The organism is Terrimonas rubra, from assembly GCF_042686025.1.
Taxonomy (GTDB): domain Bacteria; phylum Bacteroidota; class Bacteroidia; order Chitinophagales; family Chitinophagaceae; genus Terrimonas; species Terrimonas rubra.
Genome location: NZ_JBHUOZ010000003.1, coordinates 1,960,160 through 2,017,830, shown reverse-complemented (window position 1 = coordinate 2,017,830; position 57,671 = coordinate 1,960,160). Strand labels below are relative to the sequence as shown.

General features: G+C 40.9%; 45 protein-coding genes, 1 tRNA gene and 1 CRISPR repeat array (2 of these 47 running past the window's edge). Of the genes, 29 read left to right on the top strand and 17 right to left on the bottom strand.

The features are described 5' to 3' along the window. Both ACFS6H_RS17770 and ACFS6H_RS17765 read left to right on the top strand, forming a co-directional pair. On the top strand, nt 1–281 hold the 3' end of the coding sequence (locus tag ACFS6H_RS17770) for a sensor histidine kinase (RefSeq protein ID WP_386102147.1). Its footprint begins 1,027 nt before the window's first position; the window shows 281 of its 1,308 coding nt (coding positions 1,028–1,308); its start codon lies off the left edge, out of view; it ends in the stop codon at nt 279–281. Nucleotides 282–347: 66 nt separating this feature from the next. Then, nucleotides 348–722: a VOC family protein gene (locus tag ACFS6H_RS17765; protein ID WP_386102144.1), complete on the top strand. Its 375-nt coding sequence runs from the start codon at nt 348–350 to the stop codon at nt 720–722. A gap of 12 nt (nt 723–734) precedes the next feature. Here the strand turns inward: ACFS6H_RS17765 and ACFS6H_RS17760 are convergent, their stop codons facing one another. Further along, nucleotides 735–2,429 (bottom strand): S41 family peptidase, encoded by a 1,695-nt coding sequence (locus ACFS6H_RS17760; protein ID WP_386102141.1) that lies wholly within the window; start codon nt 2,427–2,429, stop codon nt 735–737. 381 nt (nt 2,430–2,810) lie between these two features. Here ACFS6H_RS17760 and ACFS6H_RS17755 point away from each other — a divergent pair, with 381 nt between their 5' ends. Beyond that, nucleotides 2,811–3,743 carry a sugar phosphate isomerase/epimerase family protein gene (locus ACFS6H_RS17755; protein WP_386102139.1) on the top strand — a complete coding sequence of 311 codons (933 nt, stop codon included), beginning with the start codon at nt 2,811–2,813 and terminating at the stop codon, nt 3,741–3,743. A gap of 101 nt (nt 3,744–3,844) precedes the next feature. Here ACFS6H_RS17755 and ACFS6H_RS17750 read toward each other — a convergent pair whose 3' ends face one another. Beyond that, entirely contained in the window at nt 3,845–4,924 is a 1,080-nt protein-coding gene (locus tag ACFS6H_RS17750; RefSeq protein WP_386102136.1) for an alpha/beta hydrolase-fold protein, read from the bottom strand. Between the two features lie 69 nt (nt 4,925–4,993). Beyond that, on the bottom strand, nt 4,994–5,809 hold the full coding sequence (locus tag ACFS6H_RS17745; protein ID WP_386102133.1) for an AraC family transcriptional regulator: 816 nt from the start codon (nt 5,807–5,809) through the stop codon (nt 4,994–4,996). A 310-nt stretch (nt 5,810–6,119) separates the two neighbouring features. Between ACFS6H_RS17745 and ACFS6H_RS17740 the strand changes: the two genes are divergently transcribed. The 5 genes from ACFS6H_RS17740 to ACFS6H_RS17720 all read left to right on the top strand — a co-directional run bounded on the left by ACFS6H_RS17740 (nt 6,120) and on the right by ACFS6H_RS17720 (nt 12,419). Further along, nucleotides 6,120–6,800 (top strand): TetR/AcrR family transcriptional regulator, encoded by a 681-nt coding sequence (locus ACFS6H_RS17740; protein ID WP_386102130.1) that lies wholly within the window; start codon nt 6,120–6,122, stop codon nt 6,798–6,800. Between the two features lie 2 nt (nt 6,801–6,802). Beyond that, a complete protein-coding gene (locus ACFS6H_RS17735; RefSeq protein ID WP_386102127.1) occupies nt 6,803–8,479 on the top strand; it encodes a peptidase domain-containing ABC transporter in 1,677 nt (558 codons plus the stop codon). 37 nt (nt 8,480–8,516) lie between these two features. Beyond that, a complete protein-coding gene (locus ACFS6H_RS17730) occupies nt 8,517–9,821 on the top strand; it encodes an HlyD family secretion protein (protein WP_386102124.1) in 1,305 nt (434 codons plus the stop codon). A gap of 32 nt (nt 9,822–9,853) precedes the next feature. Continuing rightward, nucleotides 9,854–11,233: a TolC family protein gene (locus ACFS6H_RS17725; RefSeq protein WP_386102121.1), complete on the top strand. Its 1,380-nt coding sequence runs from the start codon at nt 9,854–9,856 to the stop codon at nt 11,231–11,233. A 127-nt stretch (nt 11,234–11,360) separates the two neighbouring features. Next, nucleotides 11,361–12,419 (top strand): ankyrin repeat domain-containing protein, encoded by a 1,059-nt coding sequence (locus tag ACFS6H_RS17720; protein WP_386102118.1) that lies wholly within the window; start codon nt 11,361–11,363, stop codon nt 12,417–12,419. A 24-nt stretch (nt 12,420–12,443) separates the two neighbouring features. Here the strand turns inward: ACFS6H_RS17720 and ACFS6H_RS17715 are convergent, their stop codons facing one another. Further along, nucleotides 12,444–12,836, bottom strand: coding sequence for a winged helix-turn-helix transcriptional regulator (locus ACFS6H_RS17715; RefSeq protein WP_386102115.1), 393 nt, complete (start codon nt 12,834–12,836; stop codon nt 12,444–12,446). 125 nt (nt 12,837–12,961) lie between these two features. Here ACFS6H_RS17715 and ACFS6H_RS17710 point away from each other — a divergent pair, with 125 nt between their 5' ends. From ACFS6H_RS17710 to ACFS6H_RS17695, 4 genes are all read left to right on the top strand, one after another. Then, entirely contained in the window at nt 12,962–13,756 is a 795-nt protein-coding gene (locus ACFS6H_RS17710) for an SDR family oxidoreductase (protein WP_386102112.1), read from the top strand. A 22-nt stretch (nt 13,757–13,778) separates the two neighbouring features. Then, the gene (locus ACFS6H_RS17705; RefSeq protein ID WP_386102109.1) at nt 13,779–14,093 is read left to right on the top strand and encodes a nuclear transport factor 2 family protein; all 315 of its coding nucleotides are present in this window, start codon (nt 13,779–13,781) and stop codon (nt 14,091–14,093) included. Nucleotides 14,094–14,390: 297 nt separating this feature from the next. Continuing rightward, nucleotides 14,391–15,386: an SDR family NAD(P)-dependent oxidoreductase gene (locus ACFS6H_RS17700; protein WP_386102106.1), complete on the top strand. Its 996-nt coding sequence runs from the start codon at nt 14,391–14,393 to the stop codon at nt 15,384–15,386. A 31-nt stretch (nt 15,387–15,417) separates the two neighbouring features. Next, nucleotides 15,418–16,230, top strand: a complete 813-nt coding sequence (locus ACFS6H_RS17695) for a helix-turn-helix domain-containing protein (RefSeq protein WP_386102103.1) — start codon at nt 15,418–15,420, stop codon at nt 16,228–16,230. 168 nt (nt 16,231–16,398) lie between these two features. On the opposite strand, the gene ACFS6H_RS17690 is transcribed toward ACFS6H_RS17695, so the two are convergent. Further along, nucleotides 16,399–16,794 carry a winged helix-turn-helix transcriptional regulator gene (locus tag ACFS6H_RS17690; protein WP_386102100.1) on the bottom strand — a complete coding sequence of 132 codons (396 nt, stop codon included), beginning with the start codon at nt 16,792–16,794 and terminating at the stop codon, nt 16,399–16,401. 23 nt (nt 16,795–16,817) lie between these two features. Between ACFS6H_RS17690 and ACFS6H_RS17685 the strand changes: the two genes are divergently transcribed. The 4 genes from ACFS6H_RS17685 (at nt 16,818) to cas2 (ending at nt 24,401) form a co-directional block, all read left to right on the top strand. Beyond that, entirely contained in the window at nt 16,818–17,555 is a 738-nt protein-coding gene (locus ACFS6H_RS17685; RefSeq protein WP_386102097.1) for an SDR family NAD(P)-dependent oxidoreductase, read from the top strand. A gap of 898 nt (nt 17,556–18,453) precedes the next feature. Beyond that, nucleotides 18,454–22,782, top strand: coding sequence for a type II CRISPR RNA-guided endonuclease Cas9 (gene cas9, locus ACFS6H_RS17680; protein WP_386102094.1), 4,329 nt, complete (start codon nt 18,454–18,456; stop codon nt 22,780–22,782). A gap of 370 nt (nt 22,783–23,152) precedes the next feature. After that, the gene (cas1, locus tag ACFS6H_RS17675; protein ID WP_386102091.1) at nt 23,153–24,061 is read left to right on the top strand and encodes a type II CRISPR-associated endonuclease Cas1; all 909 of its coding nucleotides are present in this window, start codon (nt 23,153–23,155) and stop codon (nt 24,059–24,061) included. Between the two features lies 1 nt (nt 24,062). Beyond that, entirely contained in the window at nt 24,063–24,401 is a 339-nt protein-coding gene (gene cas2 / locus ACFS6H_RS17670; RefSeq protein ID WP_386102088.1) for a CRISPR-associated endonuclease Cas2, read from the top strand. Between the two features lie 113 nt (nt 24,402–24,514). Beyond that, a CRISPR array of direct repeats spans nt 24,515–30,466; the repeat unit is 47 nt; unit sequence GTTGTCAAAGACCAAGGTAAATCAAAATGATGAAAGCAATTCACAAC. 159 nt (nt 30,467–30,625) lie between these two features. On the opposite strand, the gene ACFS6H_RS17665 is transcribed toward cas2, so the two are convergent. From ACFS6H_RS17665 to ACFS6H_RS17655, 3 genes are all read right to left on the bottom strand, one after another. Further along, a complete protein-coding gene (locus ACFS6H_RS17665) occupies nt 30,626–30,865 on the bottom strand; it encodes an Arm DNA-binding domain-containing protein (protein WP_386102085.1) in 240 nt (79 codons plus the stop codon). A gap of 254 nt (nt 30,866–31,119) precedes the next feature. Continuing rightward, nucleotides 31,120–31,389, bottom strand: coding sequence for a GIY-YIG nuclease family protein (locus tag ACFS6H_RS17660; protein ID WP_386102082.1), 270 nt, complete (start codon nt 31,387–31,389; stop codon nt 31,120–31,122). Nucleotides 31,390–31,424: 35 nt separating this feature from the next. Further along, nucleotides 31,425–31,498, bottom strand: a tRNA-Asp gene (locus ACFS6H_RS17655). A 179-nt stretch (nt 31,499–31,677) separates the two neighbouring features. Here ACFS6H_RS17655 and ACFS6H_RS17650 point away from each other — a divergent pair. Both ACFS6H_RS17650 and porG read left to right on the top strand, forming a co-directional pair. Further along, nucleotides 31,678–32,655, top strand: a complete 978-nt coding sequence (locus ACFS6H_RS17650; protein WP_386102079.1) for an acetyl-CoA carboxylase carboxyltransferase subunit alpha — start codon at nt 31,678–31,680, stop codon at nt 32,653–32,655. Nucleotides 32,656–32,781: 126 nt separating this feature from the next. Continuing rightward, nucleotides 32,782–33,627 (top strand): type IX secretion system protein PorG, encoded by an 846-nt coding sequence (gene porG, locus ACFS6H_RS17645; RefSeq protein ID WP_386102076.1) that lies wholly within the window; start codon nt 32,782–32,784, stop codon nt 33,625–33,627. 56 nt (nt 33,628–33,683) lie between these two features. On the opposite strand, the gene ACFS6H_RS17640 is transcribed toward porG, so the two are convergent. The 4 genes from ACFS6H_RS17640 to ACFS6H_RS17625 form a co-directional block, all read right to left on the bottom strand. Further along, nucleotides 33,684–34,556, bottom strand: coding sequence for a helix-turn-helix domain-containing protein (locus ACFS6H_RS17640; RefSeq protein ID WP_386102073.1), 873 nt, complete (start codon nt 34,554–34,556; stop codon nt 33,684–33,686). A gap of 99 nt (nt 34,557–34,655) precedes the next feature. Beyond that, nucleotides 34,656–35,822: an ABC transporter permease gene (locus tag ACFS6H_RS17635; RefSeq protein ID WP_386102070.1), complete on the bottom strand. Its 1,167-nt coding sequence runs from the start codon at nt 35,820–35,822 to the stop codon at nt 34,656–34,658. Nucleotides 35,823–35,860: 38 nt separating this feature from the next. Then, nucleotides 35,861–36,826: an HlyD family secretion protein gene (locus tag ACFS6H_RS17630; protein WP_386102067.1), complete on the bottom strand. Its 966-nt coding sequence runs from the start codon at nt 36,824–36,826 to the stop codon at nt 35,861–35,863. A gap of 48 nt (nt 36,827–36,874) precedes the next feature. Then, a complete protein-coding gene (locus tag ACFS6H_RS17625) occupies nt 36,875–38,236 on the bottom strand; it encodes a TolC family protein (protein ID WP_386102064.1) in 1,362 nt (453 codons plus the stop codon). A gap of 175 nt (nt 38,237–38,411) precedes the next feature. On the opposite strand from ACFS6H_RS17625, the gene ACFS6H_RS17620 reads away from it, so the two are divergent. Then, nucleotides 38,412–39,434, top strand: coding sequence for a GSCFA domain-containing protein (locus ACFS6H_RS17620; RefSeq protein WP_386102061.1), 1,023 nt, complete (start codon nt 38,412–38,414; stop codon nt 39,432–39,434). A gap of 268 nt (nt 39,435–39,702) precedes the next feature. Here ACFS6H_RS17620 and ACFS6H_RS17615 read toward each other — a convergent pair whose 3' ends face one another. Together ACFS6H_RS17615 and ACFS6H_RS17610 are read right to left on the bottom strand one after the other, a co-directional pair. After that, nucleotides 39,703–41,340, bottom strand: a complete 1,638-nt coding sequence (locus ACFS6H_RS17615) for an OstA-like protein (RefSeq protein WP_386102058.1) — start codon at nt 41,338–41,340, stop codon at nt 39,703–39,705. 8 nt (nt 41,341–41,348) lie between these two features. After that, a complete protein-coding gene (locus ACFS6H_RS17610) occupies nt 41,349–42,338 on the bottom strand; it encodes an MlaD family protein (protein WP_386102055.1) in 990 nt (329 codons plus the stop codon). A gap of 359 nt (nt 42,339–42,697) precedes the next feature. On the opposite strand from ACFS6H_RS17610, the gene ACFS6H_RS17605 reads away from it, so the two are divergent. From ACFS6H_RS17605 to ACFS6H_RS17565, 9 genes are all read left to right on the top strand, one after another. Beyond that, entirely contained in the window at nt 42,698–44,212 is a 1,515-nt protein-coding gene (locus ACFS6H_RS17605; RefSeq protein ID WP_386102052.1) for an MFS transporter, read from the top strand. A gap of 7 nt (nt 44,213–44,219) precedes the next feature. Then, nucleotides 44,220–46,112, top strand: a complete 1,893-nt coding sequence (locus ACFS6H_RS17600) for an alpha-amylase family glycosyl hydrolase (RefSeq protein ID WP_386102049.1) — start codon at nt 44,220–44,222, stop codon at nt 46,110–46,112. Between the two features lie 274 nt (nt 46,113–46,386). Further along, nucleotides 46,387–47,526 carry a DegT/DnrJ/EryC1/StrS family aminotransferase gene (locus ACFS6H_RS17595; RefSeq protein ID WP_386102046.1) on the top strand — a complete coding sequence of 380 codons (1,140 nt, stop codon included), beginning with the start codon at nt 46,387–46,389 and terminating at the stop codon, nt 47,524–47,526. A gap of 1 nt (nt 47,527) precedes the next feature. Continuing rightward, the gene (locus ACFS6H_RS17590) at nt 47,528–48,838 is read left to right on the top strand and encodes a UDP-glucose dehydrogenase family protein (protein ID WP_386102043.1); all 1,311 of its coding nucleotides are present in this window, start codon (nt 47,528–47,530) and stop codon (nt 48,836–48,838) included. Nucleotides 48,839–48,844: 6 nt separating this feature from the next. Continuing rightward, nucleotides 48,845–49,822: a UDP-glucuronic acid decarboxylase family protein gene (locus tag ACFS6H_RS17585; protein ID WP_386102040.1), complete on the top strand. Its 978-nt coding sequence runs from the start codon at nt 48,845–48,847 to the stop codon at nt 49,820–49,822. 22 nt (nt 49,823–49,844) lie between these two features. Then, the gene (locus tag ACFS6H_RS17580) at nt 49,845–51,134 is read left to right on the top strand and encodes a nucleotide sugar dehydrogenase (RefSeq protein WP_386102037.1); all 1,290 of its coding nucleotides are present in this window, start codon (nt 49,845–49,847) and stop codon (nt 51,132–51,134) included. 1 nt (nt 51,135) lies between these two features. Continuing rightward, nucleotides 51,136–51,690: a dTDP-4-dehydrorhamnose 3,5-epimerase gene (rfbC, locus tag ACFS6H_RS17575; protein ID WP_386102034.1), complete on the top strand. Its 555-nt coding sequence runs from the start codon at nt 51,136–51,138 to the stop codon at nt 51,688–51,690. A 1-nt stretch (nt 51,691) separates the two neighbouring features. Next, a complete protein-coding gene (gene rfbD, locus ACFS6H_RS17570; protein ID WP_386102031.1) occupies nt 51,692–52,567 on the top strand; it encodes a dTDP-4-dehydrorhamnose reductase in 876 nt (291 codons plus the stop codon). A 164-nt stretch (nt 52,568–52,731) separates the two neighbouring features. Beyond that, entirely contained in the window at nt 52,732–53,421 is a 690-nt protein-coding gene (locus ACFS6H_RS17565; RefSeq protein WP_386102028.1) for a cell division ATP-binding protein FtsE, read from the top strand. Here ACFS6H_RS17565 and ACFS6H_RS17560 read toward each other — a convergent pair. The 3 genes from ACFS6H_RS17560 to ACFS6H_RS17550 are packed head-to-tail and all read right to left on the bottom strand — an operon-like array spanning nt 53,402 to nt 56,662. Beyond that, the gene (locus ACFS6H_RS17560; RefSeq protein ID WP_386102025.1) at nt 53,402–54,535 is read right to left on the bottom strand and encodes a glycosyltransferase; all 1,134 of its coding nucleotides are present in this window, start codon (nt 54,533–54,535) and stop codon (nt 53,402–53,404) included. The genes ACFS6H_RS17565 and ACFS6H_RS17560 overlap by 20 nt on opposite strands. After that, nucleotides 54,532–55,638 carry a glycosyltransferase gene (locus tag ACFS6H_RS17555; protein WP_386102022.1) on the bottom strand — a complete coding sequence of 369 codons (1,107 nt, stop codon included), beginning with the start codon at nt 55,636–55,638 and terminating at the stop codon, nt 54,532–54,534. The genes ACFS6H_RS17560 and ACFS6H_RS17555 overlap by 4 nt, the downstream gene beginning before the upstream one ends. Before the next feature lie 10 nt (nt 55,639–55,648). After that, nucleotides 55,649–56,662 (bottom strand): Gfo/Idh/MocA family protein, encoded by a 1,014-nt coding sequence (locus ACFS6H_RS17550; protein WP_386102019.1) that lies wholly within the window; start codon nt 56,660–56,662, stop codon nt 55,649–55,651. 149 nt (nt 56,663–56,811) lie between these two features. On the opposite strand from ACFS6H_RS17550, the gene dapA reads away from it, so the two are divergent. After that, a protein-coding gene (gene dapA / locus ACFS6H_RS17545; protein WP_386102016.1) for a 4-hydroxy-tetrahydrodipicolinate synthase crosses the window boundary here: on the top strand, nt 56,812–57,671 show its 5' portion. Its footprint extends 28 nt past the window's final position; only the first 860 of its 888 coding nucleotides appear in the window; its start codon is at nt 56,812–56,814; its stop codon lies beyond the right edge, outside the window.

Sequence of the window (57,671 nt, the reverse complement as noted above, 5' to 3'; positions counted from 1 at the left end):
CCATCCGTTATAACCGGCATGCAGGCAAGATAAGTATAACCGGCACTGTTACAAATGATAAATACGCCGTACGGATTGCCGATACCGGGCAGGGCATTGCACCTGCGGCCATTCCGACTTTATTTGACCGTTTTCAGCGGGCGGGGCAGACTACCGGCGAGGGTTATGGCCTGGGCCTTTCTATTGTAAAAGCTATTGCCCATTATCATGATATGGGCCTGGCTGTTGAGGCCGTGGAAGGGAAAGGCGCTACTTTTACCATTCTGTTTAATATTCAGTAAATTTGGTTAGTCCTTAATTGGAACATACTTTATTACTATTTATTTCATTCCGGTAAATCAATAACCATGCAGTTTACAGCCATACGCCCTATGATTTCTACAGACCAGTTTGAGGATACTATCCTTTTTTATACCGAGCTACTTGGTTTTGTATTGCGGGCTAAGAATGAGGAGTGGGGCTGGGCCTCTTTATCCAGAGATCATGTAGCCATCATGCTGGCAAAACCCAATGCTCACCGTCCTTTTACCGGTCCTGTTTTTACTGGTAGTTTTTACTTTAATATTGATGCAGTAGATGAGTTATGGGAAAAGCTAAAGGATAAAGTGAAAATATGTTACGAAATAGAAAATTTTCCATGGGAGATGCGAGAGTTTGCTATTTATGATAACAATGGTTATATCCTGCAATTTGGCCAGGATATATCAATCCATGACAAGTGAGTATGGTACTGATCAATTTTTGTTCAGGAGAGAAAGAGCTTTTAGTAACACTTCATCTTTGCCTTCATAAATGGCTTTTATTGTTAGGGGTACGTTTATGTCGGGCATGATACCTATGCCTACAAATTCCTTTCCATTGGGAGAAAGGTCTTTTTTCATACATACTCTTGCAGAACCTCCACCCGGCAGGTCAAAATGCAATGGTTGTCCTGTACTGCCGCCTGTACTTTCGCCAACCAGCTGGCCGCGTTTTATATCTTCAAACACAATGGCAAAATCTTCGGCAGCCGAAAATGTCCGTGGCCCGATTAAAAGGACAATGGGTTTATCGTAAAAACGTTTTCTGTCCGGTGTAATACTTCCCTGGGGTTGTTCTATCCATTTTGTGCCGGGTACAGGATATCCTTCGTAAACTGTTGTTTTAGCCAAAGATGTTTTAAATGCTTTATCAGTTAACGTTCTTAAAATATGGTAGCCATAACTTCCTTCCCCGCCTCCATTGTACCGGATATCTATAACCAGGTTTTTGGTTTTTGCTATTTCAGGGAACAGGGAATCGTATTTTGCCGTCAGGCTATCATCACTAAAGCTGTTTAAAACAAGATAACCAGTATTACCTATTGTAGTAAAGGAAATGGAAGGTAGTTTTTTTACATCCGTGTAACCACTCCGGTTGACCCTAACAGCCCGTGTTTTGCCATTTCGGTCTTTTAGTTCAAGCGTTACTGGGTTTGAAGCTTCTCCTCTTAATAAGTTATAGGAGAACTCCCGTACAATCATATCCTGATCGGTGGAACTGCTTAAATATGGCCTGACATTTTTCCCGGCATAAGTTAATACCGGAACACCATCAATTTTTAAAATTTCCAGCCCGGGTACTATTCCTGTTTTTTCCAAAGCAGGGCTACTTACATTCGTAATAAATACACGTCCTTCTATAAGCTCTGTTCTCACCGGTGGCCGGGAATAAAAATCTTTGGCCAATTCATCAGGAGGAAAAACATTGGTGTGACCATCCTGCAATTGGGCATAAAACTGCATCAGTACCCGGTAATATTCTTTGGTGTCTTTTGTTGCTTTTACTAAGGGAATATAATCCAGGTATATTTTATTCCAATCAGTTGTCAACTTATCAATAAAAACAAAATTATACTTGGCCTGCGCCCACAGCAGGGATAAACCGGCAATTTTTTCATCTTCGGAAATAGCAGGGTTAAAAGGCGTTTTAAAACTCCCGTTATTCCATAGTTTCGTTCTTGCTTTATAACGTTCCAATAAGGTAATGCATTCGGGCAAGCCGATCAGGTCCTTATACAGCGAATCCTTTTCTATTCCTGAACGATCCCATTTGGCCGTTTCATAGGCTTTTGAAAATGCGGCGATAGCTTTATCATATTGTTTTGCCAGGGTATATAAGTTAGTCAAACTTTGATACACATCGGATCTCCGGTAAAATAAATACGAATTTCCCAGCGCCTGGGTTTTTACCTCGGGTTGGTCCAGGTAAGTAATAGCTCCAAGTAATAGATTGATACTTTTTTCCAGTTCGGCTGGGGTAGGATGTTCTTTGTCTTTCCAGGATGCATTCGCAGTTGTCCTGATAACCTGTACGCTATCTGCATACATGTCGCCGATACTTCTTTGCGCTGACATATTGGTAGCTGTCAAAATAAATACAATACATAGATATATACTGATATTTTTCATAAAGGAAAACGGTTTGTGTTTATAGATAACATACAAAATTTCCGGTTGATCTGGTTGAAACCTCAATAATACTTGCTCAAAAATATGCCAAATATAAAATGATTGATTACCAGAAATATATGTATTTAAGCAATATAGAACTGTTTGTTTTTGATACACTTACTGTATGTTAAAGAACGTCTGGTTCGTTAATGTTCCCGGCGTTCCGGTAATTGCAAATTTTTATTAAAAGCTACATGAGCGGATCCCGATGAAATAAATAGTATTACGTTTTGTTATCCATGATTTACGCGGTAAAAGATTGCCGGTAACGAAAGTATTACTACAGGGATAAATCAATCAATTAAAAACTGTAAATTGCTGAAATTAAAATAAGATTGCATGCCTACTGATCGTCGGATTTTTCTGAAACAACTGGGAATTATTACAGCCGGTGCCGGCTCCCTCAGCTCCCTGCCTTTTGTAGCGGAAGCTTCACCAGTAAAAAAATCATTCTTTGAGATATCGCTGGCGCAGTGGTCGCTGCACAAAACTTTATTCAGCAACAAGATCACTAACCTTGACTTTCCTCTTATTGCCAAAAAAGAATTTGGTATCAGCGTGGTGGAGTATGTGAACCAGTTTTTCAAGGATAAGGCAAAGGATAACACTTATTTGAATGAGCTGTTGAAACGATGTAAAGATAACGGTGTAAAAAACCATCTCATCATGATAGATGGGGAAGGCGGCCTGGCTAACCTGGATGAAGCTAAAAGAAAACAGGCGGTAGAAAACCATTACAAATGGGTGGACGCGGCAAAATATTTAGGGTGCAGCACTATCCGGGTAAACAGTTATGGCGAAGGCAGTGCGGAGGACGTGCAGCAAGCTGCCATCGATGGCTTAGGCAGCCTCGGGGAATATGGCGAAAAAGCCGGTATCAATATTATTGTTGAAAACCACGGTGGTTACTCCTCCAATGGTAAATGGCTGGCCGCAGTAATGAAAGGGGTGAATAAAAAAAACGTAGGCACTTTACCCGACTTTGGTAATTTTTGTATAAAACGCGATGCCAATGGTTGTGCAGAAGAATATGACCGGTATACAGGAGTAGCAGAATTAATGCCCTATGCCAAAGGAGCCAGTGCTAAAACATACGATTTTGATGAAGCGGGTAACTGCATTGAAACTGATTATAAGCGGATCATGAAAACCGTGAAAGCATCGGGCTTTAAAGGTTATGTGGGCATTGAATACGAGGGTAGTAAGCTGGATGAATATACCGGTATTAAAAAGACCAAAGAACTGCTGGAAAGAATAGCTAAAACTATTTAATAAACAGCCTTCTTAAGAGCGAATATGCTTTTCTGATGAATGACCTTTTAGTATTGGAACACTCTCCGGAAAAGGATTGATTAATATAAACAAAGTATTGTTTATGACTTCTTCTGTCTGCAGCTTTTAATTTTATGCTTTAATCTTTTGGTTATTATTTTTTTCTCCTGTGCAGGTAAATTATTGTCTGCCGATACATTTTTTAATGCTTCTTTAAAAAAGACCTTTGCTTCAGAAACTCTTTGTAAATGAAACAAGGCATCTGCTTTTATTTCGGTATGTCCCCAAAAATCAGGGAAGGATCTCAGGTTTCTTTCCTGTTCAATCAGGATTTTTTGCCATTCCCATTCGTCATAAATAAAACTGAGGCCGGCACCAAAACCAACTGTTGGTGTAGCATTATGGCTAAAGCCTTTTAAGTCAGTAAAGTTGAAAAAAATATTGCTTTTATTTTTTACTATATTTTGTGCTTTGAAGACATATTTTCTCAAAGAAATATCATCCCATCTTTTATCACCAATGGTTAAATAAAAATTGCCATGAATAGTATTTACGTTTTGATGTAACAGATCAAGAACATCACTTTTATTAGGCCAGTAGGCCGGACTAATGGCAATACAGGAATTAAATAAAACATTTTCTTTAATAAACGCATAGGTCGCAAAATATCCGCCAAAGGAATGCCCGGCTATCGTAAGTTGATTGGCAATACTGAATTTGTCATTCAGTAAAGGAATTACTTCTTCCATAAGGAACTTTAATAGTTTATCTTTTTCTAATAGCTCGGTATTCCTGTTTTCATGAATAATTCCAACCAGGTAGCTTTGCGGTATTTCATCATATGCCATTAAATTATTTGCTGATTGCAGGAATATCCCGTTGATATTACTATCGTCTGCATCCATATAGATAATGCAGTTATTTTGAAGATCATTCTTTATCTTCAATGACTTTGTAATAATTACTTTTCTTTCTGTTTGGAATACTTTTGAACGGATAGTTATTGTGTCGGAAGTACTCAACTGGGAATAAGGCTGGGCAAAACAAAAACTACAACAGAGCAGTTGAATGATCAACAAAAGAAAAATGGTCTTTTGTGAATGTGTTTTATTTATATCAATATTGGAGAATGTCCTCGTCTTTCCCGCTAAGCCACAAAAAAAAGTTAGGGAATGCCTCATAGATCAGAATTTAGGCAACAAAACTAAAACCAATAAATGGCAAAAACTTGTAAAAATGGAACATGCAACTTAAGGTTTCAGGTGCCAGAATGTGTCTTCCTTTCCCAGTACGATCCCTTTTGTAAAAAAAGATTTTGGTGAATTTGCTGTCAGGTTTTTATAGGTCTTATTGAAATGAGATTGGTCGCTGAAATTGAAATCGTAGGCAATTTTTGTAAAACTTCTTCCGGGGTTTTCAAACAACTTCTTATTAAGGCTTTGTCTGAAAAGAACTATTTCATGAAATTTCTTTACTGAAATACCTAAATGCGATTGAAAAACCCGGTTGAGGTGTTGCCTGCTTACTCCAATATTGCAGGAGATTGCTGTGACTGAAAAGTTTTCGTGATGATTAAAAATGTATTGAATGGATTTTTCAAGGATCATATTCTCAAATCTCTCGAATCTCTTTTCCAGTGAGCTATCCAGTAAACCGGTCAGCATAGTGGTCTCTGTGGTCGAAAAAAAATCTTTCAATTCCTGCGGAGAAAAAAACGCGTAATCTGTAATGTAATCAGAAAAATTTACGTTCTTATAAAACTGCTGGACCCCCAGGGGATGAAACACAATGACAATTCTGAAAACTTTTCCCGATTGTTTTACGGTTAGTACTTTATCCCGGATGGGCGTAAAAATTTGAAAAGGTCTTGCAGGTCCTGCTACAAATTTCATTGCTCCATTTTCTAACCGGATATGAGATTGGTAAAGCGAAATGGTATTATTGAAATGCGGAAAACATTGAAATTCGGTGTTGGTATTAGTGGGTTTGATGTCTATATAATAATAATCAACAAATTTTTTGACAACCGGATTTTGGGGTTTGAATGTTTCAAATATTTCCTTCATTGTCTAAATCTCTCTCCCTTTTTTGCTATAAAAATACAAATTAAATTTTTTGTATTCCCCGGCTTTGATTGCTCAAAGCAGGAACTGCTGCTTGTATACTGTACAAAGAGGAGGGAGGCATATATTCCTAAAAGTTTATTTAAACGAGCGCCCTTCTAAAAATATATGAAATTGATAATCAATAGATAAGGAGGGAGGTAGGTTTATTTTATGATAGTAATACTATTATTAATGATTGCTTAACTTTAAATTTTGGTAGTTTTACATAATTTTGTAATAGTCTGGTTAAATAGTCTAATAATTACAGGTTATGGATTTCTTACTGAAGTTTAAGCTGAACGAGCGTCTTTATCTCCGCGATCCTGAGTCAAGTGACCTGGGAAAAACTATTGTGAATAATGCCATTCATCTTATTCACGAAGTAGGGTTTGAACAATTTACTTTTAAAAAGCTGGCCCAGAAAATAGATTCCACCGAGGCTACGATCTACCGTTATTTCTCTTCCAAGTACAAACTGCTCACTTATATCCTTAACTGGTATTGGTGTTACCTTGAATTTGTGGCAAAAATGCGTTTACAGCATATTGCTGATCCGGAAGAAAAGTTACGGCTTATGCTGCGTATTATTATGCACGATGATGCGGTGGTTTCGAAGGTGCAGGACTATAACCTGGAAAAACTACACGCTATTGTGATTGCCGAAAGCAGTAAGGCTTACCTGGTAAAGGAAGTAGATGCCATTAATGAGGAAAAAGTTTTCAGTCCGCTTAAAAGCCTTTGCCACTTTATTCATGAGATCATTCTTCAGCTGGCCCCGGGTTTTAAATACCCGAAATCTTTGGCCAGTACTGTACTGGAAACAGCCCATGGGCAGCAGTTTTTCAGTGAACACCTTCCGTCGCTTACGGATAACAAATCAAGAAAAGAACACCGGAAATACGTATTTGATTACCTGAACCAATTAGTATTCTCTGCGCTTAAATCACATTAAACATGGCATTAAATCCTGATATTCAGATCAAGAGTAGAAAGTTATTCCAATACATAACAAAAGAAAAAAAGGATGTTGGCAGTATTTATATCTATGCCATATTGAGTGGCCTGGTACAGCTTAGCATCCCCCTGGGTATACAGGCTATTGTAAGCTTTGTACTGGGAGCAACAATGGTTACTTCATTGTACCTGCTCATCGCTTTTGTGGTGTTGGGGACATTCCTGGCGGGTTTTTTTCGTATCAGGGTAATGCAGATCATTGAAAAGATACAGCAAAAGATCTTTGTGGAATATGCCCTGGCTTTTGCGGAAAAGCTTCCCAGGATCAATCTTACGGCCAACAAAAAATATTACCTGCCCGAGCTGGTGAACCGCTTTTTTGATGCACCCAACCTGCAGAAAGGTATTTCCAAAATATTGCTGGAGATACCCACGGCTTTGATCCAGATTGTTTTTGGCATCCTGCTGCTTTCCTTTTATCACCCCTGGTTCCTTTTATTTGGTGCCATGGTGGTTGCTATTGTCATACTGATATTCCGGTTCTCCATGAACTCCGGTATTAAATCCAGTGTGGATGAGAGTGACCGGAAGTATGAAGTAGCTTCTTGGCTGGAGGATATTGCCGGTTCAGTAAAAACATTCAAGCTTAATTCAAGGGCCAATACCCACCTGACGGGCACCGATGAAAGGGTTGTGAATTACCTGGAAGCACGTACCTCACATTTCAAAGTACTGTTGTTTCAATACTGGGTAATAGTGGGGTTTAAAGTGGTGATCACCCTGCTGATGCTGGGTATCGGCGTATACCTGCTCATCAACCAGGAACTGAACATCGGCGCCTTTGTGGCCGCAGAGATTGTGGTGCTGACCATTTTAATGGCCGTAGAGAAGCTGATCAAAAGCCTGGAAAGTTATTATGACGTGATCACTTCCCTGCAGAAACTGGAAAAAGTAACGGGACTGGAGGAAGAGTTGTCGGCCGAGATCGAAATGCCACCTTCCGATGCAGGGATGAACATTATTTTTAAAGATGTGATGTTCCGTTTCAGTGACCAGAAACCCATTCTCACTAACCTTAACTTTCAGATACCGGGTAATGGCATTACGGTAATACGCGGACCGCTGGGAGTGGGCAAGTCATTATTGCTGAACATGATGGCGGGGTTTTATGAGCCGGTGAACGGCAATATACTTTTTGATAAAGTACCCCTGAAAAATCTTGATAAATCTTCCTTCAGGGAGGTTACCGGTGTATACCTCGAAGACATGACGGTGATCAAAGGCTCTTTGCTGGATAATATCATCCTGGGCCGTGATCACCTGGGAGCGCAGGAAGTACTTGAGCTGGCAGAGAAATGGGGCATGAACGATTTTTCAGGCCGGTTCACAGAAGGATTTTTAACCATACTCAGTGAAACGGATACCGAACTTTCTTTCAGCGCAAGGAAGAAAATACTATTGCTGCGGGCCATGCTGGGCCATAAAAGGCTGTTACTGCTGGAAGACCCGATAGATGGTATGAATGAAGAATTTGCACGGAACATGATCAGTTACCTTAATAACTTAAAACAGAAAAGCACGATTGTTATTGTCTCGGAAAATGAAGCCCTGCTGCGTATTGCAGACAATGTTTTGACATTAAAAGACGGCACTGTTATCAGTGAGCATAAAGATTGAAACAATAATTGACAGTGCTGTATTAAATAAATTACCAATGAAACTGAGATCGCTTGAAAACATTTATCACGTTCACCGGAATTCGCGGGTGAAGCGCTGGTTCTACTTCTTTGTGGCGGCGGTTATTATTATTTTGTTCCTGCCATGGACACAAAATATAAAAGCGAAAGGTACGGTTACCACCCTGTACCAGGAACAAAGGCCGCAACAACTCAATTCTCCCATTCCCGGCCGTATTACAAAATGGTATGTAAAGAACGGGGACTTTGTGCAAAAGGGCGATACCATTTTGCAGCTTACGGAAGTGAAGGACGGTTATATGGACCCCAGCCTGATAGATCGTACACAGGAACAGGTGGATGCCAAAAAGGGAGTGAGGCAATACTATGAAGCCAAAGTTGGTACAACAGAAGCCCAGCTTACCGCATTGAACAGTTCCAGGGATCTTAAGCTGCAGCAGTTAAAGGTTAAGCTGGGCCAGCTCAATAATAAACTGGAGGCCGAACGGGCAGAACTGGAAGCAGCCGGCAACGAACTCAGGCTTTCGGAAGATCAATACCAGCGCCAGAAAAAAATGTATGAAGAAGGCCTGGTTTCGCTTACGCAATTCCAGCAACGCAGCATATCTTATCAGAACGCCCTGGCTAAAAAAACAGCTGCTGAAAACAAACTTGCACAAACACAGCAGGAAGTGGTGACGGTGAACCTGGAACAAAATGCCACTGTTCAGGATTATGCTGAAAAGTTAAGCAAGATACAGGGTGAGCGTTTCCAGAGCATGGGACAGATTGAAAGCAGTACCGGCGATATAGCCAAACTGGAAAACCAGGTAACCAATTATAAGATCCGCCAGGGATTATATTATGTACTGGCTTCGCAGGACGGGCAAATTGTTCAATTGAATAAGGCGGGTATTGGTGAGATACTCAAAGACGGGGAGAGTATTGGTTCCATTGTGCCGGCGCATGTGAACTATGCGGTAGAGATTTATGTGAAACCCGTCGATCTTCCCCTGGTTAAACCTGGTCAGAAAGTAATGTGCGCATTCGATGGCTTTCCGGCCATTGTATTTTCCGGCTGGCCTAATTCCAGTTACGGTGTGTTTGCCGGGGAGGTAATAGCCGTAGAAAGTAATATTGATGCGAACGGACTTTTTAAAGCGTTGGTGGTGGAAGATAAAGGCACCAAACCCTGGCCGGCACAAATAAAAATAGGTGCAGGGGTACAGGCCATTGCTATTTTGAACGATGTGCCGGTGTGGTATGAATTATGGAGAAATATCAATGGCTTTCCACCGGATTATTATACAGTAAAAACCGAAAAAAACACTACGGGTAAATGAGGGCAACAGCAAAATATTTATTATGGCTCTGTATGCTTCACAGCAGTCTTTTCTCCTTTGGCCAGGATACCTTGCAATTGGGGCATCAGCAATTCCTGGCTATTGTTAAAAACTATCATCCCCTGGCATTCAAATACAGGCTACAAAACCAGGTTGCCAGGGCCGGTATAGAAGCTGCCCGCGGAAATTTTGACCCGGTATTATCCGGTAAAAACGCGGCTAAAACAATAGACGGGTTGGATTATTACGAAGAGAAAAGTGTTGGCCTTGATATTCCCACCTGGTATGGGGTGGAGATCCACGGTAATTACACAAACCTTGAAGGAGAAAAACTCAATAACAGTGATACCAGGGGAGGCCTGTATCAGTTTGGGGTGACTTTACCGCTGGCTAAGAATTTATTGTACGATAAAAGAAGGGCTATGCTGGACCAGGCAAAATTTGCCGTCCGGATGACGGAAGCGGAGCAGCAGTTGATGACTAACCAGTTATTACAGGACGCCGACAATATATACTGGGAATGGGTAAAAAACTATGAAGTATTCCTCTTGCAAAGCAAGGCGGTTTCCATTAACCGGCAAAGACTGGATTTTATCCGTAAAACCTTTTCCTATGGCGAACGGGCTGCTATTGATACCACTGAAGCGCTTTCACAGTTACAGGGCTTTGAGTTACAACAGGAAGAGGCCTTACTCAGATTTGTAAAAACCACGCAGGAGCTTTCTGTGTTCCTGTGGACGGAAGATCAGCAGCCTTATGATATTCCATCTATATTGATCCCAACTGAGCAACTGACCGCCAGTAAGGCTTATGATGACTATTTAATGATGCTGGTACAGGTAGATAGCCTGGCGATTAAGGAACATGCAGCCATGCAATATTATTTTCAGAAACAAAATATACTGGAAAGTGAGCGCAGGCTCAAATTCCAGAGCTTTTTGCCCAAAGCGGATCTTACGTATAATTTTTTCAACAAAGAAAAATACCGTGCCGATTACTTCCCCTTATTTACAGACAATTACCAGTATGGTTTAAAGCTGGAAATACCGCTGTTACTGCGGCAGGCGAGGGCCGATTACAGGATAGCCAGGTTAAAGCTTCGCCAGAACCAACTGGAAACGGAGTTCAAACGCCAGGAGTTACAGGCTAAGATCAGGGCTTTGCATAATGAAGTATTGAATTACAAACGGCAGATAGATATTGCCGGACAAAATATTCTTAACTACCGTCGTTTACTGAACGCAGAAGAGGTTTTATTCAGGAATGGCGAAAGCTCCATGTTCCTGGTGAATACAAGAGAAAATAAATTACTCGAGGCCGAGCAAAAATTACTGGATTTACAGTTGAAATTCATCAATAGTTACATTAACCTGAAATGGATGAACGAAAACTTCCAGCGTCCCGCTAATTAAGGGTGGTAAGATTTTTGTGTAACCTCTTTGTAAAAAATGGGGATTGAAATTTTGTATTTACTTTTTTATTTTGACTATCCAGCGATCAATCCCTGTAGTTTGTTATTTCACCGGAAAATAAAATAGTATGGCAAAAAAGAAGAAAACCCTTCCGAAAAATTTTGACGAATTAATAAAAGAAAAAGATATCGAAAACCTGAAGAAGGTATTTGATGTTTGTGAGCTGGATGCAAGAGGAGGATATGGTAAACAAACTGCACTTAGCTTTTATCAAATTCCGGATGAACTTGTTCATTGGCTGGTAGACAAAGGGGCAGACCTGGAGGCTGTGGATGTTTATGAACGTACAGCGCTGCATAATCACAGCATGATGAGGAGTGGTAAGATCAATGTTTTTTTAGCATTGGGAGCCAATGTTGGTGCAAGGGATAAATATGGTGATACACCGTTGCATTTTGCTGCGGGAAGTGGTTTTAATGTGGAAGCGGTAAAAAACCTTCTTGCCTATAACGCTGATGTTGCCAGTTTAAACGCAAATAAGCGAACGCCTCTTGAACATGCCCTTGCCAGGGCAAATAATATTGATCTTGTGAACCTGGTAGAGATATCAGCACTCTTACTCCGGCCAGGTATTGTAATAACTTCAAAGATGAAGGAGGCTATCATCCGTATTGGTGAAAATTTTGAGTTTCATCGTGAAAATTTCAATAAGGATTTTCTTCCTGAAACAGATAAAGCACTTAACAGGCTGTACGAAATGTATGATGTTCAACCCGTGAAGCGGCGTATCATGCACGATGGCTTTTCTCCCATCAAAGTAAAGGGCACAAGCTGGGAAGAACAGTTTGAAGCGTTATGGGAATTGCTGGTTCCATCGCGGGGTAGTGCCAAAACAGTGCAGGGTGAGGTGGTGCGTATTGCAGGAAAAGTAAGAGACGAGATCTACAGGAATGGTGGTGGAAACTGGGATAATGATTTCAAAAAAATGCTGGATGCCTACCTGTTGCATTTGTCTTCGGGAAATGTATTGCCAGCTTCGGAAATGGAAAATGCACATCAGCTGATACCGGGCATACGTAAAAACGGGTATGGCGATGATCTTAACTTTTTATGCGAACTGGCTGCAAAATGGGTGGCAATTAATCCTGACCCGGTTGAATTGGAGAAGCCAGGCTATAAGCGATAGGGTGGGTGTTAAGTTGAAATATTATTATCCATCTCTGATATCTAAATCAAACTGGCTTTCTAATTTTAAACGTTTTATAATAACTGACCGTAAACGTTCTTCATTTTCGTCGCCCCAGCTTCCCAGTGTAGCAATTACAGGGATCAGCGTTTTGCCAAATTCAGTCAAGCTGTATTCCACTTTTGGCGGCACAACCGGGTAAATTTTTTTGGTGATCAATTCGTGGTCTTCCAATTCCTTCAACTGAATATTCAGTACCCGCCTTGTTGCATCGGGAATTTTTCGCTGCAGCTCACTCGGACGCCTGTGGCCTTCATTGATAAACCACAACAAACGGATCTTCCATTTTCCATACAGCACTTCGCCTATTAAATCCAAACCACAGTTCAGGTTCGGTAAAAGTTTTCTTTCATACATCACACAAATGTAAACCTATGTTCCAAATTGTACAATAGGGGAAAATTTTATCCCTATCCGAATCGTAATGCCGTACTTGTAAGAGGGGTACATAAGTCCCAACTTTGCCTGAAATAATTTAATCAATGGGACAACAATTTAATTTCGACAATGAGTTATCGGGCAAAATTGCTTTGGTAACCGGCGGAACAAAAGGGGCCGGAAGAGCAATTGCAGCGAGACTTTTACAAGCCGGTGCAACAGTTATTATTACCGCAAGAAACGCACCGGAAAAAGAAAACAGCAAATTGCATTTTATCGCAGCTGATTTAAGTAAGGCTGAGGAAGCAGAAAAACTAGTCGGCGAAGTGCTATCGGCTTATGGAAAACTGGACATTCTTGTAAATAATCTTGGCTCTTCCGAAACACCTGCCGGTGGCTTTGCGGCTTTAACGGATAAAGACTGGGAGTTAACCCTGCAAGCTAATTTACTGGCTCCTGTTCGGCTGGACAGGGGCTTTTTACCACAGATGATAGAACAAAAAAGTGGGGTGATTATTCATATAGCTTCTATCCAGGGTAAGCTGCCCCTGTTTGATGCCACCTTGCCTTATGCCGCTGCAAAAGCAGGATTGATCAATTATAGTAAAAGCCTGTCAAATGAGGTTACACCAAAAGGAGTTCGTGTATTAACCGTTTCGCCGGGTTGGATCAGGACAGAAAATGTAAAAGTGTTTTTGGAAAGGATTGCCCTGAATTCGAATATCTCTATTGAAGAAGCCCAGCAAACTGTGCTGAATGCATTGGGTGGAATACCCTTTGGACGACCTGCAGAACCTGAAGAAGTTGCTGAATTAGTTGGTTTTCTGGTTTCACCAAGAGCCGGTTATTTAACAGGAACAGAATTTGTAATCGACGGCGGAACTATTCCGACCATTTAATAATTTTTAAAACTTACAGACAATGAACTTACCGGCAGTAGTGACCGAATTAATAAAAGCACAAAATAATTTTGACAGCACAGCTTATGCAAATTGTTTTACTGAAACAGCCGTGGTTTTTGACGAAGGAAAAACCCACAAGGGCAGAACCGCAATAAAAAGCTGGATAGATAAGGCCAATAAAGAATACCATGCGGTAATGAAACCCCTGGAGTATTCAGCAACCCAACAGACATTGAAAACGGAAGTTTCAGGAACCTTTCCCGGAAGTCCTGTTACAATGATCTACCATTATGAATTTGAAGATGAATTAATTCAATCGTTAAAAATTGTGTAGACCAATACGGCTGTAACCGGGATATGTAAAAGAATAATGAGTGAAAATTGGCTGAGCAATATATGTGCAATAACAGAACTGATGAGCTGCCAAAGAATGAACGGGCGAATAGGGGGCATTGATTATTGGGGGAAGAGATAAAGTTATAGATCGACTCTTCCATACGCTGATCGGGAGCCTTTGTACATAATCATTGAATGAACTTTTAAACAAAGTAAATAAGGACGTTTAAACAAAGTTAAGCCGCAAATCCCTGTCTAGTTTTGTTCCATCAAAAAACAATTAAAATTTAAAAAAATGGAACAGCATAATTACCAGGGAGCATTGCAACAGTCAGTTAATTCAGGCTTTGACGCAAAATCTACTGCTGAAGATGTGATCAAAGGAATTGATCTCAAAGGGAAAATCGCCATTGTCACTGGCGGAAATAGCGGCATAGGTTTAGAAACGGTAAAAACACTTGCCAATGCCGGTGCAACGGTCATCGTTCCGGCGAGGGATATCGATAAAGCCAGGAGAAATCTGGCAGGGATTGCCGATGTGGAATTGGAACAATTAGATTTGGCAGATACCGGTTCGGTTGATGATTTTGCAGAAAAGTTCTTAGCCTCAGAAAGACCGCTGCATTTATTGATCAATAACGCAGGAATTATGTGGGTGCCGCTGCGTAGGGACAGCCGCGGTTTTGAATCGCAACTTGCGGTAAATTATTTAGCCCATTTCCAGCTAACGGCAAAATTATTCCCGGCCTTAAAAAAAGCAAACGGGGCAAGGGTGGTCAATGTGTCTTCCGGCGGCCACCAGTTTTCAGATTTTAATTTTGAAGATCCTAATTTTTTACATAGGGAATATGAAACATTGCTCGGGTACGGACAATCTAAAACCGCTGTCAATCTCTTTTCTTTGGAATTAGACAACCGTGCAAAAGCATTTAATGTGAGAAGTTATGCTTTATGTCCCGGTGCGGTTGGTGAAACCGAATTATCGAGAGAGGCACCCTTGGACCTGTTTCAAAAATTAGGTTATGTAGATGCGGAAGGAAAATTATTGCCCGAAGTGAAAGCCTCGTTAAAAACCATTCCACAGGGAGCGTCTACAACCGTTTGGTGTGCTACAAATCCTTTGCTCGAAAATTTGGGCGGTGTTTATTGTGAAAATACCGATGTTGCCCGGTTGAATGCTGATGTGACAGTTATTGGTGGTGTAAAAGCTTATTCTTTAGATGAAACGAGTGCAAAGAAATTATGGAAGCTGAGTGAAGAAATGACAGGAATAAAATTCGACCTGAATTGATATTTGTAACTTTACGTAGTACAGAAAAAATATGGAGTACCAGGTAAATTATATCAATCCCGAAATTAAGCTTTCTTGTTACGAAGGAAAGTTGTTCAAAACCGAAGCAGCATTTGATGATCATTTGCTGGTTTGGTTGATTTCGGGCGAAACGAAAATCATACAGGCCGATGAAAGTTTTGTGTTTGGTGCAGGAAGTACTTTTCTGATCCCGAGAAACCAATTGGCAACCATCTTTAATTATCCTAAAGATGGATTGCCACACAAAGCCGTTGCGATGCACTTGTCAACGGAAAGGCTCAGGGAATTTTACAGTAACACTCATTCAACTCCTAAAAGCAATACAGGAAAAATCATCCGCTTTAAGCTACACCCTTTACTGGAAAGTTGCCTGGCCTCGTTGATCCCTTATTTTGAGATGCAGCAAAATTTTCCAGGGAACATAGCTTCGTTGAAGATCAATGAAGCCATAAATATCCTCAGGACCATTGATGGAGATATTGATGGTGTGCTGAATAATTTTGAGGAGCCGGGTAAAATTGATTTGGCAACTTTTATGGAAAAAAACTTTATGTTCAATATGCCATTGGAAAAATTCGGGTATTTAACAGGGCGAAGTTTAACCACTTTTAAACGCGATTTTTATAACGTATTTCATTCCACCCCGCAACGATGGCTTACCAAAAAGCGCCTGGAATTGGCTCATTACGAACTTGCCGAAAAAAATAAAAAACCTGTTGATATCTATTATGAAATAGGTTTTGAGAACCTGTCTCACTTTTCCTTTGCTTTCAAAAAACAGTTTGGCTACAGTCCTTCACAGTTATTGGAACAGAAATTTTAGGCTGTTTTAATTTGAACATAATTTTGGGCAAAGGGAATGCCCGACATATATGTACTGTTAAGCTTTGATCATTCAGCTGTAAAAGAGCCCTGACGGTTTTGTCAATTCGGACCGGGTTTGATTACAAAAATGCAGTAAGCGGTAAATAGCTAACCCTGTTTATAGTTTTTAATTATCGGCCAATACTATTTTTTTGTAGTCCTTGCCCCATTTGATCATTTCTTGGATTACTTTTCCAAAGGAGCGGCAATGTTCCGTTGATTCATATTCCACCAGGACGGGTGTATCGGGATGAACGGTTCTGGTAATTAATTTATTCATTTCCATTTCCTTTAATTCCCTGGATAGCATTCGGGTAGTAATGCCGGGAATGCTACGTTCAATTTCCCGGAAGCGTTTATTGCCATTGCATATTGAATTCATGATAGGCAATCTCCATTTTCCGCCAATAAAGTATAGGGTGTCCTGTAAAGCACGCAGCTCTTCCGATTGATTTCTTTTCATCCTGCTTAATATTTTGGTATACTCTGTGATACTGGTTACAAAAGTATACCAAACGGGCATAGCTTTGTCAGAAATTTAATAAAATGTATTTAAAAAATAAGATCGCTGTGGTAACCGGTGGGAACAGTGGTATTGGACTGGCTGCAGCTAAAGAATTAATTGCACAGGATGCGACAGTAATCATTACAGGGAGGAGAAAAGAGGCTGTTGAAAAAGCGGCAGCTGAAATTGGTGCTATTCCGTTTGTAGCTGATCAATCGAATGTAGCCGAAATTGAAACATTGAGCAAAACGATATTAGAACAGTTTGGAAAAGTTGATATTCTTTTTATCAATGCGGGTATAACAGGTGGAGCATCTCTCATAGAGAATGCTGAAGAAGAAAATTTTGACAGGGTCATGGATATCAATTTTAAAGGTGCTTATTTCACTTTAAGCAAATTCATCCCCGGTTTAAATGATGGTGCTTCGGTCGTATTTTTATCGTCCAATACGGCGACGATGCGCAGTCCGCAAAACTCAGTTTACCAGGCTAGTAAAGCAGCTATTAACTCTATTGCCAGGACGGCGGCGGCAGAATTGGCCCCCCGGAAAATCAGGGTGAATACTATTAGTCCCGGACCAACCAGGACCAATGTCTTAAATAATGCTTATGGAGAGGAAAACGCTAAGGCTATTTGGGATAATCTGGCGGATATTATTCCTTTGAAAAAAATCGCCGTGCCTGAAGATATTGCAAAAATGGTGGTCTATTTAAGCGGTGAAAATGCTTCTTATATTACAGGAGCCGACTTTCTGATGGATGGTGGAATGACTTTGTAAAATTTTTGGTAGAGAAAAATGATTGTTCAGCTGAATTTTGAATGATATAAATGTAATAGGGGATAAAACAAAAAAAGCTTCTCAAATCTGAGAAGCTTTTGCGTACCGGGATAACTATTACGGTCTTATACTTTTGAAAATCAATTATTTTTAAATTTAGTCGATTTTTAGTCTATTGATGAACGCTTGTCGGTCGAAAATTATCTGACTTTACCCAGGTTAACAATGACGGCATAAAGGTACCCCCGTCGTACTTAGTTTAATGTTCTTGGTGATCTTTTTTAGCCTGCATTGAATTGCTGTGAGATCGGAATCATAACTGATCGTATTCTATACGGGTCGGAATACTTATTTAATACTAACTTTCCTTCTTTTTCACCCCCGACCAAGAAAATCTGAACTGAGAAATAATTTATGGAAACTACAATTGGAAGGTATTGAATTTCATGACTTTGAAACGCAACTTAAGAAAGAAAGTATTGTTAGTTTATACTAACAGTTTTATGGAAAAAAATAATAACTTCATTTTTATCAATCTTTGCAAAAAAATGCCCCGCAGATAGGCGAGGCGCTAAATGTTTTCACAACGGAATAATCCTTATTGTGAATTGCTTTCAGAAGCAAATATAAGCAGTTTTATAGATTAAGAATACGGAAAACCGTAGTATTGCTCAGTTTGATTTTTATACCTTTAAACAAGTGTAAAGAAGTTTATTTCTCACATAAAAATTTAAAGGACTGTCTTAAGACAGTCCTATTGGTTTACATAAACTATTTTTTAGTGTATATGAACATTTAGGTTTTATTGAAACAACATTTCTGGCACACATGTTTTGGCCATGTAATGTGATGGATTGGAGCCCATCAATCTTTTTTCGTCAATTGAATTATACTTTTTATGAAGGATAAAAAAATTTTAGGACTTGATTTAGGTACAAACTCTATTGGGTGGGCATTGGTTCAACAGGATTTTGATTGTAAAGAAGGAGCTGTTTTGGGAATGGGGGTACGCGTTATTCCTATGTCCCAGGATATTTTAGGGGAGTTCGGAAAAGGTAACTCTGTTTCGCAAACTGCGGAGCGAACTGGTTATAGAAGCGTAAGAAGATTGCGGGAACGGTTTTTATTGCGCCGGGAAAGGCTACACAGGGTGTTAAATGTAATCAACTTCCTTCCCAAACATTATGCGGGCCAAATAGATTTTGAGAAACGCTTGGGCAAATTTTTAGAAGAAACCGAACCTAAGCTGGCCTACAATAATGATGGATTTGTTTTTAAAAATTCTTTCAATGAAATGTTAGAGGATTTTAGGAAACACCAACCGCAAATTTTGAAAAATAACAAAGGGGAGGACAGGTTAGTTCCCTATGACTGGACAATTTACTATCTACGTAAAAAAGCACTAAGAGAAAGAATTGAAAAGGAAGAACTGGCCTGGATACTTTTGAATTTTAATCAGAAGCGTGGTTATTATCAATTACGTGGGGAAGAGGAGGAAGAACATCTCAATAAACGGGTAGAGTTTTACTCACTTAGAGTTATGGATGTACTGGCTGACGAACCTCAAAAAGGGAAACCTGATATCTGGTACTCTCTGGTTTTAGAAAATGGATGGATTTACAGACGGTCTAGCAAAACACCTTTATTTGATTGGAAGGACAAAACAAGGGATTTTATTGTAACAACGGATTTGAATGATGATGGTACTGTCAAGACAGATAAGGAAGGAAATGAGAAGCGCAGTTTCCGCGCACCGGCTGAGACAGACTGGACTTTGGTAAAAAAGAAAACTGAGCAGGAAATTGATAGTTCCGATAAAACAGTAGGTGCATATATCTATGATACATTACTACAAAATCCTAAACAAAAAATTAAAGGCAAGCTGATTCGAACCATCGAACGTAAATTTTATAAACAGGAACTGACGCAAATTTTAGAAAAGCAGAAACAATTTCATTTTGAATTACAAAACGAAGATTTATACGAGGATTGTGTGCGTGAATTGTATCGAAATAACGAAGCACATCAATTAGCCCTCAGTAAAAAAGACTTCGTTCATTTTTTTATGAATGATATTATTTTTTATCAACGGCCTTTGCGTAGTCAGAAGTCATCCATATCTAACTGTTCTTTAGAGTGTAGGAGATACAAAGATGAAAAGGGGGTAGAGCATCTGCAGTATTTGAAAGCTATCCCCAAGTCTAACCCATATTACCAGGAATTTAGAATATGGCAATGGTTGTATAATTTAAACATTTACAAAAAGGAAGATGATACCAACGTAACTGGCGAACTTCTCTGTTCAGCTGAAGACATTGAGCATATGTTTGAATTTTTAAACAACCGGAAGGAGATAGAGCAGAAGCCTTTGCTGAAATTTTTATTGGAGCAAAAAGGGTATAAAGGAAAACTGCTGACTGCGGAAGTGGAAAAATACCGCTGGAATTATGTGGAGGATAAAAAATATCCCTGCAACGAAACCAGGACAATGATTTCGTCAAGGGTAGAAAAAGTTAGAGATATTAAAGACGATTTTTTTACTAGAGAGATTGAACAACAGCTTTGGCATCTTATCTACTCTGTAAATGACAAGATTGAATACGAAAAGGCTTTAAAGTCTTTTGCTTTAAAAAGTAATTTAGATGAAACATCTTTTTTTGATGCATTTATAAAATTTCCGCCATTCAAAAGTGAGTATGGCTCATTTTCGGAAAAAGCCATAAAGAAATTATTGCCTTTGATGAGAATAGGTAGATACTGGAATTATGATAATATTGATGAAAAATCGAAAGACCGCATAGAGAAGATTATCACCGGCGAATATGATGAAAATATTAAGGACAAGGTGAGAGAAAAGGCGATATACCTGTCTGCAAAAACGGATTTTCAGGGTTTGCAGTTATGGTTGGCTCAATATATTGTTTATGGCAGGCATTCAGAAGCTGCCGCGTTGGGCAAATGGAATTCCGCGGATGATTTAGAAGAATTTTTGAAGGATTTTAGGCAGCATTCACTTCGCAATCCAATAGTAGAACAAGTGATTACGGAAACGCTTCGGGTGGTGAAAGACATTTGGATAAAATATGGTAAAGGAGCCAAAGATTTCTTTGACGAAATCCATATCGAGTTGGGCAGAGAAATGAAAAATACATCTGAAGAGCGTAAGAAAATCACCAATATGGTTTCAGAAAATGAAAAGACCAATCTACGTATAAAAGCTTTGCTGGCTGAAATGATGAGCGATGCGGCCGTAGAAAATGTAAGACCTTTCTCACCAATGCAACAAGAGATCTTAAAAGTGTATGAAGATGGAGTATTGAATTCTGATATAGAGATGGACGATGATATTTTAAAAATCAGCAAAACGGCCCAGCCTTCGCCATCTGATCTGAGGCGTTATAAACTTTGGCTGGAGCAAAAATATCGCTCACCCTATACGGGGGAAATTATTCCGCTGAATAGGCTTTTTACACCCGAATACGAGATTGAGCATATCATTCCGCAGAGCCGTTATTTTGATGACAGTCTTAGCAATAAAGTTATTTGTGAAACGGCAGTTAATAAACTCAAAGACAATTACATTGGTCTCGGTTTTATTAAAAAATTTGGTGGCACTATTGTGGAGTGTGGAATGGGTAAAACGGTTGAAGTATTCAAACAAGGAGCTTACGAAGATTTTGTAAAACGGCATTACGCTAAAAACCGTGGCAAACGTACTAAACTGATGCTGGAAGAAATTCCTGAAAAGATGATTGAAAGGCAAATGAATGACACCCGTTACATTAGTAAGTATATTTCGGGTGTATTATCAAATATTGTTCGTGTGGAAGACGGATCTGACGAAGGTGTAAACTCTAAAAATATAGTTCCCGGTAACGGAAAAATAACTACCCGCTTAAAGCAAGACTGGGGTTTGAATGATGTATGGAATGATTTGATCTTGCCAAGATTTGAACGTTTAAATCAACTGACTAATGCTACACATTTTACTGCGTGGAACGAAAACTACCAAAAGTTTTTACCTACTGTGCCGATTGAATTTTCAAAGGGATTTTCAAAAAAGAGAATAGACCATCGACATCACGCTTTGGATGCGCTGATAATTGCCTGTACAACCCGAGATCATGTGAATTTACTCAATAATCAAACTGCCAAATCGGATACGAAACGTCATGATCTGAAGCGGAAATTAATGCAGTTCGAAAGGGAAGCGTATAATCACCCGCATACGGGCGAGAGAATTGAACGGGATGTACCAAAACTGTTTCGAAAACCATGGAGTAGTTTTACAATTGATGCGAAAAACAGCCTGGAGAAAATTGTAGTAAGTTTTAAACAAAACCTTCGTGTTATCAATAAGGCGACAAATTATTATGAAAAGTGGGTGGAAAATAATGGTGTTAAGTCCAAAGAAATGGTAAAGCAAACAGGAACTAATTGGGCAATAAGGAAGGCAATGCATAAAGACACTGTTTCGGGAAAGGTTGATTTGCCCTGGTATAAGGTGCCGAAAGGAAAAATTCTGACTGCTACAAGAAAAAGTGTAGATATGGGCTTTGATTTAAAAACTATAGAAAGTATCACTGATACCGGTATTCAGAAAATTCTTAAAAACTACTTAATATCAAAAGGCAGTAATCCCGAAATAACTTTTTCACCGGAAGGTTTGGAGGATATGAACAAAAATATTGAAAAGTACAATGATGGTAAGTCGCATCAACCCATTGCTAAGGTCAGGGTTTTTGAGCTTGGAACCAAATTCCAAATTGGGCAAACAGGTAATAAAAAACACAAATATGTAGAAGCTGCCAAAGGAACCAACTTGTTTTTTGCTGTATATGAAGATCAAAAAGGGAAAAGAAACTATGCTTCTGTACCTTTTAACGAAGTAGTCGAAAGGCAAAAGCAGGGATTGTCTGCTGTAGAGTTAAAGGGCAGGGGGGACTTTTACCTATGCCCAAACGATTTGATCTATATTCCATCGGAAGATGAATTAAATAATGTTGCAGGTGTCGATTACGAAAATCTCACGTCTGAAAAGAGGAATAATATTTACAAGGTAGTGAGTTTTACAGGAAATAGGTTGTATTGTATTCCTTCAAATGTCTCTACAGTGATACTTAACAAAGTTGAATTTTCACAGTTAAATAAAATTGAATTCACTAAAGAAAAAGAAATCTGTGTTAGGTTAAAAGTGGATCGCTTAGGTGATATTTCAAAAGCATAACAATGCTTAATTCGAAACATACTAACGTATTCATAACCATACTAATGGCGATGATAACCTGTTTTACGAAGAGACCAATTATGGTTTCTTCCTAAACAAATATCGCTAGGGTATTGACGTAATAACTGATACGTTAGCCTGCTGCCCAACTATTTTTCATCTTATAAAGCATTTTAAACGAAAGAAGGCTGTGGATGACGACTATCTGTGTAATTTAATTTGTATATATATATCCTGTTAAGCATGGGTTCGTAAAAGAAATTATGCGTTAGCCCGGGAGTTCCTGGCCTGTGTTTTCTAATGCTAATCCTGCCTTAATAGAACGATTTCTAGAATATGTAAAACTGTAGCATGATCTAATTGAAACTATATGATCAAACGGACACTTTACTTTGGAAACCCGGCCTATCTGAAAACCCAGAATGAGCAACTGGTGGTAGAGTTACCTGAGACCAGCGAACAAAGAACGGCTGCCATAGAAGATATTGGCTTGGTCGTGCTGGACCATCAGCAGATTACCATTACACAATCTGTTTTGGCCAAGCTGCTCGAAAATAATACAGCGGTAGTTACCTGTAATCATACACATCACCCTACCGGACTATTGCTCAACCTGGATGGTCATACACTGCAGAGCCAGCGATTTCAGCACCAGGTGGCCGCTTCCGTGCCGTTACAAAAACAACTCTGGCAGCAAACCGTTGTAGCGAAGATCACTAACCAGGCTCATTTATTAGGGGAAAAACGTATTGCGAATAAGACCTTGTTTAATCTTGCTGCTAAAGTTAAAAGTGGTGATAGTGATAACTGTGAAGCACAGGCCGCAGCCTATTACTGGAAGAATCTTTTCCCCGAATTTCTGAATTTTAAACGGTTCAGGGAGGGGGAGCCCCCTAATAACTTACTCAACTATGGTTATGCTATTTTAAGGGCCGTTATGGCGCGATCGTTGGTTGGTAGCGGACTATTGCCCACCCTGGGTATTTTTCACCGTAACCAGTACAATGCTTACTGCCTGGCTGATGATATTATGGAACCTTATCGTCCGTATGTGGACAAGATTGTGGGCGACATTGTACGCATGAACGGCAGATTTTTGGAGATGACGCCTTCCATGAAGCAACAACTACTGGCTATTCCGGCCATGGATGTAATGATCAACGGCGAGAAAAGCCCGTTAATGAATGCAGTGCAACGTACTACAGCCAGTCTGGCTAAATGCTTTGAAGGCAATTCGAGAAAGTTGCTTTATCCTGTTATGTTAACAACCTATGCCTGATATGGATTTTGAACGTTTAAATGCCTATCGTATTATGTGGGTAATTGTTATGTTCGACCTGCCAACGGAAACAAAAGCTCAGCGAAAAATTTATGCGAAATTTCGCAAGCAGATACTCGATGATGGTTTTTCTATGTTCCAGTTCAGTCTTTATATCCGGCACTGCAGCAGCCGGGAAAACGCCGACGTACATATACAGCGGGTAAAAAAAATATTACCGGCCAAAGGCCATGTGGGTATTTTGAATATTACCGATAAACAGTTTGGAATGATGGAGATTTTCAGGGGAAAAGAATTGATAGACGCCCCGCTGGCTCCCCAGCAGCTCGAGCTATTCTGACAATAGGAAATTGGAATTTTGACTTATAGCAATAAAAAAATGGGCAAAAAGCCCATTTTTTTATCCTGTTGACAACGCGAAATCCTTTGTTATAGCGGCTTTGAGCAAATCGTGTTGTCAAGGACCAAGGTAAATCAAAATGATGAAAGCAATTCACAACCCTTTCCGTGTTTATTTCGGAGGGATGTTGTTGTCAAGGACCAAGGTAAATCAAAATGATGAAAGCAATTCACAACACTTAACCAGGCGGAACCGGCCATTAATACGTTGTCAAGGACCAAGGTAAATCAAAATGATGAAAGCAATTCACAACATTACCCTGAATGGTGAGTTTGGTAATGCTGTTGTCAAGGACCAAGGTAAATCAAAATGATGAAAGCAATTCACAACACATTTATCCTTACTTCCTCAGCACAGGCGTTGTCAAGGACCAAGGTAAATCAAAATGATGAAAGCAATTCACAACGGTCCAGCAGCTGGCCACAGTAAAAAATAGTTGTCAAGGACCAAGGTAAATCAAAATGATGAAAGCAATTCACAACTACAATGCATTGAAAATCTATAAACTATGAGTTGTCAAGGACCAAGGTAAATCAAAATGATGAAAGCAATTCACAACAGTGAGATGGTCATTATTTAGTTTTTAAAAGTTGTCAAGGACCAAGGTAAATCAAAATGATGAAAGCAATTCACAACTATGAATCCCTCGTTTAAATATCAATTCTGTTGTCAAGGACCAAGGTAAATCAAAATGATGAAAGCAATTCACAACGACAAACTACCAACTATTCCTTGTCAACATCGTTGTCAAGGACCAAGGTAAATCAAAATGATGAAAGCAATTCACAACTCAGCCCATACAGATATATGATTCATAACAGTTGTCAAGGACCAAGGTAAATCAAAATGATGAAAGCAATTCACAACAGCCACCCCAGAGGGTGTATGTTATACTAGTTGTCAAGGACCAAGGTAAATCAAAATGATGAAAGCAATTCACAACGGGTCATGCATATTTTAATATAATTTTGATGTTGTCAAGGACCAAGGTAAATCAAAATGATGAAAGCAATTCACAACTGTAACTGTATACCACCCGAACGTCCTTTTGTTGTCAAAGACCAAGGTAAATCAAAATGATGAAAGCAATTCACAACATCATCCTGAACGGAGTTCCTTCGATTCCGGTTGTCAAAGACCAAGGTAAATCAAAATGATGAAAGCAATTCACAACGCCGTCAGGCCGTCATATTATTTTTTTTGGGTTGTCAAAGACCAAGGTAAATCAAAATGATGAAAGCAATTCACAACTGCCTGTGCATTCATTAGTCTTAGTTGCGCGTTGTCAAAGACCAAGGTAAATCAAAATGATGAAAGCAATTCACAACAGGTTAAAGTCTAAACTGTTTCCAGTGTCAGTTGTCAAAGACCAAGGTAAATCAAAATGATGAAAGCAATTCACAACACCGGCCGAATGACATGGTGTGCGTATCGCGTTGTCAAAGACCAAGGTAAATCAAAATGATGAAAGCAATTCACAACAATAAAGTATTGCTAGTTCTCTATCAACAGGTTGTCAAAGACCAAGGTAAATCAAAATGATGAAAGCAATTCACAACTACTTTAGGTAAAGGCAATGTCAGGATACAGTTGTCAAAGACCAAGGTAAATCAAAATGATGAAAGCAATTCACAACAGTGTGCACTCAGCCGTGGAAATACCTACTGTTGTCAAAGACCAAGGTAAATCAAAATGATGAAAGCAATTCACAACACTAGTACGCATTACCTGTTGAGTAAACCGTTGTCAAAGACCAAGGTAAATCAAAATGATGAAAGCAATTCACAACTGTTATGTGTTAAATACTGCAATCTGTCCAGTTGTCAAAGACCAAGGTAAATCAAAATGATGAAAGCAATTCACAACGCCTCTCAGCGTTGATTAATTCTACTCCTGGTTGTCAAAGACCAAGGTAAATCAAAATGATGAAAGCAATTCACAACAGTATCGTACGGCAAACGCGTTGAGATGTTGTTGTCAAAGACCAAGGTAAATCAAAATGATGAAAGCAATTCACAACATATTACTCCTCGCCCTTATAAAAACTTTTGTTGTCAAAGACCAAGGTAAATCAAAATGATGAAAGCAATTCACAACTAAACTGTGCATGTGTTCCTTGTTCTTCAGTTGTCAAAGACCAAGGTAAATCAAAATGATGAAAGCAATTCACAACACTGAGCTGGTAATATTAGCTTTAATTCCGTTGTCAAAGACCAAGGTAAATCAAAATGATGAAAGCAATTCACAACCAGTACGTACGCGGATGCGCCGTGGTTGTGTTGTCAAAGACCAAGGTAAATCAAAATGATGAAAGCAATTCACAACTACAAAAGCCTCCAATGTTATTTTATGACGTTGTCAAAGACCAAGGTAAATCAAAATGATGAAAGCAATTCACAACACTGGAGGATCTGCCTTTTTGTCCATTTCGTTGTCAAAGACCAAGGTAAATCAAAATGATGAAAGCAATTCACAACGCAATGAACGTGTCTTTGTTCATAATATTGGTTGTCAAAGACCAAGGTAAATCAAAATGATGAAAGCAATTCACAACATTTAATTCCCGTTCTAAAAACCTGGTCGAGTTGTCAAAGACCAAGGTAAATCAAAATGATGAAAGCAATTCACAACTCCAGTGCTGCAGCTGTTGTACAGGAGTGGGTTGTCAAAGACCAAGGTAAATCAAAATGATGAAAGCAATTCACAACCTGCCTTGGCTGCTGCCTTATCTTTTTCGGGTTGTCAAAGACCAAGGTAAATCAAAATGATGAAAGCAATTCACAACACTTTCCGTTTTCATCAATTCCCAGGCGGGTTGTCAAAGACCAAGGTAAATCAAAATGATGAAAGCAATTCACAACAGCTTGTTTGTATAGTATCAGGGAAATATGTTGTCAAAGACCAAGGTAAATCAAAATGATGAAAGCAATTCACAACATTTCAGTTGATTTCATGATTAGTAATTAGTTGTCAAAGACCAAGGTAAATCAAAATGATGAAAGCAATTCACAACGCGTCCCAGTCTACATCCTTTACCGTTGTCGTTGTCAAAGACCAAGGTAAATCAAAATGATGAAAGCAATTCACAACGAATATCTCGTTTCATGTATGTTCATATGGTTGTCAAAGACCAAGGTAAATCAAAATGATGAAAGCAATTCACAACAGCGTTCCAGTTGTTTTATTATTTCGGGAAGTTGTCAAAGACCAAGGTAAATCAAAATGATGAAAGCAATTCACAACAATCTGTCTCTCCTGAGCAGTTACTTGCTTGTTGTCAAAGACCAAGGTAAATCAAAATGATGAAAGCAATTCACAACACTTTAACGACTTCTACGCAGATACAATTTGTTGTCAAAGACCAAGGTAAATCAAAATGATGAAAGCAATTCACAACAGTAAACACCTGGCAATCCTTTCTGATTATGTTGTCAAAGACCAAGGTAAATCAAAATGATGAAAGCAATTCACAACAACCTACAAAGGTGCCTGTTGCGGCTGCCTGTTGTCAAAGACCAAGGTAAATCAAAATGATGAAAGCAATTCACAACATGATAGCAGGAACAGGGTGTTAATACCTGTTGTCAAAGACCAAGGTAAATCAAAATGATGAAAGCAATTCACAACGGATTTTCCAGTATAGTTACTGGTTCGTCAGTTGTCAAAGACCAAGGTAAATCAAAATGATGAAAGCAATTCACAACTGCTCCCATAACCAGGTGGCTGCTGTGCCCGTTGTCAAAGACCAAGGTAAATCAAAATGATGAAAGCAATTCACAACATTTACCTTGCAGCACACGTTCCAGTGCAGTTGTCAAAGACCAAGGTAAATCAAAATGATGAAAGCAATTCACAACCAACGGTAACGGTAAACAAAAATTTTCAAAGTTGTCAAAGACCAAGGTAAATCAAAATGATGAAAGCAATTCACAACAGCCAATACAGACTGATTGCCATGGTATAGGTTGTCAAAGACCAAGGTAAATCAAAATGATGAAAGCAATTCACAACGCCGCCGCTATTATGACTACCGATAACGTAGTTGTCAAAGACCAAGGTAAATCAAAATGATGAAAGCAATTCACAACTACAAAACAGAAAAGGAACGAATGGAATAGTTGTCAAAGACCAAGGTAAATCAAAATGATGAAAGCAATTCACAACAGGTTGCGAACAGAGGCGGTTAGTTTTATTGTTGTCAAAGACCAAGGTAAATCAAAATGATGAAAGCAATTCACAACTTCTGTCATCCGGGGTAATACCAAGAGTATGTTGTCAAAGACCAAGGTAAATCAAAATGATGAAAGCAATTCACAACTCCATTATAACAATGCTCCTAAATGAATAAGTTGTCAAAGACCAAGGTAAATCAAAATGATGAAAGCAATTCACAACAGGATGACGTAATTTATTATTTACCAGATGGTTGTCAAAGACCAAGGTAAATCAAAATGATGAAAGCAATTCACAACTACATGCCCGCCATAGACAAATTTTTCATGTTGTCAAAGACCAAGGTAAATCAAAATGATGAAAGCAATTCACAACATAAGCCTGATTTGGATTTAGCAACAGGCGTTGTCAAAGACCAAGGTAAATCAAAATGATGAAAGCAATTCACAACTATCTTAATGAAGAGATTAAAAAGATTAAGAGTTGTCAAAGACCAAGGTAAATCAAAATGATGAAAGCAATTCACAACAACAAGCGGTAAAGTTGGTATGTATCAGTAGTTGTCAAAGACCAAGGTAAATCAAAATGATGAAAGCAATTCACAACAGCGAGAGAAAATTTTAAACAAGGGTTCGCGTTGTCAAAGACCAAGGTAAATCAAAATGATGAAAGCAATTCACAACAGTAACCGGGACGGGAGTATCAATTACACGTTGTCAAAGACCAAGGTAAATCAAAATGATGAAAGCAATTCACAACAAGAACGTCCTTTAACCGCAATGATATTCGTTGTCAAAGACCAAGGTAAATCAAAATGATGAAAGCAATTCACAACAACTTTCTTCACCTTCTATTTGTTCTAATGTTGTCAAAGACCAAGGTAAATCAAAATGATGAAAGCAATTCACAACTTTACCGGTGCGGTTTTTGCCACCGCTGCGTTGTCAAAGACCAAGGTAAATCAAAATGATGAAAGCAATTCACAACTATCTTCTGTTCAGTGTCATGAACATTTCGTTGTCAAAGACCAAGGTAAATCAAAATGATGAAAGCAATTCACAACTTCTTAATGTTGGATATAGACACATTATTGTTGTCAAAGACCAAGGTAAATCAAAATGATGAAAGCAATTCACAACCTCAGCAAACAGGAAGCCGACACCCTTGTTGTTGTCAAAGACCAAGGTAAATCAAAATGATGAAAGCAATTCACAACCGCTGGTTAACTGGAACGAAAATCAAAAAGGTTGTCAAAGACCAAGGTAAATCAAAATGATGAAAGCAATTCACAACCGCTGGTTAACTGGAACGAAAATCAAAAAGGTTGTCAAAGACCAAGGTAAATCAAAATGATGAAAGCAATTCACAACTGTATCAAATGTAATATGCTTTTTTATATTGTTGTCAAAGACCAAGGTAAATCAAAATGATGAAAGCAATTCACAACACCCCGATCGATGTAATTGTTTCGCTGTCCGTTGTCAAAGACCAAGGTAAATCAAAATGATGAAAGCAATTCACAACGGTAGGCCGTCAGGCCGTCAGATGATTTTTGTTGTCAAAGACCAAGGTAAATCAAAATGATGAAAGCAATTCACAACTAGCGCCACGCAAAAGCAGTACAAAGACTTGTTGTCAAAGACCAAGGTAAATCAAAATGATGAAAGCAATTCACAACCGGCACCCCCTAAACCTTCCTGGGCTAACGGTTGTCAAAGACCAAGGTAAATCAAAATGATGAAAGCAATTCACAACTGATGAACCAGTGTCTTGGCGCCTTTTTATGTTGTCAAAGACCAAGGTAAATCAAAATGATGAAAGCAATTCACAATAAGCTGTCGCAGGTGATTGTAGGTCCGTGTTGGTCAGCGGGCTCTTTTTCTTTTGCCTCAATATCATCAAAGTTGAAAGTCAGCGAAAAATGTTTCTTTGTAAACTCAGTGCGGGCCTCAATTGGAATCTTCTTTAACCCGGCAGCGGTAACAATGTCCTCAACGATTTTTTTTAAATCTTTTTCGCTCATTATTGAGTTCGTTGTAATCACCATGCGTTGGAGGTAGTCGGTCACTAATGCAGCGGCTTCCGTTATCCCAATAAATGGGCGGGATTTTGATATCAGTTCCAAATAACGGTTTCTGATTTTCATTGCAACAGTATTGAACAAAAATGGAGCATGTTCCGTCAGCATGAACCCGGTTTTTTCGACAAATTAGCTTAATTGGAAGGGACATAACCTGAACAATTTTAATCGACTTGAGTATCCTGAAGTCAGGTCTACTTTTGGTCTACTTTTTAAAATTGTTAAGCTGTTTTAAAGGTAGTAAGGATTCTCTGTGTGTTTTGTTATTACAAACTGAAAGTCAGTCCCTTAAAAGTAAAGTGAGGTAAAAAGCAAAAAGGACCATCATTGCTGATGATCCTTTTTTGCGGACCGGACGGGACTCGAACCCGTCCCCACACTACTGTGGGGATGACCGGCGTCATGCTAACCGGTAAAATGTTGTACAATATTTTTAGGATGATTGAGTGCGAATAAGCGTTCGCGGGTAGCTTTTTTTAATATCTTCTCTCTTTTTAAAGCTTCTGCTTTTGATAGCAACTCTTCCACATACACTAATGTCCATGGACAAAGTTGCCTGGTACTGGTTGTTTCCCCATTGTTGTGCCGTTGCAGTCTTAACAAAGGATCTTCGGTAAAGCCTTTGTAAAAGCTGCCGTCCACAGAACTTTGAATGATATAAACGTAGTATGGCATAAAACAAAAAAGCTTCTCAATTTGAGAAGCTTTTGCGGACCGGACGGGACTCGAACCCGCGACCTCCGCCGTGACAGGGCGGCATTCTAACCAACTGAACTACCGATCCTTAGCAACTTTATCTGTTATTGAACAGGTATCGTTGTTTTGGGATTGCAAAGATAAGGGGCCGATATATTCCCGCCAAAAAAAATAAAAGATTTATTTACAAATTTTTACAAGTTTTTTAAACTAACCGCATGTATTGTTTATTGTTTTATTTTAGCGCCCTTATTTATTAATTTAATTATGCCTAGAAACGAAAACCGACAGTTTTTAGATTTTGAGTCGCCCATAAAGGACCTGATTGAAGAAATAGCTATTGCAAAGAAAAGACAGGAGAAAGTAAATATAGGCGCCCAGCACGACCAGCTTATACAAACATTAGAAGACCAGATAGTTGAAAAAAGAAAGGAGATCACGAAAAACCTTACCAGCTGGCAGCGTGTACAGTTAAGCCGTCACCCCGACAGGCCCTATACCAATAAGTATATTGAGAAGATGAGCGATGAATACGTGGAGCTTTTTGGTGACCGCAATGTAAAAGACGATAAAGCCATGGTGGGTGGTTTTGCCAATTTAGGCGGCGAAACGGTTATGATCATCGGTCAGCAGAAAGGTATCAATACCAAAATGCGTCAACTGAGGAATTTTGGTATGGCCAATCCCGAAGGCTACCGCAAAGCCTTGCGCCTGATGCGCCTGGCTGAAAAATTTAATAAGCCTATTATTACTTTAATCGACACACCCGGTGCTTATCCTGGTTTAGAAGCAGAAGAACGGGGCCAGGGCGAAGCCATTGCCCGTAATATATACGAGATGATCAGGCTGAAAGTGCCGGTTATCTGTGTCATTATCGGCGAAGGAGCCAGCGGTGGTGCTATGGGCATTGGTGTTGGTGATAAGGTATTTATGATGGAAAACACCTGGTATACCGTGATCAGCCCCGAAAGCTGTTCCTCCATTTTATGGCGTACCTGGGAAAAAAAGGAAGTAGCTGCGGAGCAGTTACGTCTTACCGCCGATAAAATGCTGGGCTTTGGTCTGATCGACGGCATTATCCCTGAACCTCCGGGTGGAGCACATTGGGATTATGACCAGTCAGCCGAAATCCTGAAAAACTATTTATTACCCGTGCTGCAGGAGTTGAAAAAGATCCCGGCACAGGACAGGGTCAATACCCGGATCGAAAAATTCGGCAAAATGGGCTTCTGGGAAGAGTTGTAAACAAATTATAAAGCATTACAATACAAGCAACATGAAATACGTTACAAAGCAGGCGTAACATGTTGCTTTTTTATTGCCTGTATAAGGTGGTATTATATTTGCTTTGCGCTGGTAACATTCTTAGTTATGAAATGTATTCTTTCTGTTCTGCTGTTAATGGCAACGGGCTTTTTTGCGCAGGCACAAAAGTTTAGTCTGGGGGTATTTGGTGGCTTGTCGGCCTATAACGGCGACCTCACCGAAAAAGCTTTTCCTAAAAAAGTAACCAACGGGGCCATTGGCATTACCGGCAACTATGAACTATTTCCCAAACTTACTTTAAGGGCCGGGTTTACCTATGCCGTTGTGGGCGGGGCTGACCGTTTCAGCGACAAGCCGGAACAACAGGCACGTAACCTGAGCTTTGAAACGGCCCTGTATGAGTTCAGTGCGGTAGGCGAGTATTATTTCTTCGACCTCGAGCGCCAGTTCTTCTCACCATACCTGATGGGTGGGGCTGCCGTATACCGCTTTAATCCCTACGCTTATTCCGATAACCAGAAAGTATACTTAAAACCCCTGAGTACCGAAGGGCAGGGTATTGCCGGCTACGAAAGCAGCAAACCTTATAGTCTTACCCAACTCGCCTTACCTTTTGGCGGCGGGGTAAAATTTGCCATCACCAATAACCTGCGCCTGGGTGTGGAGATCGGCTTCCGTAAGCTGTTTACCGATCACCTGGACGATGTAAGCGGCAATTATGTGGATGAGGCTGATCTGTTGGCTGCAAGGGGACCACTGGCCGTTAAAATGGCTTACCGTGGCAATGAATTACCCGGCGGGGATCTTTACCCGGCAAAAGGCGACCAGCGCGGAAGCCCCAAAGCCAACGACTGGTATTATTTCACCGGCTTGCACCTTACTTACAGGTTTGGCAGCGAAAAAGCGTTTAACCGCCGTAACCGTTTGGGTTGCCCGACGGTGCCGCTGTAAAAATAGGTATGTGAGTAATTAAGAGAGGTCCCGGGTTGATCCGAACCGGCCTGGGTTTATTGCTGCCTGAATGCAGAAGGTGAAATGCCCGTATGTTTTTTAAAAAATTTACTGAAAGCCGCTACAGAACTATAGTTCAGGGCTGTGCTTACGGTGGAAATATTATTATCAGGCATTTTTAATAATAACCGGGCTTCATTGATAAGTGTTTCCGAAAGTATATTACCCGGCGTTTTACCCGATATATTCTTGCACAGTTGAATCAGGTATTTTGGACTGATAAATAATTTGTCCGCATAAAATGAAAGGTCCTGTTGCGTTTTAAAATTGAACTGTACCAGTTTCATGAACTTCATAAACAATTCGTCTTCCCGCCCCAGGGCTTTTTTACGCACTAGCTGCCGGTTTTTAAAAAAGATATCGGCGGTTTCAAACAACAGGTTAAAAATAAGACTCTGTATGATCTGGTCCCGGAACAGGCTATCTTCCTTTGTCTTTTCGTAAATAATATCCAGCTTGTTCTTCAGTAACCGGAAGCCTTCTTTATCCAGCTCAATATGCGCCAGTGTATCAAAGCTAAAAAATCCAAGGTGTTCTAACTGTCTGGCATCAAGTATATTCTTCAGCAGAAAACTCTTTTCAAATACCAGCACTTTCGCCTTAAAGTTATCACTGTGTTCAAACACCTGTATCACCGTAGAGGGAATGGCGGCAAAAAAATGATTGGCTCTAATGCCTATCTCCTGGTTGTTTAAGGATATCCTGGCGGTGCCGGCAATACAAACAGCATAGATATAAAAATCTGCCCTGAAACCTTCTTCCGGGTGCATCACTAACCCTGCGCCTTCCGAAACAAAATAGGATTTATCCTGTTCTTCCTGCCCAAAGAGTTGTAAGGTCGTCCGGATATTTTTACTGGTGTTCGACAAAATACTTATATGCTTGTTTTCAACAAATGTATAATTCATAACGAACATTCAGCTAAACGTTTACAAATTTGTATAACCAACACACCGCCGGGGCACCGGTTATTGAGTCACCACCTGGTTTTTCGTGTTCCTTATTTTTAACTGCAGCAGTAAGGCTATCAGTACAAAACTTACAATGGTGATGATGCCTAAAGCCATCATCTGGGGCTGTATGTCCCGGAAGGTTCCGCCATACACCGATAATTTTCTGAAACCCTGCAGGAAATGTGTTAAGGGTAATATATCGGCAAACCGCTGTATCAGTACAGGCATACCTTCGAGGGGCCAGGTATAACCGCTTAAGATAAAGGAAGGCGTAGCCAGTACCATTAATAATTCAGTAGCTTTTAACTGGTTGGGTATGGCCAGCGAAAACAACATACCAATAAACATACAGGCCAGGCTGAACAGGGTAACCAGTGCTGCCATCTGTATGGAGAATACCGGTATATCAATACGGTAAATAAAATAAAAAGAACCTACCACCATCCACATGGCAGCTGTGAGTAACAGGAAAGGGGTAAGCTTTAATAAAATATGATAGAGTGATGACCGGCTGGTCTTAACAAGCTTATTAAAATAACCATCTTCAAAATCCCGGGCAAATACCAGTCCCAGCCCCAGGAAAATAACCTGTTGCATAATAGTTCCCAATATGCCGGGCAACATTAAATACAGGTAGTTGCCGGATGGGTTATAAAAACGGTTATAGTTTACTTTAAAGGGTTCATACCGTTGTAAGGCCGTAGCATGGTCCATACCGGCCTTCTTTAAACTTTCAATCTCCACACCGGCACTGAATGTTCCCAGTACGGTTTGTATGGCACGGCTGGCAAAATTAGCTGTTACCAGGTTGGCGGTATTAACATCCACCATCAGCTCGGGGTAACGTTTCTGTAAAATATCAGCTTCAAATTCTTTAGGAATACTAATAACCGATACATACTCTTTGGAGGGCATTTCGGCGGCAATATTACCCGCATCAAATTGTACTTTGGCCACAGTCAGGTTCTCATTATCATTCAATGCATCAATGATCTTTGCACTCATGGGTGTATTGTCCTCATCTATCACCACAATGGCCATCTCGGCCACTTTCCCCTTTTTATATACCTGTATAAACATCAGTCCATATAATACCGGTGCACCAAAGAAAATGGCTACCAGCACACTGTTGCTGAATATACGGCGGAACTCTGTTTTTATTAAGCTGATAAATTGTTTCATGGTAAATGTTTTTACGTTTACAATCCGTGACCGGGTAATTATTTGTCAAGTAATACCGAGCTGTTATTGTACAGGCCGGTTGCTTCAGCGGCATTATCCGGTAACACTTTCAGTTCATAAAAGCTCTCACCAATGGCACGATTGGGTGCTGTACTGGTATTATCGGCATACCGGGGTAACTGTTTTACCATGGCTATTTTGCCTTTTATTTTTTTATCGGTATTAGGAACAATCACCGTAACAGCAGTTCCTAACGGATAGGCATTGATGTTTTTCTCACCGATCGTAAAACGGAAATAAGGGTGAGCGGAATCATAACCATTAAAAAGGGTATAACCGGGTGTGGCCAGTTCACCTGCTTTTAAAGTAATGCTTTCAATGATCATATCGGCCGGTGCAATAATATAACGCTCACTGGCAGCGATCAATACTTCGTTACGGGCACCCATCGCTCTTTCTACCTGGCCTTTGGCACTGCGGATGGTCTCAGGGCGGGTACCCCTTGTTATTTCTTTCTGTTTTGCCTTAATGGCATTTACCTGTGCTTTGGCAGCAATGTATTTAGATTTTACCTCATCGTACTTTTGGGCAGGTACCAGGGAGTCGTTGAACATATTTTCCATACGCTGAAAAGATTGTTCGGCATATACCAGTTGCGCTTCGGCTGCATCCAGCTGGCTTTGTATCTGCATCAGCTGGTCGCCGGTAGCGCCGTTCTGTGCCAAGGAAAATTGTCCTTCTGCACTCAATATGGCGCCGTTAGCCTGTTCCAGTTTGGCCGCTATCTCGGGTACATCAATAATGGCCAGTGTATCGCCCTTGCTTACTGCCTGGCCTTCGTTTACAAAAATGGCAGCAATCCTGCCGGCGATCTTGGGTGCTACGGTGATGCTTTCCAGCTTTACCTTTCCTTCGGGTGCCACAGGCCGGTTATTATCGGAAGAGCAGGCCGTAAATAAAATACTGCCCAGTAATAAACTTGTTGCGAAATATCTTGCTTTCATGTTGTATATATTTACAGGTTTCTTTGTTTGTGGTTGAATGAAATACGGTTATAAATTTTTTAATAAAGAACCGTTCATGTCCGCCGCTTGCAGGGCGGCTCTGCGTTGTTCGTACAACGCCTGCTGGTACTCAAATTTTGCTGTTTCCAGATCGGTGATGGCATCCAATACTTCGGCCAGGTTGGTAAGGCCGTTGAGGTATTGTTTGTTGATAAAAGCATAAGTGTCTTCCGTCAACTGTACAGCCGCTTCTTTCCATTTTACTTTTTGCGCAGCCAGCTGGTAATCTTCTTTCAGTTTACTGTCCGCTAAGGCAAACATATCCTCTGCCGATCTTTTTTGTACTTCCAGTGATCTTCTTTGCAAGGCAGCTTTTTTAGCATTGTTACGGGCCTGTAAGCCGTCAAACACGTTCCATTGCAGGCGTACCCCGGCATACCATTTAGGTTCTAATAAGGACAGGTCTCTTTCCCTTAATTCATATTGACCAAAAGCTGCCAGCTTGGGAACATATTCCGATAAAGCCGCTTTCTCCTGGTACTTTGTGGCTTCTATGCCTTCGTCCAGGGCTTTAATTTCCGGACGCACTGTTGCATACTCCGCTGTTATGGCCGGTGTGGCCTGCAGGGTAGGATGTAGCTGTGCAATGGCTTCGGTACCTAAGCCGGTAAGCTGGTGCATCTTACTGTGCAGTACGGTTTTGCTGGTCTCGTTCTCCAGTTTTTTAACGGCCAGTTTCTGACGTGCCAGTTCAATACGTTTCCTTTCCAGCGGGGTGGCCAAACCGTTTTCAATGGCTTTATTCACAAAGCGGGTCTGTTCATCCAATATTTTTTCAGAGGCGGCCAGTATCGCATCGGAACTGTTTACCAGGGCCATTTTATCGTATACATCCGCAACATCCAGCCATAACCTGGTCTGTTGTTTTTGGGTAAGATGGTCAAATGATCTTTGCTGGTGCTGGTAAGCTTTTACACCGTTACTTATTTTAAAGCCACTGAATAACAACCATTGGCTGCTGACGGTGGTCTTAAAAATATCTTTCCGCTGAATGGGATCTACCGGCTGCAAAGGAATATTACCGGGTAAACTACTGTTAAAGCCCAGGCCCAGTTTTTCTTTAATTAACAGGGATTGTGTTCCCATCAATAACTGTTGCAGGTTCTCCGGGAAAACAATATCGTCATTCAGCCGGGTATAGGTGGCGTTAAAATTTACCTTTGGCAGGTAATTGAACCTGGCCGACTGTATATCAATAACAGCTTCCTCTTTTTTAAGCTGGTATAACTGCAGTGTGTCGTTCTTGGCAGCAGCATGCTCATACAAAAACTTTACCTCTTCGTTAAAGAGCTGGGCATTGGCGTTCAATCCGCTGATGCCAAGAAGGATGATTAAAATATTTTTTTTCATGTTCTCTGTCATTTGATACTGATGCAAAGGTGAAAAATAACGCGGCGGGGAATTTGTCCAAAAATCAAAATAGCTTGTCCAAAATGTATTTTTAAGGGCAGTCTTGACTTTTTTTACGTCAGGCACAGCACTAAATAATAGGGCCCGGCTTTGATCTTAGGCTTATTTTTGCAGTATGAATTTCATGGCTTCCATTGATATCAAACCGCTGGATATACCGGTTAAGTATGGTGATAAGTTGTTTTTGATCGGCTCCTGTTTTACCGAACATATTGGTAATGCATTGGGTGGTTTAAAGTACGATGTACTGCAAAATCCAAACGGTATATTGTTCGATCCGGCCAGTGTGGTTAACAGTATCATGAGTTATATCGAGAACAGGCAATACCAGCCGGAACAACTGTTCCTGCTGAATGAAGTATACAATAGCTGGGCGCACCATAGCCGTTTCTCTCATATTGATGCGGCTACAGCCATTGGCATAATCAATGATTCACAAAACCAGGCCCACCGGTTTTTACAGGAAGCAGACTGGGTGATCATTACCCTGGGGTCTTCTTTCAGTTATCGTTTACAGGAAGCAGCGCCGGGCCACAGTGCTGTTACAGGCCTAAAAAATGGAGTAGCCAATTGTCATCGTGCACCGCAGCAATGGTTTAACAAACATATGCTGGAGATAGAGGAGACCATTTCTTTGCTGGATAATTGTTATCACCGCTTAAAGAAATTCAATCCCAAGGTAAAGATCATCTTTACCGTTAGCCCGGTGCGGCATTTGCGGGATGGGGTAGTGGCCAATAACCGCAGTAAGGCCCGTTTAATTGAAGCAGTACACCATATGGTAAATAAATTTACCGACCTGTTTTATTTTCCTGCTTACGAACTGGTGATAGATGTATTAAGGGATTACCGTTTTTATGATATTGACCTGGCTCATCCCAATTACCAGGCTACGGAATATGTAATGCAACGGTTTACCGAAAGCTGTATTGATAAAACATCCCAGGCCTTAATGCAGGAGGTAAGACAACTCATCATAGCCCGTAATCACAAGGCATTCCAGCCTGAAACAGCCGCACATCGCCGTTTCCTCCAAAACCATGCAGCTAAAGCAAAAGCATTACAGGAAGCTCATCCTTTTTTAAACTTTACAGAAGAGATAAAGTATTTTGAAAACCAGGGAAGTGGATTGGATTGATGATGTAAGATTTGCGATTTATGAATTAAGAGTTATCAATGATGAATGATGAATGTTGAATGAGGAATTATTTTGCTTTTCACTAACCTCTTGAACGCTCTTAACCAATAACCATTAACCATTAACGTTGAACTGTTACGGGTCCTTGAACCTTTGAACTCTTGAACCTTGAACTTCCTGAACCTTCCGATGAACCATTAACTATCAACCATTAACCTTATTCACTAACCTCTTAAACTTTTGAACCTTGAACTTCTTGAACCCTCTCTTACTCAAACATCTCATACTTCGTCTTTGGTCTCCTTGCTTCCAGCCATTGAAAGCCTTCCAGGCGCATTTCTGAGGGCTTTTTATGACTCAAAGGCCAGATGGTGCCTGTAACCTGGCTGCGGAAAACAACCTTATCCAGTTCCTTCTCCACGAAATATATGTCCATAATATCGCTCTTCGTTTCATTAATGCCGGTATACGAGCTGTCGGCATCATCCCGCAGGTAATAAATACATTCGGCAAAGCCACGGGCACGAACCGAATCAATATTGCCATCAATAAAATAGCCATCCATACGGCGCGATTTTATCTGGTTATAAGCATCCGTATCCATCTTATTCACCATGAAACTGTTATCATAAGCTTCCACCTTTTCAGGTTTCTTGTTTTTGGTAAACAGGTGAATGGTATCGCCGGTTATCTGGCTGTTCTGCGCCCAGACTATCGGGTTATCATACAAACGGAATACGGAGTCTTTAAAGGAGTAGAACATGCTGTCACAAACTGCCTGTATGGAGTCGTTAAAGATGCGCACATTGCGGAACGCTTCAAAATACCGGTTGGTACTGTCCTTTTCACCAATGGCTGCTATCTTCAGTCCCGAAACGGTATCTACCACAATAGAATCCTGGGTACCGTACAATGCTGTTAACTTGGCGGTAAACAAGGTATCGGCCGTTATATAAATGGAATCGTTATCCTGTTTAACGATCATCAGGGGCTTTTGTGTTGCCAGTACGGCTTCCGTTGTTTTATTCTGGAAAATCTTATCACCGATAATGGTCACACCCTGTGCCGAATCTACAATCACACCACGGCCTGTTACCATATAAATACTGTCATTCTGCGTAATACGGTCACCCGTTACGGTACGTCTTCCCTTTGTATCTAATATAGTAGGTCTTTGCCCGAATTCGGCCTGCTTGGTCACCTGGTTGTAAAACCCTTCCCTGGTTTTAATAACATTCTGGCTGCTGTCTGTAATAGTGGTATAGGAAATAAACCGGGCGGTTCTTGATTCTGTATTATACAATAACGAATCGGTAACAATATTATAAGCAGGGTCTTTCAGTACCACATCCTTTTTAAAATAAACATCTTTCATGTCGGCATAATACCAGCCTTCCTTACTGGTTAAAACGGTTTTGCCGTTTACCACACGGCCACCTTTTTTGTAAATGCCAATATTGGTCATCATATCATATTCCAGGTCGGGGGTGGTCAATACGCCGTGACCATCTGATAACTTTACATTGCCATCTAAAAAAGCAAGTTGTTTATCTTCAAAATAACGGAGGTGATTGGCGGTAACTGTTGCTGTATCAGCATCCACAATGCGTACATTGCCCCATGCCTCAAACAATTTGGTGCGGTCATTCTTTACACAACTGTCGCAAAAGAAAAGGGTATTGCCCTGTTTCAGTTTTACATTTCCTGCAACAATGGTCAGCTGGGTGCTGTCGTCAACGGTTTGTAAGGTCAGCTGGCGGGTATGACTTAATATCTGTAATAAATTGGTGGTATCACCGGCAATGGTTACCTGTGCGTTGCCGTTACGATAAATTATGAGTAATAATGCAAACAGTACCAGTTTGGGTAAAGTTGCAAAAATGCCTTTTAAGGATTGTGAGGTCATATAACCGGTTATTTGGGTAGCGTGTCTTTTACTGCAGGCGAAGTTAAAGGACCGCTTTTATCTTTTCTTCCGAACACCGAAATATTAACGTAGCGTTTAGGATGTGCCCGCAGGTCATCCATCAATATCTCTGCGCTTAATATGGCATTATTTAACCGGTTATAGATTTGTTTGTCGTTAATTAAAGCGCCCAGCGTACCATCGGTACTTGACACTTTATTAACAACCGATTTAAGGTCAGTCAGCATAGCTTCAATAGTATTCACCATCTTATCCAGGTCAACCTTGGCCAGCCCGTCAGAAAACTTCTTGGCATTGCCTAAAATGGCATTGATGCTGTCATTATTTTTACGCAGGTTAGCGGTAATGGATTCCGTATTGCTCAGTGTTGCATTAATACCTTTACCGGCTTCACTTAATATCCCTTCCAGTTTAGCAGTACTGTTGTTTAAGTTACGTAAGGTACCTTGTAAATTAGCTTTTGTATCCCCTTCAAAAATGGAATTTACGTTTCCTAAAATAAGATTCAGTGAATCGATCGTATGTCCTACCTGGGTTAAAATGGGGTCCAGCTGTGGCGCCATCGCACTTAACATACCACCGGGACGGCTCATTGCTTTTATCTCGTTGCCGTATTTTATAAAATTAGTCTTATCATTCCCTTTTACAATGGCCAGGTTGGGGGTCGATAAAAGGCTGGGTTCAATATATATATAGGAGTCTGCCGGGATATTGATATCCTTGTCCAGGGCAATGGTCACTTTAATGGCGCTAACGTCCTTGTCCACATTCTCGGTTGCATACACTTTACCTACCTGCAGGCCTTTTATCTTAACAGCATTACCTTTGGCTAAGGCGCCAATATCATCAAAAATGGCGTATATCGTATTGGGATTGGAGAAGAGGTCCTTACCTTTTAAAAAATTAAAGCCAATAATCAACAGGGCCAGGGTTACAATAACCAGTAAGCCTACTTTTGTTTCGTTGTTAATCTTCATATAAGTCGTTTCGCGGTTAACTAGCAATAGCTAACAGAGTGCCAAAATAGCCATTTATTGGCAAAAATAGCGAAGTAAATGGGTTTTAAGCAGTTATCAGGGGCTTTCAGCTGCAGTTCCCTGGTCGGCAACGGTCCCCGCTTTACACTGCAAGTCCGCCACAACCCACCGCACAAACCTTCAGCGGGCTTTCCGCTGCAATCGGGCAGCCGCCCGGCTATATACCTGCATCATCCTGATTCATCAATCCTCATTCATAATTCATAATTCATCATTCATCATTGAAAAAAAGGCATTTCATTAATGTGTATTTCTTACATATTAATCCTTATCTTGCTGTACAAATTTAAACGATTGTCATGTCAGCTCCATCTTCTTTAGCCACCAAACCAAGGCTATCGCTTGCCCAGATCATTAATATGAGCGTTGGTTTCTTTGGTATCCAGTTTGCGTTTGGGTTACAGAACGCCAATGTCAGCCGCATTTTTCAAACCCTGGGTGCATCGGTCGAAAGCATCCCGGTATTGTGGATCGCTGCGCCTATCACCGGTTTACTCATCCAGCCATTGATCGGGCATTTCAGCGATAAAACATGGCTGGGTAAGTGGGGCAGGAGAAGACCCTATTTTATGCTGGGCTCCATATTTGCAGCCCTGGCCTTATTTATTTTTCCCAATGTAGGTGGCCTCTGGATGGCAGCCATTATGTTATGGATGCTGGACGCCGCCATCAATGTGTCCATGGAGCCATTCCGGGCCTTTGTAGGCGATATGTTACCCGATTCGCAACGTACCACCGGTTTCGCTATGCAGAGTTTTTTCATTGGCCTGGGAGCCGTTATTTCTTCCTTATTACCTTATATACTCACCAAACTCGGGGTAGCCAATGAAGCTGCGGAAGGTGTGATCCCCGATTCAATAAAAATTTCTTTTGTAACAGGAGCGGTTGTTTTTTTAACGGCCATTGCCTATACCGTATTTACAACAAAAGAATATTCACCGCAACAACTGAAATCATTTGGTGAAATAGACGCCATCAACGAAGTAAACATTAAAACGCCTGCTAAAAAATTTTATAACAAAGGTATCTGGTGGCTGGTAGCGGGGCTGGTATTATCTGCTATCCTGTATTACAATAATCTCAATAATGAGCAGCCGCTGGAAAAAGAGCTGTACATACTATCCCTAGGCATAGCTGCTTTCGGTTTATTTCAAATACTGGCAGGCCTTTTACACCGGGGTAATAAATCCAGCGGTTTTGTAGAAATTATGGACGACCTTAATTTTTTACCGGACACTATGAAAAAGCTGGCGGTAGTACAATTCTTCTCCTGGTTTGCTTTATTTGCTATGTGGATCTATACAACTTCGGCGCTTTCACAACATTTATCCGGTACAACCGACCCTACCTCCAAAGCCTACAACGATATGGGTAACTGGGTAGGTGTATTATTCGGCGCTTATAACCTGTTCGCAGCTGTACTGGCATTCCTGTTGCCCGTACTGGCTAAAAAGTTTTCCCGTCCTGTAACCCATATGATCGCACTGATAGCAGGTGGTCTGGGGCTGATCTCTTTTTATTTCATAAAAAATGAAGACTGGCTATTGCTGAGTATGGTGGGCGTAGGCTTTGCCTGGAGCAGTATCCTCGCTATGCCTTATGCCATGTTGACCAAATCCCTGCCTCCTCAAAAAATGGGTGTGTACATGGGTATATTTAATTTCTTCATTGTTATTCCGCAAATACTGGCAGCCACCATCCTGGGCGTATTAACCAAACATATGTTCGGCGGCAATACTATCGATACAATAGTTTTAGGAGGTGTATCATTAATAGTAGCAGCCTTATTTACTTTACGTATTAAAGACAAATAGGACCATTATGAGAAAACATTTTTTACTTTGTTTCTGTAGCAGTTTTATATTGTTGGTTTGCTTATACGCCCAGCCCACACTTTATCCTACCAACTGGTTTACCGGCTTAAAAGATAATAACCTGCAGTTAATGGTGCGTGGCGAGGGAGTGGCCAATAAAGTGCCCATGATCAAAATGCCTGCTGCCGGTATGCAGCTGGCAGAGGGTATGACACTGAAAAGTATTCAGCGTACGGATAATCCCAATTATATTTTTCTCAATATTGTTATCAGTGCTGCCGCAAAACCGGGTGTGCGCAAAATCCAGCTGGGGCCAAAAGATAAGGGCCTGCAGTTTAATTATGAACTGGTACAAAAAAATAAACAAAACGGTAAAACCCGTACCCAGGGTGTATCAGCGGCAGATTTTGTATACCTGCTCATGCCCGACCGTTTTGCCAACGGTGATCCCGGTAATGATATAATTCCCGGTTACCGGTCCAATACCAGCGACAGGACCAATAAATACGACCGGCATGGCGGCGATTTCAAAGGCATAGAAAAAAACTTTGGTTACCTGAAGCAATTGGGCATTACAACCATCTGGATGACGCCTATCCTGGAAAACAATGTGACCATGATGCATGAATGGGGAAACAATGTGGCCGGCTATCATGGCTATTGGTTTACCGATCATTACGAAATTGATAAACGTTTTGGTGGCAATGAGGGCTATAAAGCTTTCTGCGATAATGCCCACCAGAACGGCTTTAAGGTTATACAGGATGCAGTATACAACCATATCAGTAAGGAACATTGGATCTACCTCGATCCGCCGGCAAAGGACTGGATCAATAACTGGCCGGTTTTCCAGGGCCCTAATCACCGCGAGGAAGTGCTTTTTGATCCCTATGCTTCTGCCTATGACAAAAAGGTAATGCTGGATGGCTGGTTCGTAGATCATTTGCCCGATCTTAACCAACGCAACCCCGAACTGGCTAAGTACCTGATACAACATGCTATCTGGTCAACCGAAACCTATGGCATTGACAGCTGGCGGGTAGATACCTATAAATATTGTGATGAAGCTTTTATGAACGAGGTGAACAAAGCCTTGTACCGCGAGTTCCCCAATATTACCATACTGGGCGAGGCCTGGGTAAACAGCGTCATCGGCAACGCCTATTTTACCCAGAACAATATGGGCAATATCTTTAAACACAACGCCAATGGTATCATCGACTTCCAAACCTGCTTTGCCATGTTATCGGGCATGAACAGGGCCGAAGGCTGGATGGACGGGGTAAATAAATTATATACCACCCTGGCACAGGATATCGTGTATAAGAACCCAATGAACAACTTATTGTTCCTGGATAACCATGACATGGATCGTGTATATTCTGTGGTAGGCGAGGACTGGGGCAAATTTAAAATGGGCATCAACTGGTTGTTAACCCTGCGGGGTATTCCGCAGATATACTATGGCACGGAAATACTCATGAAAAACTTTAAAAATCCCAATGATGCCATGGTAAGGGAGGATTTCCCGGGAGGCTGGGCGGATGATAAGGTGAATAAATTTACTGCAGCAGGTCGTACACCCAAAGAAGACAGTGCTTATACTTATATGAGTAAGCTGGCTAACTTCAGAAAAACAGCGCCTGCAATTACACAGGGCAAACTGATGCAATACATCCCGTCCAATGGCTTGTATGTGTACTATCGTTATACAGACCGGCAATCGGTAGTGGTATTATCACATACCGGCAAGGAAGCGGCCAAACCTAACTGGGGTAATATGCAGGAAAGGATAGCAGGTTTCAGTAAACTAAAAGATGTGGTAACCGGTAAGGTCATCAGTCTGCAGGACCTTACTCTACAGCCCGGCGATAGTTATGTAATGGAGCTGCTGCCCTGATGATATAGTAATAAATATACAGTTAACACAAGGGGATGCTTCATCCGTTCGGTGTTGTTCATAATTTGTTTAAAATCAATTTTTTATATTTAAATACTTAGGTGTCTTATAGTTATATATTACATTAAAACTGAAAAAATATATAGTAATTATTTTTAAAGTATTGTATAGTTTTCAAACTAATTGTATTTTGTTACTTTTGCGGCGCAATACCATTAATTAATTGTTTGATATTGTGTTATTTGAACAGGTATTGTAACAAAGCAATAAGTTTATGCGAGCTATACAAATGGTGGATACAAAGACCCAGTATCTGAAAATAAAAAATGAAGTGGACGCGGCGGTGCTGAAAGTAATGGATAGCAGCGCCTTTATTAATGGTAAGGATGTCCAGGACTTTGCCCTTAACCTGTCACAATACCTGGGTGTTAAACATACCATACCCTGCGCTAACGGAACCGATGCCCTGCAGATCGCATTAATGGCATTGGGATTAAAACCCGGCGACGAAGTAATTACCCCTTCTTTTACTTTTATTGCTACTACCGAAGTAATTGCTTTGTTACAATTAACACCGGTGTTTGTGGAAGTAGATAAAGATACTTTCTGTATCACGCCTGAAGCTATTGAAAAAGCCATCACTCCTAAAACAAAGGCCATTGTGCCGGTTCACCTGTACGGTCAGGCTGCACCCATGGAGGCTATTATGGCAATTGCCCAAAAACATAATTTATATGTTATCGAAGATAATGCCCAGGCCATTGGCTGCGATTATACTTTTTCGGATGGCACCGTAAAAAAAACTGGTAATATCGGGCATATCAGCGCTACCTCATTTTATCCCTCCAAAAACTTAGGTGCTTTTGGTGATGGTGGCGCCATCTTCACCAATGATGATGCGTTAGCCGAAAAATTAAAACGTATTGCCAATCATGGGCAGAGCAAACGCTATTACCACGATGAAGTAGGTTGTAACAGCCGTCTCGATTCTATCCAGGCCGCTATCTTAAATATTAAACTGCAACACCTGGATGAATATAATACCGCCCGCAGGGCTGTGGCCGCTTACTATGATGCAGCATTTGCCAATCATCCCAAAATAAAAACACCGGTGCAGGCATCCTATGCCAAACATGTGTATCACCAGTACACCGTATTGCTGGAAAACAGTACGGTTCGTGAAAACCTGAATAAATACCTGGCTGAACAGGGTATTCCTTCCATGATCTATTACCCGGTACCCGGTCACAAACAAAAAATGTTTGATCAGTTAGGGGTGACCAACCAGGAAATGGAAGTGACGGACTGGCTGACAGAGCGGGTGATATCATTACCTATCCATACCGAAATGGATGAAGAACAATTGTCATTTATTACTAATCATATATTAACCTTTCTAAACCAGCCCATTTAATATGAAAATTGCAGTTATTGGTACCGGCTATGTCGGCCTAGTTACCGGAACATGTTTTGCGGAAACAGGTAACAATGTTATTTGTGTAGACATAGATGTGACCAAAGTTCAAAAATTAACCAATGGTGAGATCACCATTTATGAACCCGGACTTGAAAAATTATTCCTGAGAAATTTAAAAGAAGACCGTTTAAACTTTACCACCGATTTAACGGAAGGTATTAAGGACGCTGAGATCATTTTCCTGGCTCTACCCACGCCTCCCGGTGAAGACGGATCCGCGGATCTGAAGTATATCCTGGGCGTTTCGGAGGAATTAGGTAAAATCCTGACGGACTATAAAGTGATCGTTGATAAAAGCACCGTGCCTGTAGGTACTGCTGCAAAAGTTAAAGCGGCGATTGAAAAAAATTATAAAGGTGAATTTGATGTAGTGAGCAACCCCGAGTTTTTAAGAGAGGGTGTAGCGGTGGACGATTTTATGAAGCCTGACCGTGTAGTGATTGGTGCATCCAGCGAAAGGGCCAGAAATGTAATGGGGCAATTATACGCTCCCTTTGTTCGCCAGGGTAACCCGGTGATCTATATGGATGAAAAATCTGCCGAGCTGACCAAATATGCGGCTAATTCATTCCTGGCTACCAAAATTTCGTTCATGAACGAGATCGCACAATTATGTGAACTGTTAGGAGCTGATGTGGACCAGGTTCGTAAAGGGGTAGGTAGTGATGAAAGGATCGGTCGCCGTTTCTTATTCCCCGGTATTGGTTATGGCGGCAGCTGTTTCCCCAAAGATGTACAGGCCCTGGTAAAATCATCGGTTGAGGTAAACTATGATTTCCAGATATTAAATGCAGTGATGGATGTGAACGAAAAACAAAAACTGCATTTAATGCCAAAGATCAATGCCTACTTTAATAATGATTTAAAAGGTAAACATTTTGCATTGTGGGGATTGGCGTTTAAACCTAATACAGATGATATCCGCGAAGCCCCGGCTTTGTATATGATCGATGAACTAGTAAAAGCCGGCGCAACGGTATCGGTATTTGATCCTGAGGCTATGAACAATGTGAAAAAACTGCTGGGAGATAAAGTTGAATATGCCGAAAATCAATATGCAGCGTTGAACAATGCCGATGCGTTGATCATTGCTACGGAATGGAATGAGTTCAGAACGCCTGATTTTTTAAAGATCGTTACCTCTTTAAAAAATAAAGTCATTTTTGACGGCAGAAATTTATTTGAAACAAAAGCTATTAAAGAATTAGGCTTTCATTACGAAAGTGTAGGCCGTGCAACCGTAAACTAATCATTTATGAAAAGAGTTTTAATTACCGGTGCCGCCGGCTTTCTAGGGTCACATTTATGTGACCGGTTTATAAAGGAAGGTTACCATGTTATTGCCATGGACAACCTGATCACGGGCGATTTAAAAAACATTGAACATTTATTCCAGCTGGAGCAGTTTGAATTTTATCACCATGATGTGAGCAAATTCATACATATCAGTGGTGACCTGGACTATATCCTTCATTTTGCTTCACCGGCCAGTCCTATTGATTATTTAAAAATACCTATTCAAACCCTTAAGGTGGGTGCAATGGGTACCCATAACTGTTTAGGATTGGCTAAGGCAAAAGGTGCCTGCATACTGGTGGCTTCTACCAGTGAAATATATGGCGACCCGCTGGTGCACCCGCAATCAGAAGAGTATTGGGGTAATGTAAATCCTGTTGGTCCCCGCGGTGTATATGATGAGGCTAAAAGGTATATGGAGTCCATTACCATGGCTTATAACAGCTTTCACCAGGTAGAAACCAGGATCGTAAGGATATTTAATACCTATGGTCCGCGTATGCGTTTGAACGATGGCAGGGCTTTACCGGCATTCATTGGCCAGGCTTTGCGGGGTGAGGATCTGACCGTGTTCGGTGACGGATCACAAACCCGTAGCTTTTGTTATGTAAACGACCTGGTAGAGGGTATTTACAGGTTATTACTGAGCGATTATCATTTGCCGGTAAATATTGGCAATCCCAATGAGATATCATTGAAAGATTTTGCCGAAGAAGTGCTGGCTTTAACCGGTAATACAGTAAAAATTGTTTACAAGCCTTTGCCGGTGGATGATCCCAAGCAACGGCAGCCGAATATTGAAAAAGCCAAAACAATCCTGGGCTGGGAACCTAAGGTTGACCGCAAGGAAGGTTTGAAACTTACCTATGAATATTTTAAATCACTTCCCGAATCCGAATGGTATAAACAACCGAAGGAATTTAACAGTATAAAATAAAACACCTCATTTTAGTAATATCATGTACGATCAGATTGTAAATAAGAAAGAGAAGCTGGCGGTAATAGGATTAGGATATGTAGGCCTTCCTATTGCTTTGGAGTTTGCAAAAAAGACAACTGTAATAGGCTTTGATATCAATGAAGAAAGAGTTGCATTAATGCAACAAGGTATAGATCCCAGTAAAGAATTGGAAAAAGAAGCCTTTGAAGGTTGTGATATTACTTTCACTACTTCTCTGGAAAAACTGAAGGAAGCGAAGTTTTTCATAGTTGCAGTACCTACACCGGTTGATGAGCATAATGTTCCGGATTTAACACCGGTGACCAAGGCTTCAGAAACCATTGGTAAAGTGATTAAAAAAGGTGATTACGTAGTTTTCGAATCAACTGTTTATCCTGGCTGTACTGAAGAGGATTGTCTGCCTATTATTGAGGAAATATCGGGCTTAAAAAATATAACTGATTTTAAACTGGGCTATTCACCTGAGCGCATTAACCCGGGGGATAAGGAGCATACCCTTGCCAGCATCATTAAAGTCGTTTCAGGTTGTGACGAAGAATCGCTGGAAGTAATAGCCAAGGTATATGAGCTGGTAGTTACTGCCGGTGTGCACCGTGCTTCTTCCATTAAGGTGGCCGAAGCGGCAAAGATCATTGAGAATACACAGCGTGACCTGAATATAGCCCTGATGAATGAGCTCTCTATTATTTTCAATAAACTGAACATTAATACTTACGAAGTACTGGAAGCGGCAGGTACCAAATGGAATTTTTTAAAGTTCCAGCCAGGACTTGTGGGCGGGCATTGCATTGGCGTTGATCCGTATTACCTTACCTATAAGGCGAGTGAATTAGGTTATGATGCCGAAGTAATATTGGCCGGACGCAACATCAACGATAATATGGCAAAATATGTTGCCAATAATGTGGTACAGCATATTATTAAAAACTCCAACGATGTAAAATCGGCAAAGGTTTTAGTGAAAGGTGCCACTTTTAAAGAGAATGTAAGTGATATACGTAACTCCAAAGTGGCCGATGTGGTGAAAGCTTTAAAAGCCTTTCATTTAAATGTGGATGTGGAAGATCCTTATGCCAGTTCGGAGGAGTTGCAACATGAATATGGTTTTGAGCTGACTAAAGATATTGCAGCGGATTATGATGCGGTAATTGTAACCGTACCGCATAAGGAATATGTTAAGCTGGACGATGCTTATTTTACCAGTATCACAAAACCGGAAGCGTTGGTGGTTGACCTGAAAGGTGTATTTAGAAAGAAAATTAGTTCACGAAATTACTGGAGTTTATAATATGCCTTTTTTTGAAACAGGAATAGCTAATTTACTCGTATTTGAACCCAGGGTATTTGAAGATAGCCGGGGTTATTTCTTTGAAGCTTATAATAGTGCAATTCATAAACAACAGGGACTTACCTACCAGTTTATACAGGATAATCAGTCTTCCTCCAGTTATGGGGTGATCAGGGGCCTGCATTACCAGCTAAACCCGCATGGCCAGACCAAGATGGTAAGGGCTATTGTGGGTACTATCTATGATGTGGCTGTTGACCTGCGTAAAGGGTCTCCGACTTTTGGACAATATTTTGGTATTGAATTATCGGCCGCAAACAAAAAACAATTGGTGATCCCGGTTGGTTTTGCACACGGCTTTTCCGTATTGACAGAAAAGGCAGAAGTACTATACAAGTGCGATGGACTGTACAATAAAGAAAGCGAAGGCGGCATTATTTATAATGACCCTGCATTGAATATTAACTGGCAGGTACCACTGGATAAAGCCATTATATCGGATAAGGACCTGGTGCTTCCTACTTTAGACGCCTGTAAAAACAACTTCACTTTTTAGTATGCCTGCATTACCCAAAATACTGGTTACCGGTGCTAACGGGCAACTGGGCACAGAGATCCATGAATTGTCTGCGGCTTATCCTGCTTACGAATGGATATTCTGTACCCGTGAACAAATGCCGCTGGATGATGAAAAGACGTGTATTGATTTTTTAGCAGCTACCCAGCCACAGTTTGTAGTGAACTGCGCCGCTTATACGGCCGTGGACAAGGCCGAATTACCGGAAGAAAAAGACAGCCTGTTCGCCATTAATGCCACCACTGTAAAAGCAATCGCCGCTTTTTGTAAGGACAACAATACCCGCTTCATACATATTTCCACCGATTATGTTTTTGCCGGTACCGGCAGCGTACCCTATAAAGAAACCGACCCTACTGACCCGGTAAATATATACGGCGCTTCTAAATTAGCGGGCGAGCAATATATCACAGCTGTTAACAGCGATGCGGTTATTATCCGTACGGCATGGGTATACTCCCGTTACGGAAAGAACTTTGTAAAGACGATGCTGCGCTTAATGCTGGAAAAAACGGCTATCAGTGTGGTGAATGATCAAATAGGTACTCCCACTTATGCGGCCGACCTGGCACAGGCCATCATCACTATCATCAATACTGCGGAATGGCATCCCGGCATCTATCATTTCAGCAATGAAGGCATTATTTCCTGGTTCAACTTTGCTGTGGCCATTAAAGAATTAAGCAACAGCAATTGTACGGTGAATGCTATTCCCACTACCAGCTTTCCAACACCTGCTAAAAGGCCTGCTTACTCTGTGCTGGATAAAACAAAGATCAAGACCACTTTTGGTATACATATTAATGACTGGCGGGAAAGCCTTGCTGTTTGTTTGCAGAAAATGCAGAACAACTAGGCTACGGCATCATGGCTGAAGCCGGTAAAATAAAGCAATAACAACCATTATCAGCCGTTTATACAATGAGCCGGCTATTTTAACCTTTCAGGAGGCATTTAACCATTTTTTTTGAGCGGTAGTTTGGCTATATTCCTTTATTTTGCAATAAAGCAACAAATACAATGGCCGAAGCAATTATAACCTTAAGCAATGTAAATATATACCAGGGTAACAGTGCTGTATTACAGAATGTTAACCTTACTGTTAATGCCGGCGAGTTTGTGTACCTGGTAGGTAAAACGGGTACCGGTAAATCCAGCCTGCTGAAAACCTTGTATGGCGAGCTGACCTTAAAGGAGGGCCAGGCCAATGTTGCAGGATTTTCTTTGAATGGCCTGAGTTGGAAACAGGTACCTTTCTTACGTCGTAAAATGGGAGTGGTTTTCCAGGACTTCCAGTTGCTGACGGACAGGAACGTAAATGATAACCTCAAGTTTGTATTAAAAGCAACTGGCTGGACAGATGAAAAACTGATGGCCGAGAAGATCCAGGATGTACTGGATAAAGTAGGCCTCAAATCAAAAGGATTTAAAATGCCTTTTGAGTTAAGTGGTGGTGAACAACAACGTATTGATATTGCCCGCGCCTTATTAAACTCTCCCAAACTGATCCTGGCCGATGAGCCTACCGGTAACCTTGACCCGGAAACATCGGATGAGATCATGAAACTATTATTTCATATTTCAAGAGACTTCAATACTGCCGTTGTAATGGCTACACACGATTATATTGTGGTGAATAAATATCCTGCCCGTATGATCCGTACCGAACAGAACCGGGTAATTGATAATGCTACCATAGCCATTCAATAAGCTGGCGGGTATTTTTTTCGTTGGAATAAGTATTTCCTAATAAACGTTTACGCAGTTTTATTTCTTCCTCGGCAAAAGGCTGGTGATACAGTTGTGCAATGATGGAAGCAAACCCGTTGCTGTTACCGGCTATATGACAGGCTTCTTCCAGTCCGGTGCCTGCCACCATAGGGGTGTTTACCACACAATGCCGGCCTTCAAATAAGGCATGTAACAGCTTTAAACGTATACCTGTAATATTTTTATTAAAACAGGGTAGTACATGTATATGTGCTTTACGTATCAGGTCGTTCAGTTCCGATTCCGAAGGGTTAGCGATCAGGCAGGTATGCTGGCATAATTCCGCTGCTTTTAATAAACGGCGTCCCGGTTTTTTACCGGCAATGACAAAAGGCATACGCACTTTGGAAAAAACCCTGCACAACAACCACATGGCCGCTTCTTCATTCTCCGGCACGGATAAATTACCATGGTATAAACAGATACTGCCCATGCCTTCGGGACAATTTACTTCCTGCCAGGTAGGAAAAGTAGGTATAAAGGCGGTATTGGTAATACGGTGATCCTGTTGTAATACCTGTATATCCTTCTCGGAAACACAGGCGTATAAACAATCACCGGGAAGTGTATCGGCATATTTTTTCAGCAGCCTGCTTTCCCGGTTAAAAAATATTTTTTGTTTAATACTGCCGGTAGCCCTGGCCAGCTCTTTATAGTAAATACTTTCATCGTTGTGCATACGCACTACAATGCGGCGGTTACTGCGGTTAATATAAGGAAGAATGCCGGTGCAATGAATACCTTCCAGCAGGATGGGGTGGTTGTCTTTATTTAAATTAGTGATCAGCTCTTCGTTAATACGGGAAGAAACAATATAGGGCTGTTTATCAAAAAAATAACCGGTGGTGAATTTTTTCCTTTCGTACACGGATATGCTTTCACAATACTGGTTCAGCTCATTGGGCATACCCCGGTCATTATAACTGAAATAATGCAAATGAATAGCGGTACCCAGTTGTTTAAACAGGATAATGCGGTTCATCATATCAATGGCGCCACCATAATCAGCCGGGAAAGGAACATCTAAACAAACTATGTGCAACTGCTGTTTCAATCTTGTAATATAGATTTGTAAAAGGAAATTAACTTTTTTTGTTCAACCTCCCAGTTTAAAAAATGTTTCGCCTCCAGGCAGTTTTGCCGCAAAGTCTCATATAGAACAACATCCTGCAGCAAATTGTTTATTTGTGCCGCTAATCTTTCCGGTGTCATATCATCCACCAATACGGCAACCCGGTATTGTTTGTTCACTCTTTCGTATTCCGGAAAGGCCATAGCTACCTGGGGCAATCCTGCCTGTATATAATCAAAAAACTTGTTGGGCAGGGAATAATACTGGTTTAACCCTTCGTTCTCACATAAGGCAATGCCAATATCGGCTGATAGAGTGTATTGCCATAACTCGTTAGGTAATAACATACCGGTGAGGGTTACTTTATCCTCTACCTGGTAACCGGTTATTAGCTGTTTTAACTGCGACATAAAATTGCCATCACCACAAATTACCAAACGGGCATCAATATGGCGTAATGCCGGTATAAGGTACTCAAAACCCCGGGCTTCGTTTACTGCGCCGGTGTATAACAAAATTCTGGGCTGGTTGTTTACCTGCTTTTCGGATGTGGATAATATTTTGGTAACAGGAACATTCCGCACTACGTGGTACTGTACACCATATCGTCTGGTAAACTCTTCCGCAATGCTCTCACAAACCGTATACCCATGCCTGAATTGCGGAACCGCTTTCCTTTCTACCCGGTCCCATATTCTTTTAATAGCAGGGCGGGTCACAATCTCCTTCATCTCACTGAACAACTCATGGGCATCATATACCCGGGAAATACGTTTTAATTTTGATATATATAAACAGGGGAGTATCGTGTCCAGGTCAATGGCACAGATAAGGTCCATACGTTTAAACAACAGGTAAAAAAATAACCGGGTATTATATTCCGCATAAAACAATTTACCGCTGTTAAACCAGCAACGAATCCTTTTTTGTTGGAAAAGCTGTTGCTGTAAAGGTTTTGACCGCTTTAATTTTCTGCCTACCAGTGTAACCTCATAACCATTCGCGGCCAGGCAACTACAGATGCGCTGCATACGCTGGTCGTAAGTAAGGTCATTGGTAACGGTAAAAAATAATTTTTTCGGCATGCAGTTCCTTTTAAGCCAGCGGCATGGCATCATAAATCTGTTGTATCGCTTCTACGGTCTTCAAACCGTCTATGGCATGTGAAAACGGGTGTTGGTCGTTCTCCAGCGCTATCAGTAAATTATCGTATACCTTATCATGATTACTCATGGAGCCTTTATAAAAGCCATAATCATTTGGCTCACCGGCTTCGGTGATTAGCGGGATGCCGGTTTCGGCAGTCAGCTGGTATGCCACATGGTTCATGTATTCGCCATCTATCTTAATGCTGCCGTGTTCAGCTATCAGTGTCAACGATACTTCCATGTTCTTCCGGTAACTGTTAATGGACCAGTTAATACCACCAATGGTTCCTTTCTCCATTTTTATGGAAGCGATGCCGTTGTCTTCAAAATCAATGGTTTCCCGGTGGGTAAAATTATGCCGGAACCCAGCTACGGTTTGTATACGGTCGTTTAACAACCATAACAGGGCATCAATATAATGACTGAACTGGGTAAACAAAATGCCGCCATCCAGTTGAGCATCGCCTTTCCAGGAGGAGTTGTAATACGCATTAGGCCGGTTCCAGAAACAATTCAGTTGAAAATTAAAGATGGTGCCGAGCTGGTTATTATCCAGCATGGCTTTTAAAGCGATCAGTGCCGGGTTATAACGGGTTGATTTAACAACAAACAATTTTTTACCCGCTATAGTTGCCGCCTCCATCATAGCCGCGGCATCGGCGGCAGATGTAGCCAGGGGCTTTTCACAAAGTACATGCGCATAGGCCTGTAAACAGGATATACTGTGCAAAGCATGCAGCCCGTTCGGTGTACATATGGCTATCACATCATAGGGCTGTGCCGCTAAAAAACCGGTAATGGTATAAAAAGCCCTGGTCTGAAACTGTTGTGCCAGTTGGTCCGCTCTCTCCGGAATAATATCACAAACGCCCGCCAATATACCTACACGGCTGATCTCGGCCGCATGACGGGGTGCAATTTTTCCACACCCTATGATCCCAAAGCGTAGCTTATTTCCCATAATAGCAGGCAAAGATAAAGGCAAATCCCCCGTTTGAACACATATCCGCCGGGCTTAGTTTTTTTCTTTTAACCAGGATGGTTTATATTTGGCGGCTTTGCAATTTTGCCTGGCTTTAATAAAACATCTAAAAATTTTTTGAACTAATTATGTCGCTGCGGGAAAAATTTACCGGAACAGGTATCGCGATCGTTACCCCATTTTTGACCGATGGATCTATAGATTTTACCAGCCTGGAAAAGCTGGTGGAGTTCTGGATAAAGGGCGGGGTAGAGTATTTGGTAGTGCTGGGAACAACCGGCGAAAGTGCCACGGTACATGGTAAGGAAAAGCAGGACTTATTTACTTTTGTTCAAAAACAGGTAAATGGCCGTGTTGGCCTGGTAGCCGGCATTGGCGGGTACGATACCCAATCCGTAATAAAAGGGTTTACTGAATTTGATCTGACCGGCTACGACGCTATTTTATCCGTAGCGCCTTACTACAACAAACCCAACCAGGAAGGTTTATTCCAACACTATAAAGCATTGGATGCGGTTACACCATTGCCTATCATGATGTATAATGTACCGGGACGTACCGGGCAAAACCTCACGGCTGCCACACAATTAAGAGTGGCTAAAGAATGTCCTAATGTATTTGCCACCAAAGAGGCCAGCGGTAACCTGGATCAGGTTGGACAGATCATAAAAAACAAACCTGCCTCCTTCATGGTCATCAGCGGGGATGATAATCTAACCCTGCCAATGATCGCTCTCGGGGCCGAAGGTGTAACATCGGTAGTGGCCAACGCTTTTCCCGAAGATTACGCCAATATGGTAAGGTTATGCCTGGCTGGTGACTTTGCCAAAGCACTGCCACTGCATTATAAATATACCGATATTGTAAACGCTTTATTCGAAGAGGGTAGTCCCAGCGGCATTAAAGCCGTGTTAAGTCAAATGCAGCTTTGCCTCAATACTTTCCGCCTGCCCGTTGTGGGAGTAAGCGAAAAGCATGCTCAAAAAAT

Bases quoted from the DNA above. Each gene is read 5' to 3' on its own strand.
- ACFS6H_RS17585 (WP_386102040.1), top strand. From the start codon at position 48,845: ATGAAAAGAGTTTTAATTACCGGTGCCGCCGGCTTTCTAGGGTCACAT.
- ACFS6H_RS17720 (WP_386102118.1), top strand. From the start codon at position 11,361: ATGGCAAAAAAGAAGAAAACCCTTCCGAAAAATTTTGACGAATTAATA.
- ACFS6H_RS17760 (WP_386102141.1), bottom strand. From the start codon at position 2,429: ATGAAAAATATCAGTATATATCTATGTATTGTATTTATTTTGACAGCT.
- ACFS6H_RS17730 (WP_386102124.1), top strand. From the start codon at position 8,517: ATGAAACTGAGATCGCTTGAAAACATTTATCACGTTCACCGGAATTCG.
- ACFS6H_RS17595 (WP_386102046.1), top strand. From the start codon at position 46,387: ATGCGAGCTATACAAATGGTGGATACAAAGACCCAGTATCTGAAAATA.
- ACFS6H_RS17715 (WP_386102115.1), bottom strand. From the start codon at position 12,836: ATGTATGAAAGAAAACTTTTACCGAACCTGAACTGTGGTTTGGATTTA.
- ACFS6H_RS17690 (WP_386102100.1), bottom strand. From the start codon at position 16,794: ATGCCCGTTTGGTATACTTTTGTAACCAGTATCACAGAGTATACCAAA.
- ACFS6H_RS17650 (WP_386102079.1), top strand. From the start codon at position 31,678: ATGCCTAGAAACGAAAACCGACAGTTTTTAGATTTTGAGTCGCCCATA.
- rfbD (WP_386102031.1), top strand. From the start codon at position 51,692: ATGCCTGCATTACCCAAAATACTGGTTACCGGTGCTAACGGGCAACTG.
- cas9 (WP_386102094.1), top strand. From the start codon at position 18,454: ATGAAGGATAAAAAAATTTTAGGACTTGATTTAGGTACAAACTCTATT.
- ACFS6H_RS17740 (WP_386102130.1), top strand. From the start codon at position 6,120: ATGGATTTCTTACTGAAGTTTAAGCTGAACGAGCGTCTTTATCTCCGC.
- ACFS6H_RS17555 (WP_386102022.1), bottom strand. From the start codon at position 55,638: ATGCCGAAAAAATTATTTTTTACCGTTACCAATGACCTTACTTACGAC.
- ACFS6H_RS17630 (WP_386102067.1), bottom strand. From the start codon at position 36,826: ATGAAAGCAAGATATTTCGCAACAAGTTTATTACTGGGCAGTATTTTA.
- porG (WP_386102076.1), top strand. From the start codon at position 32,782: ATGAAATGTATTCTTTCTGTTCTGCTGTTAATGGCAACGGGCTTTTTT.
- ACFS6H_RS17610 (WP_386102055.1), bottom strand. From the start codon at position 42,338: ATGAAGATTAACAACGAAACAAAAGTAGGCTTACTGGTTATTGTAACC.
- ACFS6H_RS17735 (WP_386102127.1), top strand. From the start codon at position 6,803: ATGGCATTAAATCCTGATATTCAGATCAAGAGTAGAAAGTTATTCCAA.
- ACFS6H_RS17590 (WP_386102043.1), top strand. From the start codon at position 47,528: ATGAAAATTGCAGTTATTGGTACCGGCTATGTCGGCCTAGTTACCGGA.
- ACFS6H_RS17635 (WP_386102070.1), bottom strand. From the start codon at position 35,822: ATGAAACAATTTATCAGCTTAATAAAAACAGAGTTCCGCCGTATATTC.
- ACFS6H_RS17605 (WP_386102052.1), top strand. From the start codon at position 42,698: ATGTCAGCTCCATCTTCTTTAGCCACCAAACCAAGGCTATCGCTTGCC.
- ACFS6H_RS17660 (WP_386102082.1), bottom strand. From the start codon at position 31,389: ATGCCATACTACGTTTATATCATTCAAAGTTCTGTGGACGGCAGCTTT.
- ACFS6H_RS17625 (WP_386102064.1), bottom strand. From the start codon at position 38,236: ATGAAAAAAAATATTTTAATCATCCTTCTTGGCATCAGCGGATTGAAC.
- ACFS6H_RS17755 (WP_386102139.1), top strand. From the start codon at position 2,811: ATGCCTACTGATCGTCGGATTTTTCTGAAACAACTGGGAATTATTACA.
- cas1 (WP_386102091.1), top strand. From the start codon at position 23,153: ATGATCAAACGGACACTTTACTTTGGAAACCCGGCCTATCTGAAAACC.
- ACFS6H_RS17710 (WP_386102112.1), top strand. From the start codon at position 12,962: ATGGGACAACAATTTAATTTCGACAATGAGTTATCGGGCAAAATTGCT.
- rfbC (WP_386102034.1), top strand. From the start codon at position 51,136: ATGCCTTTTTTTGAAACAGGAATAGCTAATTTACTCGTATTTGAACCC.
- ACFS6H_RS17665 (WP_386102085.1), bottom strand. From the start codon at position 30,865: ATGTCCCTTCCAATTAAGCTAATTTGTCGAAAAAACCGGGTTCATGCT.
- ACFS6H_RS17725 (WP_386102121.1), top strand. From the start codon at position 9,854: ATGCTTCACAGCAGTCTTTTCTCCTTTGGCCAGGATACCTTGCAATTG.
- ACFS6H_RS17620 (WP_386102061.1), top strand. From the start codon at position 38,412: ATGAATTTCATGGCTTCCATTGATATCAAACCGCTGGATATACCGGTT.
- ACFS6H_RS17750 (WP_386102136.1), bottom strand. From the start codon at position 4,924: ATGAGGCATTCCCTAACTTTTTTTTGTGGCTTAGCGGGAAAGACGAGG.
- ACFS6H_RS17745 (WP_386102133.1), bottom strand. From the start codon at position 5,809: ATGAAGGAAATATTTGAAACATTCAAACCCCAAAATCCGGTTGTCAAA.
- ACFS6H_RS17550 (WP_386102019.1), bottom strand. From the start codon at position 56,662: ATGGGAAATAAGCTACGCTTTGGGATCATAGGGTGTGGAAAAATTGCA.
- ACFS6H_RS17600 (WP_386102049.1), top strand. From the start codon at position 44,220: ATGAGAAAACATTTTTTACTTTGTTTCTGTAGCAGTTTTATATTGTTG.
- ACFS6H_RS17700 (WP_386102106.1), top strand. From the start codon at position 14,391: ATGGAACAGCATAATTACCAGGGAGCATTGCAACAGTCAGTTAATTCA.
- ACFS6H_RS17565 (WP_386102028.1), top strand. From the start codon at position 52,732: ATGGCCGAAGCAATTATAACCTTAAGCAATGTAAATATATACCAGGGT.
- ACFS6H_RS17685 (WP_386102097.1), top strand. From the start codon at position 16,818: ATGTATTTAAAAAATAAGATCGCTGTGGTAACCGGTGGGAACAGTGGT.
- cas2 (WP_386102088.1), top strand. From the start codon at position 24,063: ATGGATTTTGAACGTTTAAATGCCTATCGTATTATGTGGGTAATTGTT.
- ACFS6H_RS17765 (WP_386102144.1), top strand. From the start codon at position 348: ATGCAGTTTACAGCCATACGCCCTATGATTTCTACAGACCAGTTTGAG.
- ACFS6H_RS17615 (WP_386102058.1), bottom strand. From the start codon at position 41,340: ATGACCTCACAATCCTTAAAAGGCATTTTTGCAACTTTACCCAAACTG.
- ACFS6H_RS17705 (WP_386102109.1), top strand. From the start codon at position 13,779: ATGAACTTACCGGCAGTAGTGACCGAATTAATAAAAGCACAAAATAAT.
- ACFS6H_RS17580 (WP_386102037.1), top strand. From the start codon at position 49,845: ATGTACGATCAGATTGTAAATAAGAAAGAGAAGCTGGCGGTAATAGGA.
- ACFS6H_RS17695 (WP_386102103.1), top strand. From the start codon at position 15,418: ATGGAGTACCAGGTAAATTATATCAATCCCGAAATTAAGCTTTCTTGT.